Origin of the sequence: Amphibacillus marinus (assembly GCF_900110345.1) — a bacterium.
GTDB classification, from domain to species: domain Bacteria; phylum Bacillota; class Bacilli; order Bacillales; family Amphibacillaceae; genus Amphibacillus_D; species Amphibacillus_D marinus.
The window spans coordinates 692,059-749,729 of record NZ_FODJ01000001.1 but is presented as its reverse complement, the minus strand read 5'-3'; the positions used below and the strand labels follow the sequence as shown (position 1 = coordinate 749,729).

At 39.8% G+C, this 57,671-nt stretch carries 37 protein-coding genes and 2 riboswitches (2 of these 39 only partly in view); of the genes, 29 read left to right on the top strand and 8 right to left on the bottom strand.

The genetic code is table 11. From position 1 onward, the window contains the following. Window positions 1–1,032: the 5' portion of a DEAD/DEAH box helicase gene (locus tag BM000_RS03525; RefSeq protein WP_091494868.1), read on the bottom strand. Its footprint begins 123 nt before the window's first position; 1,032 of the gene's 1,155 nt are visible here — the first part of the coding sequence; its start codon is at window positions 1,030–1,032; the stop codon falls past the left edge of the window. 222 nt (window positions 1,033–1,254) lie between these two features. Between BM000_RS03525 and BM000_RS03520 the strand changes: the two genes are divergently transcribed. Together BM000_RS03520 and BM000_RS03515 are read left to right on the top strand one after the other, a co-directional pair. Continuing rightward, window positions 1,255–2,250, top strand: a complete 996-nt coding sequence (locus BM000_RS03520) for a D-2-hydroxyacid dehydrogenase (protein WP_091494866.1) — start codon at window positions 1,255–1,257, stop codon at window positions 2,248–2,250. A gap of 361 nt (window positions 2,251–2,611) precedes the next feature. After that, complete coding sequence (locus tag BM000_RS03515) at window positions 2,612–4,885, top strand: glycoside hydrolase family 95 protein (protein WP_091494864.1); 2,274 nt, start codon at window positions 2,612–2,614, stop codon at window positions 4,883–4,885. A 153-nt stretch (window positions 4,886–5,038) separates the two neighbouring features. Here BM000_RS03515 and BM000_RS03510 read toward each other — a convergent pair whose 3' ends face one another. Together BM000_RS03510 and BM000_RS03505 are read right to left on the bottom strand one after the other, a co-directional pair. Further along, a complete protein-coding gene (locus tag BM000_RS03510; protein WP_091494862.1) occupies window positions 5,039–7,075 on the bottom strand; it encodes an ABC transporter ATP-binding protein in 2,037 nt (678 codons plus the stop codon). Continuing rightward, window positions 7,072–8,817 carry an ABC transporter ATP-binding protein gene (locus BM000_RS03505; protein WP_091494860.1) on the bottom strand — a complete coding sequence of 582 codons (1,746 nt, stop codon included), beginning with the start codon at window positions 8,815–8,817 and terminating at the stop codon, window positions 7,072–7,074. The genes BM000_RS03510 and BM000_RS03505 overlap by 4 nt, the downstream gene beginning before the upstream one ends. 588 nt (window positions 8,818–9,405) lie before the next feature. Between BM000_RS03505 and BM000_RS03500 the strand changes: the two genes are divergently transcribed. Continuing rightward, entirely contained in the window at window positions 9,406–10,464 is a 1,059-nt protein-coding gene (locus tag BM000_RS03500) for a C45 family autoproteolytic acyltransferase/hydrolase (RefSeq protein ID WP_091494859.1), read from the top strand. Between the two features lie 78 nt (window positions 10,465–10,542). Continuing rightward, window positions 10,543–11,433, top strand: a complete 891-nt coding sequence (locus tag BM000_RS03495) for an immunoglobulin-like domain-containing protein (protein WP_091494857.1) — start codon at window positions 10,543–10,545, stop codon at window positions 11,431–11,433. A gap of 403 nt (window positions 11,434–11,836) precedes the next feature. Here the strand turns inward: BM000_RS03495 and BM000_RS03490 are convergent, their stop codons facing one another. Both BM000_RS03490 and BM000_RS03485 read right to left on the bottom strand, forming a co-directional pair. Then, window positions 11,837–12,640 carry a VLRF1 family aeRF1-type release factor gene (locus BM000_RS03490; protein WP_091494855.1) on the bottom strand — a complete coding sequence of 268 codons (804 nt, stop codon included), beginning with the start codon at window positions 12,638–12,640 and terminating at the stop codon, window positions 11,837–11,839. A gap of 113 nt (window positions 12,641–12,753) precedes the next feature. Then, the gene (locus tag BM000_RS03485; RefSeq protein ID WP_091494853.1) at window positions 12,754–13,542 is read right to left on the bottom strand and encodes an SDR family oxidoreductase; all 789 of its coding nucleotides are present in this window, start codon (window positions 13,540–13,542) and stop codon (window positions 12,754–12,756) included. A gap of 136 nt (window positions 13,543–13,678) precedes the next feature. Then, a riboswitch (SAM riboswitch) is annotated at window positions 13,679–13,781 on the top strand. 75 nt (window positions 13,782–13,856) lie between these two features. Then, window positions 13,857–13,961, top strand: a riboswitch (SAM riboswitch). A 122-nt stretch (window positions 13,962–14,083) separates the two neighbouring features. On the opposite strand from BM000_RS03485, the gene BM000_RS03480 reads away from it, so the two are divergent. From BM000_RS03480 to BM000_RS03445, 8 genes are all read left to right on the top strand, one after another. After that, the gene (locus BM000_RS03480) at window positions 14,084–15,865 is read left to right on the top strand and encodes a PLP-dependent aspartate aminotransferase family protein (protein WP_091494851.1); all 1,782 of its coding nucleotides are present in this window, start codon (window positions 14,084–14,086) and stop codon (window positions 15,863–15,865) included. Window positions 15,866–15,889: 24 nt separating this feature from the next. Continuing rightward, window positions 15,890–16,864 (top strand): aliphatic sulfonate ABC transporter substrate-binding protein, encoded by a 975-nt coding sequence (locus BM000_RS03475; protein ID WP_091494849.1) that lies wholly within the window; start codon window positions 15,890–15,892, stop codon window positions 16,862–16,864. Between the two features lie 16 nt (window positions 16,865–16,880). Next, window positions 16,881–17,726: an ABC transporter permease gene (locus tag BM000_RS03470; protein WP_091494847.1), complete on the top strand. Its 846-nt coding sequence runs from the start codon at window positions 16,881–16,883 to the stop codon at window positions 17,724–17,726. A 3-nt stretch (window positions 17,727–17,729) separates the two neighbouring features. Then, window positions 17,730–18,458, top strand: a complete 729-nt coding sequence (locus BM000_RS03465; protein ID WP_091494845.1) for an ABC transporter ATP-binding protein — start codon at window positions 17,730–17,732, stop codon at window positions 18,456–18,458. 20 nt (window positions 18,459–18,478) lie between these two features. Beyond that, complete coding sequence (locus BM000_RS03460; protein ID WP_091494843.1) at window positions 18,479–20,128, top strand: AMP-binding protein; 1,650 nt, start codon at window positions 18,479–18,481, stop codon at window positions 20,126–20,128. Between the two features lie 643 nt (window positions 20,129–20,771). After that, the gene (locus BM000_RS03455; protein ID WP_091494841.1) at window positions 20,772–22,358 is read left to right on the top strand and encodes a PTS transporter subunit EIIC; all 1,587 of its coding nucleotides are present in this window, start codon (window positions 20,772–20,774) and stop codon (window positions 22,356–22,358) included. Continuing rightward, the gene (locus tag BM000_RS03450) at window positions 22,345–23,667 is read left to right on the top strand and encodes a 6-phospho-alpha-glucosidase (protein WP_091494839.1); all 1,323 of its coding nucleotides are present in this window, start codon (window positions 22,345–22,347) and stop codon (window positions 23,665–23,667) included. Before BM000_RS03455 ends, BM000_RS03450 begins: the two co-directional genes overlap by 14 nt. Window positions 23,668–23,742: 75 nt before the next feature. Beyond that, on the top strand, window positions 23,743–24,879 hold the full coding sequence (locus BM000_RS03445; protein ID WP_091494837.1) for a glycerate kinase family protein: 1,137 nt from the start codon (window positions 23,743–23,745) through the stop codon (window positions 24,877–24,879). Here the strand turns inward: BM000_RS03445 and BM000_RS03440 are convergent. Continuing rightward, on the bottom strand, window positions 24,848–25,585 hold the full coding sequence (locus BM000_RS03440) for a MurR/RpiR family transcriptional regulator (RefSeq protein ID WP_091494835.1): 738 nt from the start codon (window positions 25,583–25,585) through the stop codon (window positions 24,848–24,850). The genes BM000_RS03445 and BM000_RS03440 overlap by 32 nt on opposite strands. Before the next feature lie 989 nt (window positions 25,586–26,574). Beyond that, a complete protein-coding gene (locus tag BM000_RS03435) occupies window positions 26,575–27,135 on the bottom strand; it encodes a M15 family metallopeptidase (RefSeq protein WP_091495045.1) in 561 nt (186 codons plus the stop codon). Between the two features lie 156 nt (window positions 27,136–27,291). Here BM000_RS03435 and ilvD point away from each other — a divergent pair, with 156 nt between their 5' ends. The 13 genes from ilvD (at window position 27,292) to BM000_RS03370 (ending at window position 46,799) form a co-directional block, all read left to right on the top strand. Then, window positions 27,292–28,974 (top strand): dihydroxy-acid dehydratase, encoded by a 1,683-nt coding sequence (ilvD, locus tag BM000_RS03430; RefSeq protein WP_091494834.1) that lies wholly within the window; start codon window positions 27,292–27,294, stop codon window positions 28,972–28,974. Between the two features lie 693 nt (window positions 28,975–29,667). Then, window positions 29,668–32,523 (top strand): extracellular solute-binding protein, encoded by a 2,856-nt coding sequence (locus tag BM000_RS03425; RefSeq protein ID WP_091494832.1) that lies wholly within the window; start codon window positions 29,668–29,670, stop codon window positions 32,521–32,523. A gap of 107 nt (window positions 32,524–32,630) precedes the next feature. Further along, window positions 32,631–33,503, top strand: coding sequence for a carbohydrate ABC transporter permease (locus tag BM000_RS03420; RefSeq protein ID WP_245751568.1), 873 nt, complete (start codon window positions 32,631–32,633; stop codon window positions 33,501–33,503). Next, entirely contained in the window at window positions 33,504–34,364 is an 861-nt protein-coding gene (locus BM000_RS03415; RefSeq protein WP_091494828.1) for a carbohydrate ABC transporter permease, read from the top strand. A 14-nt stretch (window positions 34,365–34,378) separates the two neighbouring features. Further along, window positions 34,379–35,845 (top strand): hypothetical protein, encoded by a 1,467-nt coding sequence (locus tag BM000_RS03410; RefSeq protein ID WP_091494826.1) that lies wholly within the window; start codon window positions 34,379–34,381, stop codon window positions 35,843–35,845. After that, window positions 35,845–36,471, top strand: a complete 627-nt coding sequence (locus BM000_RS03405) for a Yip1 family protein (protein ID WP_091494824.1) — start codon at window positions 35,845–35,847, stop codon at window positions 36,469–36,471. The genes BM000_RS03410 and BM000_RS03405 overlap by 1 nt, the downstream gene beginning before the upstream one ends. 16 nt (window positions 36,472–36,487) lie before the next feature. After that, window positions 36,488–38,998: a DUF5696 domain-containing protein gene (locus tag BM000_RS03400; protein WP_091494822.1), complete on the top strand. Its 2,511-nt coding sequence runs from the start codon at window positions 36,488–36,490 to the stop codon at window positions 38,996–38,998. Continuing rightward, window positions 38,995–39,951 carry a carbohydrate ABC transporter permease gene (locus tag BM000_RS03395; protein WP_091494820.1) on the top strand — a complete coding sequence of 319 codons (957 nt, stop codon included), beginning with the start codon at window positions 38,995–38,997 and terminating at the stop codon, window positions 39,949–39,951. Before BM000_RS03400 ends, BM000_RS03395 begins: the two co-directional genes overlap by 4 nt. Window positions 39,952–39,962: 11 nt before the next feature. Continuing rightward, window positions 39,963–40,937, top strand: a complete 975-nt coding sequence (locus BM000_RS03390) for a carbohydrate ABC transporter permease (RefSeq protein ID WP_091494818.1) — start codon at window positions 39,963–39,965, stop codon at window positions 40,935–40,937. Between the two features lie 203 nt (window positions 40,938–41,140). Further along, window positions 41,141–42,562: an ABC transporter substrate-binding protein gene (locus BM000_RS03385; RefSeq protein WP_091494816.1), complete on the top strand. Its 1,422-nt coding sequence runs from the start codon at window positions 41,141–41,143 to the stop codon at window positions 42,560–42,562. A 63-nt stretch (window positions 42,563–42,625) separates the two neighbouring features. Then, window positions 42,626–43,660 carry a glycoside hydrolase family 43 protein gene (locus BM000_RS03380; RefSeq protein ID WP_091494814.1) on the top strand — a complete coding sequence of 345 codons (1,035 nt, stop codon included), beginning with the start codon at window positions 42,626–42,628 and terminating at the stop codon, window positions 43,658–43,660. A 36-nt stretch (window positions 43,661–43,696) separates the two neighbouring features. After that, window positions 43,697–44,398 (top strand): YesL family protein, encoded by a 702-nt coding sequence (locus BM000_RS03375; RefSeq protein WP_091494812.1) that lies wholly within the window; start codon window positions 43,697–43,699, stop codon window positions 44,396–44,398. Between the two features lie 40 nt (window positions 44,399–44,438). Next, window positions 44,439–46,799: a glycoside hydrolase family 2 TIM barrel-domain containing protein gene (locus BM000_RS03370; protein WP_091494810.1), complete on the top strand. Its 2,361-nt coding sequence runs from the start codon at window positions 44,439–44,441 to the stop codon at window positions 46,797–46,799. 174 nt (window positions 46,800–46,973) lie between these two features. Here the strand turns inward: BM000_RS03370 and BM000_RS03365 are convergent, their stop codons facing one another. Beyond that, window positions 46,974–49,430, bottom strand: a complete 2,457-nt coding sequence (locus tag BM000_RS03365) for a galactose-binding domain-containing protein (RefSeq protein WP_091494808.1) — start codon at window positions 49,428–49,430, stop codon at window positions 46,974–46,976. Between the two features lie 403 nt (window positions 49,431–49,833). Between BM000_RS03365 and lacZ the strand changes: the two genes are divergently transcribed. From lacZ to BM000_RS03345, 4 genes are all read left to right on the top strand, one after another. Beyond that, entirely contained in the window at window positions 49,834–52,950 is a 3,117-nt protein-coding gene (gene lacZ, locus BM000_RS03360; protein ID WP_091494806.1) for a beta-galactosidase, LacZ type, read from the top strand. A gap of 68 nt (window positions 52,951–53,018) precedes the next feature. Further along, window positions 53,019–54,728: a heparinase II/III domain-containing protein gene (locus tag BM000_RS03355; RefSeq protein ID WP_091494804.1), complete on the top strand. Its 1,710-nt coding sequence runs from the start codon at window positions 53,019–53,021 to the stop codon at window positions 54,726–54,728. 1 nt (window position 54,729) lies between these two features. After that, window positions 54,730–56,544 carry a DUF2264 domain-containing protein gene (locus BM000_RS03350; RefSeq protein WP_177178187.1) on the top strand — a complete coding sequence of 605 codons (1,815 nt, stop codon included), beginning with the start codon at window positions 54,730–54,732 and terminating at the stop codon, window positions 56,542–56,544. Between the two features lie 18 nt (window positions 56,545–56,562). After that, window positions 56,563–57,671 carry the 5' portion of a glycoside hydrolase family 88 protein gene (locus BM000_RS03345; RefSeq protein ID WP_091494801.1) on the top strand. Its footprint extends 19 nt past the window's final position, so 1,109 of the gene's 1,128 nt are visible here — the first part of the coding sequence; it begins with the start codon at window positions 56,563–56,565; the stop codon falls past the right edge of the window.

Sequence of the window (57,671 nt, the reverse complement as noted above, 5' to 3'; positions counted from 1 at the left end):
TGTACCTGATTCAGCCCCCAATCGTCCCGTTCTGCCAGATCGATGAACAAATTGTGTTTTTTCGTTAGGTAGGTCCATATGAATGACATGTGATAAATTTGGAATATCTAACCCTCTTGCAGCAACGTCTGAAGCGAGTAACAATTCTGATTCACCGTCCCGGAATGCTTTCATTGCTTTAGCACGCTCTTGTTTATTGGCGTCACTGTGTAAAACACCTGCGCGGATACCCATGTAATCAAGTTTCTCTGCCAATACCGAAAGGGTAGTAATGTCTTTAACAAATACCAATGCTTTCATCTCTTGATTACGTATCAATTTCCGTAACCAGTCAATTTTATCTCGTGCTTCACAAACAAGGTACAGATAAGTTACATTTGGTCGATCATCTTCTTCGTTACCTACTTGAATAACCTCAGGGCTGTTCATGATTCTTGCAGCTGTTTTTTGTACTGGATCAGGCAGTGTCGCCGAGAAGACGAGCACTTGTCGATCTTTCATGGTGCTCTTCACAATTCCTTCAATTATAGCGAGATGTTCGGATACTAACAGTTGGTCCGCTTCATCCAATACAATTGTCTTAACTTGATGCATCTTTAATTTCTTCTGACTAATAAGCTCATTAATTCTGCCTGGTGTGCCAATGACAAGCTGTGGTTTCTTTTTTAACTTTTCAATTTGGCGTTTGACGTTAGCACCGCCAATTAGCGTTGCACTACCGATCTCACTTTGCTTGGACCAATCCTGAACATGTTGATGAATTTGCATCACGAGTTCGTGTGAAGAAGCTAAGATGACTACTTGTGTGTTTTTTTGATCTGGCTTAATTTGCTGCAATAGGGGCAATAGGTAAGCTAGTGTTTTACCACTACCAGTTGGTGACTCGGCTATGATATCTTTACCTTCAAGAATTAAGCGGGTGGTATATAGTTGAATGGTCGTTAGTTTTTTAAACGCTGATTTATCCCACGCGGTGTGCAGGAACGGTTTTAGGTCAGGTATGACTTCGTTTAGTGGTTGTAAATTACTCATTTTTATGCTCCTTATATGTCTGTATTTCATCTATCTCTATTCAGAGTAATGCCAAAGGCTGAATACGTCAACTTGCTAGGAGAGCAATTTCTTAAAAAAGATAAGTAAAGTAGTTTTTGGAAGGAAAAGGGCGTTAAATTATCTAACAATAAAATTGTTTTTGTTGTTAAATAATATATCATTTTAATATGAGCTAACATAAAACGTTGGGGGGGAATTTAAATGCATGGTGCTCTGACAAAGGCGACTAAAGAATGGCCCTCTATTTATTTTCGCACAAGCATTCCTGAACAATACCGTAATTACTTGGCTACCAAGAGTAAGTTAGCCATTTTTGAACCGTGGCATATAGGCGAAAAAGAGCCAATTCCAAGTGTCGATCTGTCACAATGTGAAGTTGTCTTTACTTTGGGTTTAATTGATGATTTATCAATACTAGATTTGGCACCAAATGTGCGTTGGGTTCAATCGGTTAGTGTTGGACTGGATGCACTACTAAATGAGCGAACCATTCAGCAAGATCTAATGATAACCAATACGAAAGGTTGCACATCAGTGCCAATAGCTGAGCATACTTTAGCGATGATGCTTGGTTTCAGTAAGAACATTCCTGCTTTAATTACTAATCAACAGACTAACGTATGGGGAAAAGTTCCAGTTAATGATTTAGCGCAGGCCAACGTCTGTATTATCGGCTATGGTCAGATTGGTTATGAAATAGCAAAGCGATGTAAAGCCTTTGGAATGAATATTACCGGGTGTCGCCGTCATCCAACGGTTGTATCCGATAACTATGCAGATACCATTGTTGGTATGGATCAAGTCGACGATGTCTTAACAGAAGCTGATTATGTTGTGCTTGCTCTACCTGCTACAGCAGAAACAGATAATTTTTTAAATGCTGATCGGATAAAAAAAATAAAGCAAGGAGCTGTTGTTATTAATGTTGGTCGTGGTAACGCTGTTGTTGAGGCAGACCTTGTTGATGCATTAATAGATGGTCATATTCGTGGTGCCGCATTGGATGTCTTTCAAGTAGAACCATTGCCAAAGACCCATCCATTCTGGAATATGGAGCAGGTCATTGTTTCAGCACATCAAGCCTATTTTTCAAATCAAAACATGGATAGAATAATGAATTTATTTGCGAAAAATATGGAGCGCTATCTGACAGGTCAGCCGTTAATTAATCAAATAAATAAGCAAAAAGGCTATTAAAATTCGTATCAAACTAGCGTAGTAAAACGTTTTTTATGCGGAAGGTAACCTTGAACAACCATCCGAAAAATGATTGTTCAAGGTTTTTTGTGTGCTCGTTTCAGATCTTTTTTTAGTAGTCATTGAACTAGCTATGGTTTCTTAAACGGTGTGTCTTCTTTTAAAAAATCTGCTAGCTAACAGCTACTGCTCAAATAATAATTACTTAAAAAGCTTACTAAATTTAGTAATTAATTAAGAAATTATTTAAAATATACTAAAAAAAATTAAAAAAATGCACTTGAAGTACCAGTAAATGTCCTTGATAATAAAAGGTAAATTATAAATGAAAGCGGTTAAATGAGAAAGTAGGGTGATTATTATGCATACGAAATTACACTATCAACAACCAGCTAATGAATGGAATGAAGCTTTACCAATTGGGAATGGGAAATTAGGTGCGATGATTTTTGGCGGAGTCTCAGAAGAAAAGCTGCAATTAAATGAAGATTCAGTTTGGTATGGAGGGCCACGAAATCGCAATAATCCGTCTGCGTATGAGAATATCCCAAATATTAGGGAACTCTTAAGCAAAGGTGAACTAAGTAAAGCTGAGCAATTAGCCAAGCTTAGTTTATCAGGTGTGCCGGAATCACAGCGACACTATCAGCCATTAGGTGACTTACTTATTCAATTTAGTCGTCAGGACTATACAAACTATCAGCGGTCGCTAGACTTAGAGACTGGGATTGCACATGTTTGTTATCAGGCGAATGAGATTGATTACCACCGTGAACTTTTTAGTAGCTACCCTGATCAGGTAATTGTTATGCGCCTAACGGCGTCTCAGAACAAAGCGATTTCTTTCGTATGTACGTTAGATCGTCAGCGGACAAGAGGTTTAGACCAATTAGCGCCAAGTGGTTCAGATAGCTTATTTATGAGTGGTGAAACTGGTGGTAATGGTGGAATCCAATTTCATGCTGAATTAAAGATTATTGCTGAGGGTGGTGAGGTTCAGACAATTGGCAATCGTTTGTTAGTTAAAGAAGCGGATACGGTGACAATTCTACTTGCAGCTGCAACATCATTTAGGCATAGTAGTCCTCAGCAAGCTTGCCTTGCTATAATAAACGATGTTAGTAATAAGGGGTATGAAGAGATAAGGGAAGGACATGTAGCTGATTATCAGAGCCTGTTTAATCGTGTCTCATTTTCATTGAGCAACAAAGAGACTAGTCATCTGTCAGTGGATCGTCAACTAGCACTTTTAAAGGAAGGCAAAGAGGAGTCTTCACTTATCGAGCTTTATTATAACTTTGGCCGATATTTAATGATTGCTTCAAGTAGACCGGGCTCACTTCCGGCTAATTTACAAGGAATTTGGAATGAGCAGATGACACCTGCTTGGGATAGTAAATTCACCATTAATATCAATACACAAATGAACTATTGGCCAGTGGAGGTCAGCCATTTAGCTGAATGTCATGAGCCATTGTTTGATCATCTTGAACGGATGCGTGTTAATGGCAGAGAAACGGCGTTAACAATGTATGGTTGCCAAGGCTTTACCGCACACCATAACACTGATATTTGGGCGGACACAGCACCACAAGATATTTATGCACCAGCCAGCTACTGGCCGATGGGCGCTGGCTGGTTATGCTTGCATTTATGGGAGCATTATCAATTTACACAAGATTACGCTTTTTTATTGAAAGCATATGAGACAATGAAGGAAGCGGCGCTTTTTTTTGTCGATTATTTAATCGAGGATCAGCAGGGCTTTCTCATTACGACGCCTTCTGTTTCACCTGAAAACACCTATATTTTACCGAGTGGAGAGAGAGGAACGCTTTGTGAGGCACCTGCAATGGACGCGCAAATTATTGATGCACTTTTTACAGGGTGTATAGAAGCAAGTGCTATTCTTAATCATGATCACCAATTTAGGGAAAAATTAGTCAGTCTGCGTGATAAACTGCAAGGGATTCAGATTGGTAGGTATGGGCAAATTCAGGAATGGTTGGTTGACTACGAAGAAGCGGAACCTGGTCATCGTCATATTTCACATTTGTTTGCATTGCATCCAGGAAACCGAATTGATCCAATTGAAACACCGGAGCTTGCTGAAGCGGCCACAGTAACACTAAACAGAAGACTTGCTCAAGGTGGCGGTCATACTGGCTGGAGTAGAGCGTGGATTATTAATATGTGGGCCCGTCTTGGGGAAGGGGAGCAGGCGTATGACAATTTACTAGAACTATTAAAAAAATCAACCCTACCCAATTTATTTGATAACCATCCACCGTTTCAGATTGATGGCAACTTTGGCGGAATAGCTGGAATTATGGAAATGCTTATCCAAAGTCATCGTGGTATCCTTTGCTTGTTACCAGCTTTGCCAAAAGCTTGGGATACTGGTCATCTTAAGGGAGTAAAAGCGCGAGGGGGCTATCAAGTTGACCTGGAGTGGCACGATCATCACCTAAGGTTAATTACAATTACTGTAACGGTATCAGGCACTTGTCGAATTCGTGTATTTAACAATGAACAGCTGCAATTGGCTGGTCGGCCATTAGTGAAAAAGAACGGTTTATATAGCTTTAATGTTAACAAAGGGCAGAGCTATCAATTAATCGCCAACAAACGGTAACATACTACGCATATAAAAAAGCGCAAACACATGAGTTTGCGCTTTTTTAACTGTTTAGGATAAAGGGTGTTTCCGATAGCTAATGATAAGGTGTCATTACCTGGTTCGGCTTTAGTCGCTACGGTGTTATTTGACCACGTGCACCTTTCTTAACTATGAAACAACTTTTGTTACTACACCAGTTTGTTGCATTTGATACATTTGATAATAGCTACCATCTTGCTCAATTAGTTGGTTGTGTTTGCCGCGTTCAATAATGCGGCCTTTTTCCAACACAATAATTTGATCGGCATGCTGGATGGTTGAGAGTCTGTGCGCAATTACTAACATTGTCCGATTTTTTGCCAGCACGTGCATAGCTTCTTGAATTAAGCCCTCAGTCTCTGTATCAATATTAGCCGTCGCCTCATCAAGGATGAGAATGGCGGGGTCAAAGGCAAGTGCGCGGGCAAACGATAGTAATTGCCGTTGCCCTGTTGAGAACTCACTGCCATTCTCACCAACCTTCTGATCATATTTTTTTGGTAATTTATCAATAAATTGATTAGCGCCAACGGCCTTCAATGCTTCAATCGCTTTTTCGCGACTTACATTCGGATCATTCAAAGTAATGTTTGACAACACAGTCCCAGAAAAGATAAACGGATCTTGCAAGACAATCCCGATGTGCTGTCTCACTTGTTGTCTACTAAGCGTTGCACTATCTGTTTCATCAATCAGAATTTGCCCTTTTTGTGGATCATAAAAGCGGAACAGTAGATTCATAATTGAGCTTTTTCCAGAACCGGTGTGACCAACAAATGCTGCTGTCTCACCAGGTTTAATATGGAAGTTGACGTTATTAAGAATGTAATCATCCTGGTCGTAAGCGAAGCTGACATCCTTGAAGCGAACCTCACCCCGAAGTCGATTAATTTCATTATCCTGAATGACCTCACCATCTTCATCGAGCAACTCAAATACTCTTGCTGCTGATACACGTGCCTGTTCAAGCTGTGGCAGTTGACTAACAACCTGATTTACAGGCTCAAAAAGTCGTGTTAAATAGTCAGCAAAGGCATATAAAACACCAGTTGAAATAAAGTTCTCTGTTGACAAAACGCCGTTTCCAAAAAACCAGATAAAACCGATAAACGCGATGCCCCTCAGTGCACTAACGAGATTAAATGAAGTTAGGGCAGATAGAGCAATCATTTTCCGCTGATAGCGAAAGTGGCGCTTATTGAGATGCTCAAATTCATCTTGCCGTTCATTGGTTTGACGAAATGCTTGAATAATGGGCATTGTCTGAATTGACTCATTAAGTGATGCATTAATTTCACTATTGACCGATCGTATTACCTTGTTATACTTCCCAGCATATTTCTTGTAGAATTTCATCCATAACAAAATACTTGGTAGAATAATGAGACAGATGGACGCTAATATAGGATTTAGTAAGTAGAGGGCAATGATAATGCCAGTCATATAAATCAGACCATTTACAAAGGTCTCTAGAACTTTGACATAGAGTTCCTTAATTGCTTCTGTATCATTAGTCACTCTAGCCAAAATCTTACCCGCAGGTCGATCAACAAAATATTGCATTGGTAATTCTTCTACCTTAGCAAAGACATCGTTGCGCATCCGTTGAATGATTTTATTGGCGTAAATCTGCAATAAAAATGTTTTAAAGTACTGAAAAATGGATGCGATTAAAATAAGGCCGAGATAGATCGCTAACAAAATGGCAATTGGATTGATTTCTGGCTGAAAGAATTGATAAAGATCACTGACTGTTAACGCCTGTCCTGAGACAAGCTCAGTTTGATTATCATAGCTAACCACCAATTCCCCCGCTGTATCCGCTTCAGAGATTGTGCTATAGGTTGGAATCTGCTGATTGACGAAATAATAAGTCCGTCCCGTCTGGGCAAGCGTAGAAATGCCAACGATGTCATCATTACTGGTAACTCGATTTGCACGCTTGAAATACTTACCTTGAAACTGAACAGCGCCGTCTTGCTCGTCTCCAAGCTCGATCCAGTCTGATTCAACACCAACAATATGATTGTCAATAACTGTTTTGGCGATAAATGGACCAGTTAATTCAAGGGCAACGGCAATGATTAAGCAGCATAGCGCAAAACCAATTATTTTTTTATTCGATAATGCGTATTTTAATAGTCTTTTTTCTGTTGAAGGTTTCATGTGCTTACCTTCCTTTCCATTTGCTGAATGGTATACTGATCGTGGTACCATCCACCATTCTCCATTAACTGCTCATGGGTTCCGTGCTCAATAATCCGGCCTTCATCCATGACAATAATTTGGTTTGCGTGTTTAACAGCTGATAGGCGGTGGGCTGCAATTAAAGTGGTCTTCCCTGCTCGTTCTTCTTTAAGGTGACTAATAATGTTTGCTTCAGTCTTCCCATCTACAGCAGAAAGAGAGTCATCCAGAATAATAATTTCTGGGTCCATTAGTAATGCGCGCGCTAGTGAAATACGTTGTTTTTGACCACCTGATAAGGTGACACCACTTTCACCAACCAGTGTATTTAATCCTTTTGGAAGTGCTTCTATATCTGATTTTAAAGAAGCTGATTCGAGAATATGGTTAACTTCATCTTCTGACTTTTCTCCGCAGCCAAACGTCAAATTCTCTTTAACCGTTTTTGAAAATAAAATATGCTCCTGTGGGACATAGCCAATCCAACTTCTTGATTCTTCAAGACTAAATTGATCAATTTGATAACCATTAATGGTTAACTGACCATTTGGTGGCACATACTCACGAAGTAATTGCTTAAATAATGTCGTTTTTCCTGCGCCAGTCCTGCCAACAATTCCAATTGTTTCACCACGTTGAATGGTTAAATGAATACCCGATAATTGTGCGTCGGTGCTACCTGGATACGAGAAGGTAACATCTTCAAAGCGAATAACTTCAGGTCTGTCAATTTCCTGTGGCTGTTTAGGATCAACCACATCAGGTTGTTGAGCTAGTATCTTTTCAACTCGGTCTAGTGAAGCATTCCCGCGTTGCATCACATTAATCAGTTCACCAATCGCAAACATTGGCCAGATTAACATTCCGAGGTAAACATTGAAGGTAACAAGGTCACCAATTGAAATGACATTGTTCATCACAATCCAAGTGCCAAATCCCAAACCAATTGTATATGAGATACCAACAAGGATTTTTACGGTTGGTTCAAAATATGCCTCCATTTTTGCTACAGCTTTGTTCTTTTGAAAAACCTCATCTGTTAGCTCGGCAAATCGTTGCTTATCAGCCTGTTCTTGGACGAAAGCACGGGTAACACGTACACCTCGAATTGACTCAAGCGTATAGTTATTAAGGTTACTAAATGCTGTTTGCGCGTCACTAAATCGTTGGTGAATAATCTTCCCGTACTTGTGCACAATTACGGCCATGATTGGCATCGGAATTAAAGCGGCAAGGGTAAGTGACCAGTTAATCGTAAAGCCCATCATTAGTACGATAAAAGCGGTAAAGATGGTTGAATCAATTAAGGTTAAAATGCCAAAACCTGATGTCATCATAATTGCCTTTAAATCGTTTGTAGACCGAGCCATTAAATCGCCTGTTCGATTCTTGCTATAAAAGCGCGGGCTCATAATTAAGAAGTGGCGCATCATTTTTGAGCGCATTTTTCGTTCAAGAAGAATGGCCCCACCAAATAAATTATAATCCCAAATAAACATAACACAATAACTAAGGACAATAATACCAGCAAATATTAAAATTATTTCCATTAGCTTTTCATAGGTCAGTTCGTTAAATTGAATTAAGTCAATTGTCATCCCAACAAGTCTTGGCGGGATAAGGTCGATAAAACTAACAATAATTAATGCGGTGATAGCAATGGTATACCTAAGCCATTGCTCCTTAAAAAACCATGATAACTTTTTAAAAACTGAAAACATACGTTTGACTCCCTTCGTTATTTCACAATAAAATTAGCTAACCATTCCATAGTCGTTTAAATCCTTTCGTTAATTTGTCAAATGGTAAGCGTCTCACATCATTTTCCTCCTGTAATTTGTATTTGCATTGATTTTTGGGAACAAAAAAACGCATACATCCGTGACGTATGCGTTGTTGACCATGTCGCATTTAGATAAATACGACATGGTGCGCCTCCAATGAAGGAGAAACAACAAAAAAAGGCCACGTGTAGAGCTAGTGACCTTTTACCTGTTATATGTATACTTGTAAACAGTTTCATCGTAATGAAAACAGCGTTTACCTCAGCATATTAACAGAGGTCACACAAAAATCAATATCAATCATCGTTAGAGCATTAGCAGCAATCATTGCGTTCTTCATTTTGGTGACCTCCTTTTCATTTTAGTTTAATCAATGCTCATTCATTATATAGTCAAAAAATTTCGAAGTCAATAAAAACTGGAAAAAAGGTTAAATTAAAGTTCGAACAAGTAAGCTGATAAGACAGATTATTTGCAGCACTAATTAGATTGTTCTAAAGTGAAATAGTTAAGGAGGATGGTGAAATGGTCTCTGTATACAGTGATGTTATTCAATATAAAGGTTCGCATTATCAATTTGGTTATAATCAAGGGCTGCAATTAAAGGGTTCTAAATTGTTAGCAAATCGAGAAAAGCAGTGGAAGTCGAGAAGAAAGCATGCTTTTGCAACAAATGTAAATGATGCCATACAGCTATTAGATCAATTTGCACCAAATATGGTTGACGAAATTAAAGGGTTAGCAGCAGCGCTCAATTGGTCAATTAAAGAAGCCGTACACTATTTTAGTGGGTATTACTTAGAGGTTGGCAAAAGTGGTTGTTCAATTATGACGGGCAATCAGTATTTCGTGCGGAACTATGATAGCCATCCGAGCGGTTATGAGGGCCGATTCGTTTTTTATCATCCCGCCGATGGTGGCTATGCTTCCCTTGGTCCATCTATGCAAATAACGGGTCGCACAGACGGGATTAATGAAAAAGGATTAGTGATTGGGTATAATTTCACCAATCGGATTGGATCTGGTGATGGTTTTATTTGTAATATGATCGGACGGATTATTTTGGAGCAATGTGCAACGGTCGAAGAGGCGGTCAAGTTACTCAAAGCGATTCCACACCGTACTTCATTTTCATATGTTGTCATGGATCAGACAAACCATTCGGTTGTTGTTGAAGCCACACCACGATCGGTAATTGTCCGTACCGCCAACATGTGTACTAATCATTTTGAATTATTAAAAGAAGAGAACCGTTATCAAAGTGATGAATCCGTTGCTAGGCTTGCAATGATAAAAAAACAATGGCAATATAATCTTTCACCTTCTGAGGCATATCAAATTATGAATAAAAGAGAGCAACAGGTCTTTTCCGACAAATATAATGTTTGGTCTGGAACGTTGCACACAAGCCTTTATCAACCCGATCAGCTGAATGCATGGGTGTCTTTTGGCGCCGATCGCTTACCTGTTCAGCTTAGTCTAGCTAATTTTTTGCGAGGGGACAGGATAAGAATTCGTCGTATTAATGGATTGCTAAATACAGCACTCCCATTCTTAAATCAGGCTTCATTACCATCTCAGTAGTGGTTAAAAGTAATAGCTAATCAAATTCTGTAACAGTATAGGCACTTTAATCGACTAATGAGATAGAGGTGATTAAACATGATAAAGACATTATTAGCAGCATGTTCCGTTTTTTTACTCGTTGCTTGTGGCCAAGGTACGGCGACAAACAGTAATGGGGACGAGACCGAATGGGAACTAGGAGAAGGTGAGTTATCAGATCAGATTGGTGAAGAGGAGCTCGTTTTGCAAATTAACGAGGATATCTTCTCACTTATCCATGATCAAGATGAGTTGGCAACCTTAACGGGGTTTAGTCAACCAACTGGTGAATGGTTTTTAGTCAATGGTGAGGGTCAGTTTGGTTATGGGATTACAAATGGACAACAGGCACCGCACTCGCCGTATTCGGTTCGTTTATTTGCAAATAACGAAACAATAACAGTTGATCGAGATGTGCGAATTAAACTAACAAGGCTAAATCAAGAGCTAGAACAAGGGGAAGTTGTTCTTGAAGAAACAGTCGACATTGGAGAGGTTAGCGATGAGTTAGCAGTCTATGAAGGCGAATTACCAGCTGATGAGAACGTGATCTACTTATTAAGTGCAGAGATCTTGTCAGACTCTGGTGAGGTTGAGGACAGCCTAATTGGTTTAATTGTCGTTGCAGCAGAAGAATTAAATGCTTCACTTTCGCTAGACCAACAAGGTGAGACAGCAAACTTAATACTAGAAAATTTTGGACCGACATCATTAACGTTAGGGATGCACTACGCTATTGAACAGAAAATTGATGACCAATGGTATGTTGTCCCATTAGATTTAGCGTTCATTGAGATTGCTATTATGTTAGCGCCTGGTCAAAGCCATGAACAAGATGTTGACCTAAGCGAGTTAGAACCAGGAAATTATCGTGTCATTAAAAATATTCAAGCTGAAGGCTATCCAGATTTGAGCACGAGGCTTGCGGTGGAATTTACTATTGAATAGCTGAAAAAGAGGGAATGGGACAAAAGCGTAATTAGATAAGGAAAATCCGAACATTCAATATTCAGTGTCACGCTAGCACCCAAGGGCACAAACGTGACATCTTCATTTCTTCAGTGTCACGCTAGCCGTGGGCACGGCTTTGGGCCTACAGGATGTAGGTCAGTTAGACGTTGTCACAGGACGTGACGGGTTTAGTCTAAAATCCCCACTGTGTGAAGAAAGACACTTCACACAGTGGATCCTCAGCTCGTGCTGGGGTTGCGATTACTCACCCCATCGAAGTGATTTGTTCCCACAGGAGTCTACGTATTTCACCTACGCTTAATCAGAATGTTCGGATACCCTGTTTCAATATTTAGTTATGTCCCAGTCTCTTTCCTACGTTTAGTCAATAGGTTTTCAATTAATTATTTATTGCCTTAATAACATGTGTTTCATTCTTATCAAGCATATTTTTTTCAATAAAGTGGTTGATCGTTTTGTTCATCGACTCGGACAGATCGTTTGTCTCTTCGCTATGCCCGACCATATAAATATATTCCCACTGATGATCCTTAGCCAGCTTATCTAATTTTGCAGCTATACTTTTATACCAGCGATGTCTGTTGGCCTCGAATCGGTTATTAAAGAGCTCACGCTTGGTGCTTTTTCCGCCTGAACCGACTGTGGCAGCTGCTCGATGAGGTCCAGTGTGCTGGCGCCAATCCTCTGTATCTAAGTCAAGCTCGAAGTAAAAGGATTCGAGCGGTTGACCGAGCTCTGTTTCAATGATTTTAATTGTTTCTTTCTGTGTTAAGATAATGCCTGATCTTGGATAGTCCTGATGCAACGCGATAAGCTGATCAAGCTTTGCAATTTCTTCCCAAAAGAACTCTGATTCAACAGGTACTTGAAAGCGCTTGGCAAACCAGATAGATTCGTCAGGAGTAGCGATAATGACAACACTTTTTAACAGCTCAAGCTCATGCTCACGCATATATTTTTCAACCTTATCTTTAATTAAACAAAAATTCGCTAGTTCCTCTTTGTTAACATCATTTTTTAAATATTTTTCGAAATTTTGCAGTCCATTTTTTAAGTGAATACGCCATTCGCCACCTTGCTGATCAGGATCAGCTGGGTCGGTGTTTAAGTACATGGTAAATACACGTTCTGGTTTCTCTAAGTAAAGTGATTCAAGCCGTTTAATTTCTTTATTCATATCCATACGTTGCATCTACTCCTTTAAAATTATTTGGTGCTATACTTCTTTATCTATCCTTAAATTAAAGCTGTTAAACGTTAAATTTTAGTAGATAAAGATAACCAAACAATAATCAGTTACAGTAGGGTCGAAGCGCCATCAATAAATACTTCTGTACCGGAAATGTGGCTAGATGCATCGGATGCTAAGAAATAGACAAGCTCTGCTACTTGCTCAGGTTTACCAGCATGACCTTCGAGCGGTTGGTTACCTTCTGGATACTCAACCGGTATACGAACTTTTTCCAGGTTTTCATCCTCTGCAAAGGTATTTTTTCCAATATTGGTATCGATTGCTCCTGGGCAAATGATGTTGACGCGAATTCCATACTCGCTTAGCTCTAAGGCGGCCATTTTACCAAATGCCATTTGCCCAGCTTTACTAGAACTATATGCCGACATCCCAACAGCAGAGAATTTACGATTACCGTTAATCGAGCTCGTTATAATAATGCTCCCCCCATTTTTCTTCATATGAGGTAAAGCATATTTGACAGTAAGAAAGGTACCCTTTAAATTTGTCTCCAGTGTCTGATCCCATTCTGCTGGGGTAATATCTTCAATAGGCGCGACCTTACCATTAATTCCCGCATTGGCAAAGACAATATCCAACCGACCAAAATGATCAACAATGGTTTGAATTGCAACCTGAATTTGCTCGGGGTCTTTGACATCAGCCTCAGCGATAATGGCTTCACCTTTATTTTTTTCAACTTCCTTAAGAACTGCCTTCGCATCTTCTTCTTTAATATCAACTAAACCGACTTTCGCACCTGCCTTTGCCAGCTTAAGAGCTGTTGCCCGACCCATCCCTGAGCTTGCCCCTGTAATAATGGCTACTTTTTTCTTTAGTGTATCTGTCATCATCATGCTCCTTTTTCGGATAATTTATTGTATAGTATTTTTATACCCACCTCGCAATAATTTAGACAATGAATTGAAAAATTGCTACTAGACAGATCCTTTTTATGTGTTATAATCATAATAATCTAAAAATTAAAATAACTTATCAAGAGTGGACGAGAGATCTGGCTTAATGACTCCACGGCAACCTACAATAAGTAAGGTGCCCCTACCAGCAAAGCATAAGCTTTGGGTGATGAATGATACGTGTAACCTAGTATCCCGCTTTCATCATCTGGTGAGAGGGGGATTTTTTTGCGCATTAAACAACTTAATAGGACTTATCAAGAGTGATGGAGGGATTGGCCCGATGAAATCCGGCAACCATTAAACAATGTTTAAACGGTGCTAAAGCCAGCAGATTAATTTCTGCACGATAAGAAATTTTCTTGATCAGTCCTTTTCTAATGAAAAGGACTTTTGTACGTTTCGGCTTGAGGAATACACTTTTTAGTAAAGTGTCTGAGTGAAGAAAAAAAATGAAAAATTTCAGGAGGTCAACGAAATGACTAAAGAAAATGATAGCTATTCAATTGAAACGGTAACCTTGCATGGAGGTCAGTCACCCGACCCGACAACAGGCTCGCGGGCAGTGCCCATCTACCAAACCACATCATATGTGTTTCATGATACCGAGCATGCGGAACGCTTATTTGCGTTAGATGAGCCGGGCAATATTTACTCACGCATTGGCAACCCAACTGTAGATGTCTTTGAAAAAAGGATTGCGCTTCTTGAGGAGGGAGTGGCAGCGGTGGGAACTTCCTCTGGTATGGCAGCCATTACCTTGTCCATTCTAAATTTGGCTAGTGCTGGGGATGAGATCGTTGCGGCTACCAACCTGTATGGTGGCACCTACAACCTTTTTGCGGTGACGTTGCCACGCTATGGGATTAAAGTTAGATTTGCTGACCCGACTAATCTTGAATCCTTTAAAGCGGCAATAACAGAAAAAACAAAAGCGGTTTTTGCAGAAATCATTGGTAATCCCAATCTACATGTTTTGGATGTCGAGAATGTTGCCCAGATAGCACATGATCAGGGGATACCATTAATTGTTGATAATACCTTCGCAACACCGTATCTGTGTAAACCGATTCTATTAGGCGCAGATATTGTCGTTCATTCGGCAACAAAATGGATTGGCGGTCATGGTACGACAATCGGTGGTGTAGTGGTTGACGGAGGACGCTTTAATTGGAATTCTGCAAAGTTTCCAACTTTTACTGAACCTGATCAAAGCTACAATGGCATACGCTACGCTAATGATTTTGGCACCTTAGCCTTTATTACCAAGTTACGGGTGCAATTATTAAGAGATTTCGGTGCCTCGTTAAGCCCGTATAATGCTTTTCAATTAATTCAGGGTCTTGAGACCTTACATCTACGGGTGCAACGACATAATGAGAATGCAAATTTGCTTGCAAACTACTTGAAGAATCACCCGGCAGTAGATTGGGTAGATTACCCCGGGTTAGAAGACCACGAATCGTATCAACGCGCCCAGCAAGTACTAAATGGTGGCTACGGCTCAATTATTGTATTTGGCATAAGGGGTGGACGTGAAGCGGGGCAAAGCTTAATCAACAATGTTGCCCTTTGGTCACATGTCGCTAATGTTGGTGATGCGAAGTCATTAATTATTCATCCTGCCTCAACAACCCATCAGCAGCTCTCTAAAGAAGACCTTAAAGCAAGTGGGGTGAAGGAAGAGCTTATCCGTCTGTCGGTAGGTATTGAAGGAATAGAGGATTTAATTCATGACTTAAACCAAGCGCTTCTGAAGGCAACTGATTTAGGGGAGAACACTAAAAAGTCAATTGTTATTAATGATGAAGGTGTCATTAAGTGGGCACTTCAATCACCGAACAAAAAAAATGGCGACCAGCAACAACCGAAAACCATCGCTGTTGTTGGTTTGAGTGGCAAAGAAGGCAGACCAAGCTATCGGTTAGCACGAAAAATGCAACGTCTAGGCTATCAAATCATTCCCGTTAACCCAAGAGAAACGGAAATATTAGGGGAGAAAGCCTATCCAGACTTAAAGTCTGTTCCAGTAGAAATAGATATTGTGCAAGTATTTAGAAGTCCAGAGGCAGCGATTGAAGTTGCCGAGGAGGCAGTGAAGGTTTTACCAAAAGTATTCTGGTTACAAGAAGGGGTTGTCTCACCACAAGCCGCTGAAATAGCAAGCGCTGCTGGTTTAGAGGTTATTCACAATCGTTGCACATATAAAGAAGCCCAACGGTTACGAGGGACAATTGCAACATACGCATGCGAACTATAAGAATGATTTAGGGGGAGATTGAAAGTGAAAAAAGTAAGCTTATTAGGGGTTTTATTAACAGGTTTGTTATTCATAGCAGCATGTGCTCAAGCTTCTGGGGGAGACCACCCAGATACAATTCGATTAGATTATGCGCACTACTCACCTACTAGTCTCGTTTTAAAACAATTTGGCTGGGTAGAAGAAACTTTTGAAGAAGAGGACATTGAAATTGAATGGGTGTTTAGTCAAGGAAGTAATCGTGCTCTTGAATTTTTAAATAGTAATAGTGTTGACTTTGGCTCCACTGCTGGTGCGGCTGCGCTTATTTCAAAGGCTAATGGCTCGCCAATAGAAAATGTATATATTTATTCAAAACCAGAATGGACAGCTTTAGTCACGGGTGAAAATTCGGATGTAAGCTCTATTCAGGACCTCTCAGGTAAAACAGTTGCGGCAACTATTGGTACAGATCCGTATATCTTTTTATTACGAGCACTTGCCCATGAAGGCGTTGATCCAAGTGAGGTGGAGATTGTTAATTTACAGCATGGAGATGGTGCGTCAAGTCTTCTGTCTGGTCAAGTAGATGCATGGGCGGGATTAGATCCACATATGGCAAGAGTTGAGGTGGAAGCAAATGCTAGTCTGTTCTATCGTGAGCCAGATTTTAATACCTATGGATTTTTGAATGTTAGAGAAGCTTTTGCAGAAGAATATCCTGATTACGTTGAACAAATTATTTCTTTATATGAACAAGCAAGGGAATGGATTATTGACAATCCAGAAGAGGCCATTACCCTTCTAGCGACTGAGGCGGAGATTAGCGAAGCGGTAGCAGCCCTTCAATTGGAGCGCAACGACTTTTCAGAACCGATTCCAGGGGATATTCATAGGGAGGCACTTATTGAATCTGGTTACATTTTACAAGAGAGTGAAGTGATTGATGCTGCTGCGGATATTGAGGATTTAGTCGAAGCATTGATTAATCCAGAATATGCAGAACGGACAATTAATTAGCAAGGAGGTGGAAGTCATGGCGAAGGTAAGTAATCAAGTATCATCAAGTTACTTTAGTCGAAAAGAGCACTGGGAATCAAGTCGATGGCACCCTAGGCGGTACGGGCGAATATGGCTAGGATGTCTCTTGCCTGCTCTCATTGTTGTTTTTTGGGAGTTTGCTAGCCGACAAGGGTTAGTCGAAGCCTATCAACTTCCAGCTCCGACTGTTATTCTGACAAAGCTGATTGAGTTAACGCAATCTGGTGAGCTAGCCGGTCACATTTATATTACGGTTTACCGTGTTTTCGCAGGCTTTTTGTTGGGCTCAGTTGTTGCGATTATCTTAGCAGTCTTGGTTGGTTTCTGGCGTAAAGCGGAATATATTTTTGATCCGATTATTCAAGCATTTAGGTCCATTCCCTCACTTGCATGGGTCCCATTATTTATTCTATGGATGGGGATCGGTGAGTCATCGAAGATTACGATGATTTCAGTCGGGGTGTTCTTTCCTGTGTATTTAAACCTAGTAAGCGGCATTTTAACGGTTGATCGTAAATTAATTGAGGTTGGAAAAATGTATAAGCTTAGCTTTCTACAACAGGTCTGGCGTATTGTTCTACCGGCAAGTCTCCCTAGCTTCTTAATAGGCTTGCGTAGTGGGCTAGGGTTAGGCTGGATGTTTGTGGTCGCTGCGGAGTTAATGGGGGCTAGTCAAGGATTAGGTTATCTCCTTGTCCTTGGTCAAAACACACTTTCGCCTGAAACGATTTTGGTTAGTATTGTTTTGTTTGCAATTATTGGTAAGTTATCTGATTGGGTACTCAAGCTGCTGGAAGCACGTCTGTTACGGTGGCAAGATCGTTTTGTAAGGGGGGGTTAGCGGATGGCATTAGTATTGGAACAGGTTTCGCGAACATTTAACCAGGTAAAAGCCGTATCTGATGTAAATTTAACGATTCAAGCAGGTGAAATAGTTGGTTTGCTGGGAACAAGCGGTTGTGGAAAAAGCACCTTGTTACGGGCGATATCTGGTTTGGATCAACACTACACAGGATCAATCGTGTTAAACGATCACGTTATTACAGGTATTCATGATACAATTGGCTTTATTTTCCAAGAGCCCAGGTTACTCCCGTGGCTAGATGTAAAAGCCAATATCACCTTTGGGTTAAAGGGGGCACCAGCTGATGAAATTGAGCGAGCATTAAGATTTATTGACTATGTTGGCTTAACAGGTAAAGAAGCCTTATACCCAAGACAGCTGTCAGGGGGAATGGCACAACGTGTCGCAATTGCGCGAGCGCTGGTTACCAGCCCGGAAACGCTGCTACTTGATGAACCATTCAGTGCATTAGATGCCTTTACCAAAATGCAATTACAGGATTTATTACTCCGTATCTGGCAAAAGTATCAAACGACTATGGTCCTTGTCACACATGATATTGATGAAGCGTTATATCTGTGTGACCGAATTATTATCTTAAAGGGGCAGCCCGGAACTGTTGTGGATGATATTAAGATTAAGCAACAGCGACCAAGAGATCGTGGCTCAGTTGAACTCGCACAATACAAAACAGATATCTTAGCCAAATTAGAAATTAATAATGGCTAGATTTTAAGGGGGATATGATTATGGGGGAAACCATACAGCCTCATGAAGGGGTATACAATTTAACTGATTATTTAAGTCATTATCAATCTTTTAACTGGGATCATTACCATAAGCTTGAAGGTGATGAGAAGATTAACGCGGCCCACCAGACGATTGATGCACATGTAGAGGGGGGATTTGGCGATAAGTTGGCGCTCCATTATATTAATGACGACCATCTTATTTCGTATACATTTCAAGAAGTTAAGCAGCAAATTGATCACTATGTTGCGGTACTCCGTTCGCATCATGTCGAAAAAGGGGATCGTGTCTTTATCTTTTTACCGAAAAACCCAGCTTGTTACTTTGCCATCTTAGCAACAATTCGGATTGGCGCCATCGCTGGTCCTTTGTTTGAAGGTTTTATGGGTGAGGCAGTTCATGATCGAATTGCTGATTGCCATGGTCAGGTGCTAATTACGGATTATGAGTTAGGAAAACGGGTTAATCAGCAAAAACTACCCTCATTACGCCTTACTTTGTATCAAGAAGAAATTGCGCAGCTAAATTTACCGGCTGATCCATATGTTGAGTGGCTTGATCCCGAGGATAGTATGTTAATTCACTATACCAGCGGTTCCACTGGAAAGCCAAAGGGTGTCTTGCATGCCCATCGTTCTTTTGTTCATCACAAGCTATCGGGTAAATGGGTGCTCGATATTAAGGATAGCGATGTTTATTGGTGCACGTCACATCCAGGCTGGGTAACAGGGAGTGTTTATGGCTTATTTGCGCCTTGGTTAAACAGAGCGACTATCGTCATTCAAAGCGGACGATTCAAGGCAACTAATTGGTATGGGATTATTGAAAAATTAGCTGTTACCACTTGGTACAGTGCACCGACTGCTTTTCGGATGTTAATGGCTGAAGGTGAGCTTTATAAAAACTATGATCTAACCTCATTACGGCATATATTAAGTGTCGGTGAACCGCTTAATCCAGAGGTCATCTACTGGACTTATAAGCAGCTTGGATTAAGAATTCATGATACCTGGTGGATGACTGAGACGGGTGGCCATTTAATTGTTAACTTGCCTGCTGAAATCATTAAGCCAGGTTCAATGGGGCGTCCTTTCCCGGGGATTGAGGTAGGCATTCTAAATGATCGTGGCAAAGAGTTACCGCGTGGCGAGATTGGTCAGCTGGCCATTAAGGCACCTTGGCCAGGTCTAATGAAAACGATCTGGAATAACCAAGCCAAATATGATGCCTATTTTAAATATACTGGTTGGTATTTATCCGGTGACCTCGCTTATCAGGATGACGAAGGCTATGTCTTCTTTCAAGGCAGAGATGACGATATGATTAATTCTGCCGGGGAGCGAATCGGACCATTTGAAGTGGAGAGTTCACTGATTGAACACCCTGCAGTTGCTGAAGCGGGTGTTGTCGGTAAGCCCGATCCAGTTAGGGGTGAAATTGTCAAAGCTTTTATTACGTTAACTGCTGATTACATTGCTTCGGATGATTTAATAGAAGAAATTCGTCTCCATGTTAGAGGACGCTTAGCTGCTCATGCTGCTCCAAGAGAAATTGAAGTCGTAACAGAATTGCCGAAAACAAAGATTAGTGGCAAAATACTGCGAAGGGAGTTAAAGCAGTTGGAACTTGACCGCCTATCAGTAGGGTAAGTACCTTTTCTATAAATAATAACTCAGCTTTCGCAGTTAAAAAAAGGTGAACAACTCCAATGTCATCGCATAATAGCTAGAATTAAGGATAGAACTTGACTATTGTCTCTAAATAAACGAGCCTAACTCAGTTTACGCTCAAGGCGTCAATCGATTCGCTCTCACCACAGGCACAAAAGCTACATACGTTTTAGCTCCTTAAGTCGCAAAAACGGTCTAGCTCTAGCCGGGGCATCGCCTCGGGCCTGCAGAAAGCGAAGCTCCCTCACTTCCCAACGCGGAGTCGTTCTTCTGTTACAAAACTTACATGCAATTAAACGTCTATATAAGTATGTAATTGGCTATTTAGACGCTCAGAGCAATGGGTAGACTGTAATTTTACGCTGCGAAAGTTGAGTAATAAAAATTAATATGTAAGGTGTAAGCGCCGGAACCCGGCGTTTTTTTTGTCTGTTAACTGGACGTTACTTATGTGTTAGCTTAGAAGAGTACAATGCATTAAAATAAAACGTGTACAGAAACACGTATTTGTGTACAAATCGTAATCATGCTATGTTGTTTTCAATCGCTGAAATCGTATTGAAATCGGTTTCTTTGTAGATTATATTTAGTGTGTCGAAAGCAGTTTAGGGGAGGTTAAACAATGAAAGATTTTTTTCAGAAGTTAGGTAAATCTTTAATGATGCCGATTTCAATTATTGCAGCAGCGGGTATTTTTCTTGGACTTGGATCTGTCTTGCAGAATCCGGATATTGTAGGAGAGGCATTTGTTTCTTTTACAGCTGTCCAAAATATCATCGGCTTTATTCGAGCGTTAGCAGGTGCGTTGTTTGGTAATTTACCAATATTATTTGCAGTATCAATTGCAATCGGAATGGCAAAAAAAGAAAAGCCAACTGCCGCATTTGCAGCAGTGATTGGTTTTATCATTTTTCACGTCACACTACGCTACATTTTACAGATTAATGGGTTAACAGCTGAGACAACTTCAATTGATTATTTAGTTGGACAAGGCTTATCAGAACTTGAGGCTACTCAGATTAGCTCCCAGTACGAAATGGTTTTAGGTATATTTACATTGAGAATGAATGTTTTTGCCGGTATTTTAACAGGGGGACTTGTCGCAGCACTTCATAACAAGTTTTATAATATTGAGCTTCCTGTGGCAATAAGCTTCTTCGGTGGTAAACGATTTATCCCGATTGTGACAACGGTCGTTGTGCCAGTGCTTGGTTTCATCATGTATTACATTTGGCCGTTTCTGGGCGGCGCTATCGAGTCGCTTGGTAATATCATTGCCAATGCCGGAGTATTCGGAACATTCTTATTTGGATTCCTAGAGCGCTTGCTTATTCCAACTGGCTTGCACCACATTCTTAATCAGCTGGTTCGTTTTACGCCAATTGGGGGGATTGCTACTATTGATGGTGAACAAGTTGTTGGTGCGTTAAATATTTTTAATACAGCATTAGCACAAGAAGTTCTTGATTTTGATTTAATGGCAACAGCAACGCGTTTTCTTGCTCAAGGTAAGGTGCCATTTATGGTCTTTGGTTTGCCAGCAGCAGGCTTTGCCATTATTAAATCGGCAAGAAGTGGCGAGCAAAAGCGTGTGAAAGGCTTATTATATGCAGCTATCCTAGCGTCATTTACAACGGGAATAACTGAGCCGTTAGAATTCTCCTTTATTTTCGTATCGCCAATCTTGTTTGTTTTCCATGCCTTTATGTCAGGTTTGTCATTTATGTTAATGGATCTATTCAATGTGGTTATTGGTAATGTACAAGGAGGTGCGATTGATTTAACCGTATTCGGTATCCTCCAAGGCTCAGGGACAAACTGGTTCTTCGCCGTTATTGTCGGGATTGGTTATGCATTTGCCTACTACTTCTTCTTTAAATATATTATCGAGAAGAAAAATGTTCAAACACCAGGACGCGAAAAGCTGGATGAAGGTGAAGAAGTAGTCATTAAAGATGATGGTAACATAGGTGAAACAATTGTTAACGCACTAGGTGGCGTTGATAATATAGAAGAAATTGAAAATTGCTTTACCCGTCTGCGTTTAGTGTTGAAGGATGCTAATGTTGCAGATGAAAAAGCGCTCAAAAACACCGGGGCTGCGGGTGTCGTTAAGATTGACGATACGCATTTGCAAGTTATTTATGGACCGCAGGTAGAAGGGATTGCACAAAAAGTAAAGGGAGTGCCAGGAAATGAAGAAAAATAATATTGTATTAGTTGGCGGAGGGTCAACATGGACACCAGGTATTTTAAAAGCGATGACAACACATTTAGACCAGTTTGCCTTGAATCGTGTTGTGCTTTACGATGTTGATGCAGAGCGTCAAAATGTAATTGGTGAGTTTGCTAAGATTTTATTTCAAGAAGAAGCACCAGAGGTTGAGGTAGCCTACACGACTGATAAAGAAGTGGCCTATAGAGATGTTGATTTTGTTTTCTGTCAGATGCGCACGGGTGGCTTTAACATGCGTGAGCAGGATGAGAAAATTCCTCTTAGTCTTGGTTTAATTGGTCAGGAAACATGTGGACCTGGTGGGTTCGCCTATGGACTTCGTTCAATTCGTGATATGGTTGAAATGGTTAATGACGTTCGCCGATTAAGTCCAGATGCTTGGATTTTGAATTATACCAATCCAGCAGCCATAGTCGCATTAGCATTAGATCGGATCTTTCCAGATGATAATCGGATTCTAAATATTTGTGATCAGCCAGTTAATCTAATGCGCTCTTATGCAAAATTAATTGATCATGATGTAAATAAATTAGAGCCAACTTATTTTGGTTTAAATCACTTTGGCTGGTTTACAGCTATCTATGATGAAGATGGTAACGATGTTGCACCAAAAATTAAGGAAATTGCCTTGAATGGTGGCTTTAGCCCAGTTGATGCGGAGCAACGTGATCAATCGTGGTTAGACACCTATGCCATGGTTGAAGATATGTTAAAGGATTTCCCAGATTATTTACCTAATACCTATCTACAATACTACCTGTATCCAGAGTATAAGCTTGCTAAGCTTGATCCGCATTTTACTAGAACCGATGAGGTGCGGGCTGGGCGTGAGAAGAAAGTATTTGCTGAGTGTGCACGTATTGTTGAAAACGGAACAGCTTCAGACTCCAGTGTTGTGCATAACGATGCACACGGAGATATGATGGTGGAGGTTGCGGCTTCGATAGCTAACAATCTACGTAAAACATATATTGTGATTGTTAGAAATGATGGTATTGTTGCTAATCTACCAGATGATGTTATGATCGAAGTAGCAGCATCACTGGGCAAGAATGGTCCGGCACCATATGCAGTCGGCCAAATTGATACTTTTTATAAAGGTTTAATCGAAGGGCAGCATGCCTTTGAGAAGTTAACGGTAGAGGCTTATCTTGAAGGTTCATACACGAAAGCATTACAAGCCTTAACCTTGAATCGTACCGTCGTTGATGCGAAAAAAGCACGTCAGGTATTAGATGCCTTAATTGCAGCGAACAAGGATTACTGGCCAGAATTAAAATAGCCTTTTGATAATGGAAGCAGCGCTGTCTGCTTCCTTTTCATTCGTATAAAAAAACGTTTTTAATGAGGTGAGCTAATGAACATTTTAGTAGCAATTGATTCTTTCAAGGGTTCAATGACAAGTGAAGTAGCTAATCAGCACGTACAAGATGCCTTTTGTGATCATAATGTGATCACTTTCCCGATTGCTGATGGTGGAGAAGGGACAGTCTTAGCTTTTACGCAGCTTTTAACCGGTGAGCTTATTACAGAGACTATTACCGGACCAACTGGGGAGTTGATCGACGCGAGTTATGGCTGGGTTGAAAAGGATAAATTGGCTATTATAGAAGTAGCTGAAGGGGCAGGAATCACCAAGGTAGACCCAAGCTTGCTTGACCCGAGGCACCATACCAGCTATGGTGTTGGTGAACAAATCATAGCTGCCCTTAATAAGGGAGCACAGGAAATAATTATTGGATTAGGTGGCAGTGCGACAGTGGATGGTGGAATGGGCCTACTCCAAGCTTTAGGGGTTAAATTTTTTGATCAACAAGGTATGGAAATGACCATGCTTCCAGTGCGCTTAGCTGATATTGGAAGAATTGATCAAGTAAATATTGATCCCCGAGTTAACAGTGTTAAGCTAACGATCGCCTCGGATGTGAGTAACCCGTTACTTGGTAGCAATGGAGCATGTTATGTTTTTGGGCCGCAAAAGGGGTTAGCAATTGAACAACTCAATAGCTACGAGGCTGGCATGCGTCACTTTGCTCAGCTTGTTAATACCGTGACTGGAATTGCTATGCAAAATGAACCAGGGGCTGGTGCAGCAGGTGGAATTGGTTTTGCCTTGTATGCTTTCTTGAATACCTCCTTCCAAAGTGGTTTTTCCTTATTAGCTGATAAAGGTGAGCTGGCGTCATTGATTAAACAAGTGGATTTAGTCATCACTGGTGAGGGTAAATTTGATCAGCAATCATTGAGTGGAAAGGTACCGATTGGGATAAGTCGCTTAGCAAAGGCGTATGATAAGCCGACAATTGTCTTCACAGGTAAGGCCGATAATGGCCTAACGGCACTACCAGAGGAAAATATTCTGGCTGTAATACCTATCGTTGACGAGGCCATTCCGCTAACCGAAGCAATAAAAAATGGCCCGCAACTACTAAAACGAGCAGCTGACCGGACCTTGCGATTAATTATGTGTGGTATTTCGTTAAATAAGTATTAAAGACGAGATTAATTAAGTAATGGATACTAAATCGGTCAGCTGCATCAATACCGCTTACCCTTAATTCAGTTGCGTATCCGTATAATTGATAGGTAGTGAGCTTGGCTAACGGGTTAGTTGAGAAGCCAGTGATACTAAGTGTTTTCGCGCCTGCTACAGTAGCGATTGTTGTCGCCTCAAGCACGTTACTCGTTGTACCACTCATGCTAATGGCAATGGCAAGGTCTTGATCGGATAATAAACTTGCATTGTGCTTCATAACGTGGGGATCAACGAAGATTTGACTATTCTTTCCGACTAATTGAAGTCTAGCATCGAGCTCCTGAGCAGGAAAGCGAGAAAGCCCAACGGCAAAAAAGAGAATCTTATTAGCATTATGTAAACATTCGGCCAGTTCGTTAATGACAGCTTCGTTAACGAGCTGCTTTGTTTTAACGATTTGTTCATCAAGTGGTGTGACTTCTAGGAAATCATGCTTCGTTTGCTTAGCTGCATAAAGTCCTTCTTTAAAATCTGAAAAGCCCTTAAAGCCAAGCTTTTTACAAAGGCGAATAATTGTATTTGGTGCGGTAAAATGGTCCTCTGCGACCTCACGAATGGTTAAATCCTTTATCTTGGTAGCTTGATCAAGCAAATAATCGAGAATCATTTTCTCGGTTTCGTTTAAACGATGTTGATTTTCCTTTAGGTGATCATAAAAATACATCAGCGATACTCCCTCTTCATCATGTCCATTACTAGCATTTTACCATAGATTGAAGACGTTATCATAAAAATATAATTACCTTGCTCGTAGTCATGGCAAATAGACTAGATACTGAAATTAAACGATGTGGTCACGACGGACGGTCTTTTTTTATAAACAGATTTAGAGAACCATGTTTCTAATTCGGATAAGGTCCTTATTCATAAAGGGACCCCTTAAACATATTAATCTTAGTATGTTTAAGAAATAACTAACAGGAATAATGTGATTATCGAAAATAAGTAAGTCAATCTGTTTGCTAATGCTTTTCTCAAATCTACTTGTCATCTTTCTGTTCGATCATGAATTAAAAAATTGTATCTTGATAGGCGCATGCTAGCAAATTTGTCTATCATCTTCATTCAAGCAGATAATAGAAATTAACAGTTGCCATTAACAAAGTTTATTAACAGGCTAATTGAGTCAATTTCATAATTCATATTAACATATGAAAATACGAACATTAAACTTATTATTAAGTCTTTAAACGTAGTTGCTAAAAATAAACACATGAAAAAATCCACTAACTAGCATAGCGTGTCGCATTCAGCAGTCCCTTCGCTTTCACCCACTGGCACAAACGAGACATCTTCGTTTCCTCAGTTTCTCGCTAGCCATGGGCACGGCCTCAGCTAACTTTGTCAAGCACAGAACACTAGACAAAGTGGATCTTCGGCTCGCGCTGGGGTTGCGATTACTCACCCCATCGAAGTGATTTGTTCCCATAGGAGTCTACGGGACTGCTGAATGCTTGATGATAGGTATGCTTACCCCTTCTTTTATTTGTGTGAGCATAAATTGAAAGATTAATTACGTTTAAGTATGTATTAGGACTGTCCATTGGCTGCCGGAACGGATCACTGTTCTAACCTTAATCGTTGCTCTGGTGATCGACTATCATTTTCTTAATGTTCGTATATTCATCTCTTATCAGTAATTATGAAATTGACTCAATTTAGAAAGAAAATAAAGGCTAGCAAGCTATCTCCAGGCCGATAGCCATGTTGAAGTTGCAAAATAGTTAAGCCGAAATCCATTTGCAAATGGGGATAGTCGGGGAAATGACGCCAATCACCACCCCAGTCAAAGCCTAACGCTTTAGCAAGCTCAACCACCTCAAGCCAATCCGATTCGCCATTTTGATTACCATCGTACGCCATGTCCCAAATAATATCACCAGCTTGATTTTGCAATGCAAAGTCAATAGCTAAGCCATAATTATGATAGGATTGCCCTGCTTGGGCGTTAGTAACAATGCTGCCTTCATTAGAACGGCCCTGTTCATACAACTGTTCCTGCTCCTCAAACGAGCGAAACCCATCCGTGATGACAACATCAATGCCAACCTGTTTTGCTTGTGTGATCAAAGTTTCCATGTGCTCAACAATAATTGGGTGTAGCTCACTAGGTTGATTTCGTGATGAAATAAGCTGATAGAATTGCACCGATCTGATCGCAACAACAGCTATTAAGATAGTAAAGCCAACTAACAAGATTTTTTTAACAGTCATAATTATTCCAAGCTTTCTTATAAGAAATATAGTATTTTGATGTGATTGCACTATATCATACTTTCTAAATCATATCATTTATTATTTTAAGGTAACACATTTGAAATCTATTCAATTTCTCGCTATAGTGAGAGGAATAGGAATGGAGGGAATAACATGGAAAAGGATTTGCGAATTAAAAGTCAAGTTTTTGATGACCCGAAGCGTGCACCAAACCGTGCCATGCTTCGTGCAGTTGGGTTAACAGATGAAAGCTTTAAAAAGCCAATGATTGGTGTAGCAAGCACTTGGAGCGAGGTTACTCCTTGTAATATTCATTTGCATGGTTTAGCTGAGCGGGCTAAGGAAGGTGTGCGCCATGCAGGGGGAACACCATTAATATTTAATACAATTACTGTTTCAGATGGCATTTCAATGGGTACGGAAGGGATGCGTTACTCTTTGCCAAGTCGAGATGTTATTGCTGATTCAATTGAAACCGTTGTTGGTGCAGAAAGCTTGGATGGGTTTGTGGCAATCGGTGGCTGTGATAAAAATATTCCTGGTTGTATGATAGCAATTGGTCGAGCAGAGGTACCTGCTGTCTTTGTTTATGGTGGGACAATTGCACCAGGTTACCGTAATGGTGAAAAACTAGATATTGTCTCTGTCTTTGAGGGTGTTGGTAAGCATAATAATGGCGATATCACAGATGAGGAACTACATGGCATTGAATGTGCAGCTTGTCCTGGCGCTGGCTCTTGTGGGGGAATGTACACGGCTAATACGATGGCATCGGCAGTTGAAGCGCTGGGCATGAGCTTACCAGGCAGCTCGTCAAATCCAGCCGAGTCTAAGGATAAATACCTTGACGTAGAAGAAGCGGGAAAAGCTGTTTATCACCTCTTGGAAAAGGAAATATTTCCAAAGGATATTATGACAAAACAAGCTTTTGAAAATGCCATTACAGTCGTGATGGCACTTGGTGGGTCAACAAATGCTGTTCTTCACTTATTGGCAATGGCCCATGCTGTAGATGTAGACCTATCAATTGCTGACTTTGATCGGCTACAGAAGACAGTTCCTCACCTTGCTGACTTGAAACCAAGCGGTAAGTATGTGATGGAGGATCTCTACAAGGTTGGTGGCGTTCAAGCGGTAATGAAGCTCCTGCATGAGAATGGCTATCTCTACGGCGACTGTTTAACCGTTACCGGAAAAACGGTGGCTGAGAATTTGGCACTGGCCCCATCCTTAACTGAGGGACAAACAATTATTCGTCCGTTTTCAAGTCCATATCGTGCAACCGGTCCACTTGTAATTTTAAGAGGTAACCTGGCTCCTAGTGGTGCCGTGGCAAAAGTTTCTGGCGTTAAGGTGAAGCGCCATGTCGGACCTGCGCGAGTATTTGAAAATGAACACGATGCTACAGAAGCTGTGCTTAATAATCAAATTAATGAAGGTGATGTTCTTGTTATTCGTGGTGTAGGGCCAAAAGGTGGTCCAGGCATGCCAGAAATGCTCTCAATATCTGCGATTTTGGTTGGTAAGGGCTTGGGTGAGAAGGTTGCGCTCCTTACCGATGGCCGATTCTCTGGCGGTACACACGGATTAGTCGTCGGACATATTGCGCCAGAAGCACAAAGTGCTGGTCCGATCGCTATTTTACAAGAAGGAGATCAGGTAACGATTGATTCAGAGCGCCAAGAAATCTCAATGGAAGTAACGGAAGCCGAGATTCAAGCACGATTTACAGCATGGCAAGCACCAGCCCTTTATCTCAAAGGCGTATTAGGAAAGTACGCGCATAATGTCTCCTGTTCTTCAATAGGCGCTGTTACCGATCACTTTAAGTCATAAGTTTTTAAAACTTGATGGTTGCTTCACACGGATAACTGATAAGAGAAAAGAGTGAAGCTGAAGAAAAAAATAGTTAACTGATAACGAACGATCTATTTTAATTCATAGATCGTTCGTTAATTCTATCTACTGAACTAATAATGGATGCTCTCAATCGGAAATAATTATCGTAATTCATTAGCTAAAGAGCTGCATCATTTCTATTAGACTAAGAGCGTGGCAGCTTGTTCTCGTACCTAACAGCTACACTTTTTTTGAGATACAGATCTCTTTATTACTGATGTAATACTCAGGTTTCTTATTTGATAACGTTGTCATTAATTACTCGCATTGGAACTAAAATTATTAAAGCTTATCCTCACTAACAATTTATTAATATTTTTAGTAAAAAAAACAATGACATCGAAGTAATTATGTTAATATTTAGTGTTATTATGGAAAGCAGTAAAAATAAAATTAGTTAATGTAGATAATTATTGCTTAATATCTTTTTAACTCAAAGATAAGGAGTCTATGTGTTTGTGAAAAATGATTAATCATAACAAAAAAATATTGACTTTAGTGACAGTTAAAAATATAATAAAATTGAAAAGTAAAATTTAACTAAAATAAGTGTTTGGTTACGGAAATCAATAACGCTTATTTTTACCCAATGTATGTAAGCGTTAACATAACTATTAGGAAGGTGGAACTATGAACAGCAGATGTTTTTCATTATTTAAAATGCTATTAAGTTGTGTCGTCATCTTTCTTGTTGTCGCTGGTAGCATTATAGTCAATGCGGAAAGTCAATTGGAAGATCGTCAGAATTACTTGGACTATATAGCATCATATCAAGGTGCATCCTTTCCAGAAAATGAAATTGTAATAGAGGCGAGCGATTACATTAATGCTTCAGAAACGGTTAAAACCTTTGAAAATTTCAAAGATGAAGCTGGAGTAAGTATTTTAAGTGAAGAAGAAGGAACGGTTGCCTGGGAGGTTACCATAAATCAAGCTGGGCTGTATAGTATTGAATTGGATTACTATCCTATTGAAGGCAAGGGCATGAATATTGTGAGAGAGCTACTTATCAATGGAGAGCGACCGTTTGAAGAAGCAAATTACATCTCATTTAGCCGAGTTTGGCAGGATGCCAATCCAATTCAAACAGATCAACGGGATAATGAACGCCGACCTTCGCAAATTGAAGCACCAAGCTGGCAAACGCGATTTTTTGAAGATGATATGGGTTATGTTGCTGATCCGTATCTGTTCTATTTTGAAGCGGGTGTAAATACAATTGAACTTATTTCTATTCAAGATTTTATGGTCATTAGACGCCTTACGCTCAAGCAAATGGACGAAATTCCTACATATGAAGAAGCACTAAGCCATTACAAAGAGCAAAATTATCCGATTGTCACGCTAACAGAGCCAATTAAAATTCAAGCAGAGCATGCTAAGTATAAGTCGGATGCTATGCTTTATCCAACCTTTGATCGATCGTCACCTGCTACTGAGCCTAGCCATCCTTCAAAAATTCGATTAAACACGATTGGTGGTGAGAATTGGAAGGAGGTCGGCCAATGGTTAAGCTGGGAAGTTGATGTTCCAGAAAGTGGCTTGTATCAACTTGGTGTAAAGTTCTGGCAAAATTTCAAAAGTGGTCGCTATGTAGCGCGGACATTAAGAATTAATGATGAAATCCCATTCCGTGAGATGCAGAATATTGGCTTTAACTATGGTGCGAGTTGGGAAATGAAAACATTTGGTCAGGATGATCCATTTCTCTTTTACCTTGAAGAAGGAACGAATACGCTGACTTTGGAGGTATCACTTGGTGAGCTTTCAGAAACCATTCGCACAGTTGAAGAAAGTGTTTTTGCGCTTAATTTTGCCTATCGCCAAATGCTCATGATTATTGGTGGTTCGCCAGATATTTTTCGAGATTACCAGTTAGCCCAACGATTGCCTGAGGTAATCGCATTACTTGGTGAGCAACGCGATATCCTTAACGACGTATCAAGTTATTTATCTGATACTAGTGGGCAACGTGGTTTAACAACCTCAGTACTAGATACGTTGGTCGTACAATTGGATCGCATGCATCGTGATCCTGATAGTATACCTGATCGTTGGAGCTCATTTAGGTCTAATATTTCTTCATTAGGTGCATGGGTTTTGGAAATGCAAGAGCAACCATTGCAGTTAGACTACTTGTTTGCTTACTCTAATAACTTAACTGAACCTGAACCGTCTGCAAATTTATTACAAAGTATGAATTATAATATCCGGTCATTTTTTGCCTCTTTTACTGAGGATTATTCAAGTATTGGAGACGCTGACCATGATGCAGTAAAGGTTTGGGTAAATAATAGAGATTACGGTAACATCATTAATGCTTTAGTTGAAAGTGATTTCAATTTAAATTCTGACGTTAATGTAAATATTGAAATTGTTGAGAGTCAAACGCTATTACCAGCTACGCTAGCTGGAGAAGGACCTGATGTTGCTTTGCAGGTTGGGATTGGTGATCCGGTTAATTATGCTGTTCGAAATGCAGTTGTCGATTTGTCCCAATTCGCTGATTTTAATTCGGTGAGCGATCGATTCGCATCAAGTGCAATTACACCGTATCGTTTTAATGGAGGTGTCTATGCTCTTCCTGAAACGCAAACTTTTCCAATGATGTTTTATCGTACTGACATTTTTAACGAATTAGAAGTAGAAGCACCGAATACGTGGTCGGATCTTTATCAAATTATGCCACATATCCAAAAAAACAATATGAACATTGGGATTCCAATTAATGGCGTATCAGGTACAGGAAACGTTCAAGGGATCGAGTCGACTTTGTCATCCTACGCCATGTTTTTATATCAGAACAATGGTCAACTTTATTCTGAGCAAGGTGAGGTATCTCAGTTAGATCATGAAGAAGCTATCCATGCTTTTCGTGACTGGACATCTTTATACGTGAATTATTCGATTCCAGTTCAATATGATTTTGCCAATCGATTTAGAACTGGGGAAATGCCAGTTGGTATTGCTGATTACTCCACTTACAATTATTTATCTGTGTTTGCTCCTGAATTGCGTGGGATGTGGGAAATGATTCCTGTACCTGGAACGATTCAAGCAGATGGCTCAGTGGATCGCTCTGTTAGTAGCTCTGGGGTTGCGAGCATTATTTTGCAAACATCTGATAAACAAGATGATGCATGGGAATTTTTAAAATGGTGGACTTCGGCAGAGGTGCAAGCGAATTTCGGTAAAGAGCTTGAAAGTATTATTGGTGTTGCTGCACGATATGCAACTGCTAATCAAGAAGCCGCCGAGTTACTTGGATGGACTGCGAGCGTCTATCATAATTTACTGGAGCAGTGGGATTGGGTGGTGGGAAACCCAGAAGTACCAGGAGGCTATTTTACCCCACGTCATATTGAGAACGCATTCAGAAAAGTTTATAACGAGCTTGATGATCCTAGAGAAACAATTCTTGATTATACCGATATTATTAATTTGGAAATTGAGCATAAGCGACGTGAGTTTGGCTTAACAGATTGAGAGGAGGCTACCATATGCAAATTGAACAGATTAGTACTAAGGAAGAAAAGAAACAAGCTCAATTTCTTCCCATTCTAAAACGCAAACTATCATTATTAGGCAGTGAAATGAAGAAGAATAAGCTATCCTATTTGTTTCTTGCACCTTTTGGGATTATCTTTTTTACGTTTTATTTATTGCCTGTTATAATTTCTGTCTTCTTTAGCTTTACTTATTACAATGTCCTAGAGTCACCGCAATTTATTGGCTGGCAAAACTATTTAAATCTATTTTTATCAGATGATTTATTCCTACAATCGATTAAGGTAACGTTTTTATTCGCTTTTATAACGGGACCAATTAGTTATTTCGCCTCGTTTTTCTTTGCTTGGTTTATTAATGAATTGCCGAGGCGTATTCGTGCCGTTCTTGTGGTTATCTTTTATGCGCCTTCCTTGTCAGGTCAGGTCTTTGTCGTGTGGAGCATTATTTTCAGTGGCGATCAGTATGGCTACATCAATGGTTTTCTAATGGAAATTGGCATTATTTCTGAACCGATTCAGTGGTTTAATAATCCTGAATTTATTATGCCGACGTTAATGATTGTTATCCTATGGACGAGTATCGGTGCTGGCTTTTTAGCCTTTGTAGCTGGTTTGCAGACGTTGGATCAGAGTTTGTTCGAGGCTGGTTATGTAGAAGGAATAAAGAATCGTTGGCAAGAGTTGTGGTTTATTACCTTACCACAAATGAAGCCGCAACTTTTGTTCGGTGCAATTATGACCATCACACAATCATTCGCCATTCACGATGTAATTGTACCACTAGCAGGATTTCCAACGACTGATTATGCAGCACATACGGTCGTGTCGCATCTCGTTGATTATGGAACAATTCGTTTTGAAATGGGCTATGCTTCGGCAATTGCAACGATTCTCTTTATTGTGATGGTTGGTAGTAATGTCATTATTCAAAAATTACTTGGAAAGGTAGGGACTTAAATGGTGTCGATATCAAAACGAAGAACGCCAAACCGGTCGCGCTTTGGTGATCTGACAAATATACTAGTTCTGATTGGTTTTGCGGCATTCATGGCCTTACCCCTCGTATTTGCAGTAAACAATGCGTTCAAGCCGTTAGAAGAATTATTTCAGTTTCCACCTAGATTCTTAGTTAGAAATCCAACGCTCGACAATGTTCGTGATTTATTTGCATTAATGAATGCGTCTTGGGTGCCATTTACGCGTTATATGTTCAATACTGTGTTTATTACCTTGATCGGAACAGTTTTTCATATTATCGTTGCTTCAATGGCAGCCTATGTGCTGGCAAAGCATCAATTTCCGGGTAAAAATTTATTTTTCAATATTGTCATTATGGCATTAATGTTTTCGCCACATGTAACGGCGATTCCGAATTATCTTATTATGTCTCGCCTTGGTTGGGTAGATACATATAACGCTCTAGTAGTCCCGGCGATTGCGGCTCCCCTAGGGGTGTTTTTGATGAAACAGTTTATGGAACAGATTCCGGTTTCCTTATTAGAATCGGCTCGAATAGACGGAGCGAACGAGTTTATTGTTTTTTTTAGAGTGGCAATGCCACTCGTAAAGCCGGCGTGGTTAACTCTGTTAATTTTTTCCTTTCAAGGACTTTGGAACCTTGATGGTGGGACATTTGTATACAGCGAGGAACTAAAAACATTACCAACTGCTTTACAACAAATTGTCGCAACTGGTTTTTCTAGAGCTGGTGCAGCCTCTGCAATTGCGCTGTTTATGATGATCGTACCATTGGTCGTCTTCATTATTAGTCAAAATAACGTTATTGAAACGATGTCGACCTCAGGAATCAAGGAATAGGGAGGGTGTCAGAAATGAATAGAATAAATATCCGACGTGTTCTGTTACTGGTTATTATGATAATGCTCTTGGATCCCTTCTTTCCAATAATTAAAGCGCGAGTGGCATACGAAAGCTATACGTATAATTATTGGCTTGATCCAGTACCGAGTCCACATCCTTATGTGCCTGTTGAAGAGTTATCAGGAGAATTATTAGGGGTGGGGGACTTTGATACACCTAGCGATTTGTTTGTCGCGCATAATGGCTTTATATATATAGCAGATACCAACAATAATCGAATTGTCTGGTTTGACCAGTCGTTTAATTTTATTAATGAGCTGCAAACATTTGGTGACAATGATAGTTTTAATGCTCCACAAGGTGTTTATGTTACCGAAGATAATCATATTTATGTTGCCGATACAGAAAATCGTAGAATCGTTCAATTTGATCAACATGCTGACTATGTCCGATCGTTTGATCGTCCCGTGACAGATTTAATTAGTGACACAACTTCATTTCGGCCAACCAAGGTTGTTGTCGATGGTGCAGATCGTATTTATGCTTTGGCAATTGGTATTAACTCAGGGATTGTTGAAATTAATCCAGATGGTACCTTTCAAGGTTTTATGGGTGCATCGGAGGTTAATATTACACCGTTAGAATATGTTTGGCGACGGTTTATTGCGACGGATGAGCAACGACAACGAATGGGACTAATTTTACCAACAGAATATAACAATCTTTATTTAGATAATGAAGAGTTTATTTTCGTAACGCGGGGAAGCGTAGGGCTTAGTGATTATGGGACTGATGTCATTAGACGATTAAATCCTACTGGTGTAAATGTCCTTAGGCAATTTGGTTACGGTGATCCAATTGGTGACTATTTCTCAAGGCGCAATCCTAATATAACCCGTTTTAATGATATAACGGTTACTGACTACCAAGTCTATACTGCACTTGATGGCAGTAATGGCAAATTATTTGCTTATGATTATGATGGTCACTTGTTGTATGTTTTCGGTGGGAATGGTAATCGATTCGGTAATTTTAGAAGTGCTGTAGCGGTAGATCAATATGAAGAGATGTTATATGTCTTGGACGACAACAAGAACACGATTACTACCTTCTCCATGACCGATTATGGTGAAATGGTCCATAGCGCAATTCGGTTACATTATGAAGGGCGCTATCAAGAGGTTGAACAAAGGTGGAAAGAAGTCCTAAAATTAAATGCTAATGCCGATATTGCTTACATTGGGTTAGGAAAAGCACAGTTACGGCGTGGAGAGTATCAAGAAGCCATGCAAAACTTAGAACTTGCTCATGATCGAAATAACTATACCAAAGCATTTGCTCATTATCGACGTGAATGGATGATTGAACATTTTACTGTGATTATGACAACAACAGTCATCTTAATTCTTCTCCTCTTGTTCATTAACTATGTAAGAAAGCTGAGAAAGCGTTGGCTGGTAAAGGAGGTTAAGAGATAATGCGTAGTTACTTAGCGGAGCTTAAATATAGTTTGCACGTTGTAGTAAGACCTTTTGATGGATTTTGGGACTTACAACGTGAACAACGTGGATCATTACGGGCTGCATTAACAATTGTCTTACTTACTATTGCAACGTATATCTTCCGCAGACAATACACAGGATTTCTGTTCAATTACAATCAGATTACCCGGTTAAACATTGTTCTTGAGGTTATCAGTGTGCTTCTCCCATTTTTATTGTGGTGTGTCGCTAACTGGTGTTTAACAACGTTGGCAGATGGTGAAGGGACTTTTATTGAAATCTTTAATGCGACAGCATATGCCTTGACACCAATTGTCTTAATTAACCTGCCGTTAATTCCGATTAGTTACTTAATTACAAGTGAGGAAGGCGCATTTTATTACTTTTTTCTAACGATTTCATTAATATGGACGGTTTGTTTAATTATATTAAGTACGATGATTACCCATCAATATAGTATGAAGAAAACGTTTTTAACGATTACCGGTATCTTAATTGGTATGGCTGTAATGGTGTTTATTGGGCTATTGTTCACAAGTGTTATTCAACAGATTTTCGGTTTCTTTTATGTTATATATCGCGAAATTGTTTTTAGGTTTTAAGGAAGTGGGGGTATACATGAAGTCAGTTTTTAAATGCATAACATTGATAACGATTATTCTATCCGTATTACTGCTTTCAAATCATCTGGATTTACAATTGGAAGTTAATGCGATTGAGCAGAAAGATATTTATGATCAGTTCAGGGAAGAAGGCAAGGAAGTTGTTGCGGAGAATGAACAGATTATTCTAGCACTAAATAATCAAGATTTTTCAATTGCTATTTACCATAAAGAAGATCAAACCATATGGCTCTCTAACCCTCTTAATCATGAAGAAGATGAAATTGCTACTGGTGTTAGTAGAGATCGACTTGCTTCACAACTTTCGATCACATACTATAATCGTGCTGCTCAGGAACAGACGATGAATTCATATACTGACAGCACATTATTAGATCAAGTTACGGTTGAGCAGGTTGATCAAGGCGTAAAGGTTATTTATACAATTGGCGAAGAAGTATCTGGTTTTTTGATCCCGGATGTGATTTCGGCAAACCGATTTGAGACATTTTTAAATCAGATGGATGCGGATGCTCAAAGGCAAGTTCGCGATATTTACCGTGAAGATCTTGAGGAAGAACTGTACTATTTACGAAGTGGTACCGCTGTCTTTATTCAGGAAGATGCTGAGCAGTTTTTCGCCGATGCTGGTTACACGCTCGATGATTTTATTCAAGATAATGAAGAGAATGCTGTTGAGGGTGCTGGTGGTGCGGTATTCACGATTCCGGTTGTCTATCAAATAGAGGGTGATACGTTTACAGCAAGTATTCCAGTTGAAGAAATTATTGCACATGATCTTTATACACTGACAAGTATTAACCTGCTTGAGTACTTTGGGACAGCTAGTCTGGCGGATGATGGATATCTATTTGTTCCTGATGGATCTGGGGCACTGATTGACTTAAATAATGGCAAAACAGCTGCTACCCGCTATATTTCTAGTGTTTATGGCTATGACGAAACATTGACTTCGCAGCTAACGACAAATCGTGATAAAGATTTGTCAATTCGGTTGCCGATATTTGGATTGAAAAAGCAAGAGCAAGCCTTCGTAGCAGTAATTGAGGATGGCGAGACATATGCTAGTGTTGTTGCTGATGTATCTGGTAAAACGGATTCATTTAATAAAGTCCATACACAATTTAGTTATTTGCCAACCGGTCGCAGCTCATTAGATGAAATGACTGGATCTGGTGTGCTTCAGCTTTTTCAACAAGAGCCGTATCAAGGGCAATTTAGCATTAGATACCATTTTTTAGCGGGTGATGATGCCGATTATAGTGGCATGGCGAATACTTATCGTCATTACCTAGAAGAAACCGGTGTCTTTCAAGAGCTGCAAGAACGAACAACGTTACCTTTTTATTTAGGGTTGACTGGGGCAATTGATAAGCATAAGAGCTTTTTCGGTATTCCTTATCAAGGGGTTGAAACAATTACGTCTTATCAAGAAGCGCTAGCTATTATTGAACAACTTCAAGCCGATCAAATTGCTGACGTGCGTGTGAAGTATGCTGGGTGGTTTAATGGCGGTATTAATCACGCTTCACCCAATCGGATCCGGTTAGTTAATGGCATGGAGAGTGAGGTGAAACTAGCCGAGTTCGCGACTAAATTGAGAGAGTTAGAGGTTAAATCGTATTTTGATGTCGATTTTGGTTATGTGTATCAAGATAACTGGTTTGATGGTTTTTCCTCATCAAGTCAGGCTACTCGTTACTTTGATAATTCACTAATCACATTGCTTGAGCAAGATCTTGCGTCAGGAAATATGAGTAGAGAAACCGCGACCAATCCACCTAAATTTATTTTGAATGCGAGTCATTATAACGAAGTAGTGGATAAGTTTATGAAAGCTTTACCTAATGAAGTCATTGATCATTTATCAATGCGAACGATTACTTCGACTGTGTCTGCTGATTTTTCACGAAGGAATTTTGTCGATAGACAGGCTAGCTTAACACATACTAAAGATGCTTTAGCTAAATTGGTAAATAATGATTTTGCATTACTTGGTCAAAACGCCAATGCATACGCATTTAATTATGTGCAGGATATTTTAGAGGTGCCGATGTCATCGAATCAATACATGATTTTAGATGAGGCAATTCCATTTTATCAAATGGTGTTAAGTGGCTACATTGATTATGCAGGTCAACCATTAAATCTGGCTGATAATTATCAGCATGAATTACTTAAAACAATTGAAACTAACGCAGGGCTTTACGTTGAATGGATTTATGCGCCAGATCATGTGCTTAAAGAGACTGCTTATCAAGACCTATACGCTGTCCATTATCTTAATTGGTATGACAGGATGGTTGAACTGTATCATGAGTTAAACAGCCAACTCAAACCGATTCAGGGGCAAGCTATCGTCAAGCACGAAATCATTGCCAATGATGTCAATCGTGTAACCTATCAAAATGGTGCAAAAGTTATCGTCAATTATCAAAATAAACCATTTCAATATAATGAGACATTAATTGAGGCACATGATTTTGTCGTAGAGGAGGGAAGATGATGCAACAGCTAACTAAACAAAAAGGTCAGCCCTTTCGAAAGAGAAGGAAAGGGTTGACGCTACGCCAACAAAAGGCAAGGTTAGGTTACTTTTTCATTAGCCCGTTTCTACTAGGCTTTCTGTTGTTGTTTTTAACACCGATCATTCAGTCATTCATCTACAGTTTGAGTGACCTTACTGTAACATCGTCTGGTTATGAATTAAATTACGTTGGATTTAGCAATTTTAATCGGGTTATTCGGGTTGATCCTAACTTTACTCCTGCATTGCTACAAACGGTCATTCAACTCATATCGATGGTACCGGTCATCTTAATTTTTAGTTTTTTTGCGGCTACACTAATTAATGCCAAGTTCAAAGGAAGAGGATTTGCACGATCAATCTTTTTTCTGCCGGTTATTTTAACATCCGGTATTATTTTAGCGATGGAAAACTCTGATCTAATCCTTTCGTCAGCGCAAGTGATGGCAGAGGAAGATATGCAAAACACTTCGATGCAAATGATGCAATTCCTGCAATTTAGACGGCTATTATTTGCAATTAACTTGCCGCCATTTATCGTTAATTTTTTAGTGGCAGCAGTTGACCAGATCTATGATGTCGTCATCGCTTCAGGTGTGCAAATACTAATCTTCTTAGCGGGATTACAATCAATTCCAGTCACACTCTATGAAGCATCTACAATTGATGGTGCGACGGCTTGGGAGAATTTCTGGAAGATAACATTCCCAATGACGAGTCCGTTGATTATCGTAAATGCTGTTTACTCAGTTATTAATACGTTTACCAATCCAGACAATGAGATGATGAGTTCAATTCATTATACGATTTTCAGTCAATCAAATTTCGGCGTTGGTTCCGCCATGGCATGGGTTTACCTAGCTGCGGTTGCTATTATTCTAGCAATTATGTCAGTGGTGCTGATTAAACTTGTATCAAGGTATCAACATTAGGGGGTGTAATTATGGAAAATACGGCTCAACTGGCTAAGAAAAAAGAACGAAATGATCAGGTTAAGATTTATATGGCAAAGCTGGCCCGCTATACATGGTCATTAATTAGACTTGTTTTAGTGTTTGGTATTTGCTTTATTATCTTACAACCGTTGTTTACTAAATTTGCAGTCTCGCTTATGTCTGAGCCTGACTTGTATGATGCAACAGTGCAGTTTGTACCAAGGGGATTGAATGTCCAAAACTACTTGGTTGCCTTTCAAGAAATGGACTATTTCGGTACTTTTCTTAGAACTTTTGGCTTGTCCGCTTTAGTCAGTATTCTACAATTAATTTCTTGTACATTAGTTGGTTATGGCTTTGCAAGATTTAAGTTTCCTTTTAAGAATACCATGTTTGTGCTCGTTATTTTATGTTTACTAGTACCACCACAAGTGTTGATGCTACCATTGTTCTTGCAATTTCGCTTCTTTGATGTGTTTGGTATTTACGAATTGCTGACAGGAAATGCAGGGATTAATTTAATGGATACCTTCTGGCCATTTATTCTGACTTCATTATTAACCCAAGGCTATAAAAATGGTTTATACATCTTTTTAATGCGTCAGTTTTTTAAAGGGTTACCAGTTGAATTGGAAGAAGCAGCTTATATAGATGGTTGTAGTGCAATAAAAACATTTTATAAGATTATGATTCCTAGTGCAGTGCCTATGCTGGTAACGGTCTTCTTGTTTAGTTTTGTTTGGCAATGGACCGATAGTTTCTACACAGGCTTGTATTTAAATAATTATACGGTCATGTCTAATGCGTTAAGTTCATTAGCTTCTAGTGTGATGTCGGATCAGTTAACGTTCGTTAGCCCTGCTTTGGTTTCAATGATGAACAATACTGGAACCATCCTTGTTGTGTTGCCACTATTTATTATCTATCTTTTGGCACAACGTTACTTTGTTGAAAGTATCGAACGTTCAGGTATTGTTGGTTAATTAAATGGTTATAAAGATTGCCGTTATTCTGTAATTGACTTATGGAAAAAGCAGTATAAGTCTGTCAACGCACGTTTAAAGTTAGCTTTTTTAAAAAAACTTTAGGAGGGCGGTTTCCTGTAAGTATAATAGCAATGCTGACAGGTGATGCATCTTTTTCCATATTATTTTACAGAGTAACGAGTAAAGGGAGGAATTAATTAATGAAAAGGTTATGGTTGCTTAGTTGTGTGTTAGGTCTAATGTTATTTTTAGTTGCGTGTGGCAATGATTCTTCAGATCCAGCGAGTGATGATGAAGTCGATAACGGTTCTGAAACTGTTGAAGATCCAGAACCAGCGGAAGAAGAATTACCAGATCATGATTTTGGCGGACTTGTTTTAAAAGTCGGTGCTCCATTCTCGAGAGAAATTGATCCAAATGTCAATGAAAGAAACGAGCGTTTAGCAGAACGGATTGCTTTTCTTGAAGAAAAGTGGAATTTCACATATGAGACGGTCGAAATTGGTTGGGACGATTGGGTTGGCAATTATATTCGATCAACCTTAGGTGGAGATCCAATTGCTGATATCGTTCACGTCCTTTCACCCGCTCTTTATCCAAACTTAATCTCTAATGGAATTGTCTATCCGGTTAGTGATTTAGGTGTAATCGATTACGATGACATTAAATGGAGTCAAGCGGCTAAAGACGCGAGTGAGTATGAAGGTAAGTATTATTCACTAACACCAAATGGCATTGATATGCGTGATGCGATTTTTTGGAACAAGACATTGTTTGATGATTTAGGGTTACCTGATTTATATGAGCTTTATGAAAACGGTGAATGGACTTGGGAAAAGATGATGGAAATTGCCGACCAAGCGACGCGTGATACCGATAATGATGGTGAAACAGATATTTTTGGTTTTGCTGCTGAGAACTTAGCGTGGAAATTAATTTATGCAAATGGCTATGAGTCAATTACTAAGACAGATGATGGTATTGAAATTGATATGAATGATGAGACTGTTGTTGAAGCGTTAGAGTTTTTCAGCGATGTTAACAATAGCTTTGGTCATACGTTAAGAGAGCCTGAAGAAGGCGATGAATGGAATTTCCGTTATACTGATTTTGCTGATGGTAATATTGCCATGGTATCAGCTGAATGGTGGGTAACATACAATTACTGGACAGATGGTCGCATGCAAGGGGAATATGGCATGGTACCATTTCCGACTGGCCCATCATTTGATCAATCCATTTCCTATGGTTACGAGCAGTCTTATGATGTCATGCTAGCAACGGTTGACCAACCAGAAGAAAAAGCGATTATTTGGGACGCTATTCATGATATCGGTACAGATGACGATTGGGAACGATGGATTCGTGCGGATTTTGAAGCGCATGCAGGTGATCGTGAAACAGTTGATTATGGTTTAATGTTAAATAATAATACACGAATTAACTTAATTAGAGGATTTGAAGACATTAATAATACCTTTAATGATTTCTTTGCTCAAGTATCAAGTGGTGAAACAACTGTTCAGAGTGGTTTAGAGTCGATTGAGTCTCAAATCCAAGCAGCTCTTGAAGACTTTGAGAATGAAGGTATGGATTTGGGTATTGATGAAGAAGAAGAGTAAGTGAACTAAGCACAGTAGCTGGATGGTGGTCCCATTCAGCTACTGAAGTTAAGGAGTGACGAGATGAGAAATGTATTTAAACCAGGACAACTGTGGCCAGATGACCAAGGACGTCATATTAGTGCGCACGGTGGTGGTCTTTTGTTACATAAGGACATCTATTATTGGTATGGAGAAGATAATACAGAAGGTTATTTAAACACAGTCGGTATTAGTTGTTATTCTTCTAGTGATCTTTATAATTGGAAAAATGAAGGAACTGTTTTAAAACAGGAAGATATGCCAGCCCCGTTACAAGGGAAAAATAACGGTCGTGTTGAGCGGCCAAAGGTAATTTATAACGAGAAAACAAAGAAGTTTATCATGTGGATGCATGCTGAGCAAGCAGGATATGCGTTGTCCAGTGCGGGAGTAGCCGTTAGTGATCAGCCAACAGGCCCTTTTACTTTCTTATTCTATGATCGACCAGTGTTATTTGAACCGGAAGAGGGCTATGATGCTCATACGAATGAAAAGGAGTTAGGTAATTCATTTCGAGATATGCATATCTTTGTTGATAATGTAGATAGCAATGGCGATGGTGTCAATGATGCGTATATTTACTATTCATCTGAAGGGAATTGGACGCTCTATATTGCTCGCTTAAATGAAGACTATACTTGGATTGATTTGCCTACGCAGCCAGATCGGGTACGACCACAATATACTAAGGAGCAGCTAGGTGAAGGATGGTCTCGGCAATTTATTCGTAAAATGCGTGAAGCCCCAACACCATTCAAACACAATGACTGTTATTATTTAATTACCTCTGGTTGTACAGGGTGGGAGCCTAACCAAGCAGAATATGCGATAGCTGATCATCCGCTAGGGGTGTACAGCGTTAAAGGTGATCCGTGTCATGGTGATGAGGATAGAACAACCTTTGGGTCACAAAGTAATTTTGTACTCCCGTTACGGCCAGAGAATGGTGAATATATCTATGTGGGTGATCGATGGAAACCTGAAGACCTTGCCCATTCGCCATATGTTTGGCTTCCGTTGAAAGTTACCGAACAAGGTGAAGTAATCATAGAATGGCGTGAAAGCTGGTCAAAATAGGTTTTTCCGTAAGAGGAGAGCGAAGGAGCGATTGTCATGTCTTATTCAGACAAGGATTTTACAGAGGGTAAGCTATATAAAATTGTTTACTATTTGTACTGTTTAACATTAACAAGTTTTTATTTTATCGTAGCTAACTTAATCTTGATAGTGGTCGTTTTGTTTGTTTCCCTCGCTATAACTAAAGCATTGTTAACCATGCCAACAGCAATTTTACTCATCGCTTGCGCGTCTTTGTCGTTTGGACCAGCTTGGGTAGCTCTCCTTTTCGTAATGAAACAGGTAATAGCAGGGGAGTTTGTCTCGATTACACGTGCTTATATGACAGGGTATCGTCAGCATTTTAGACAATCAGTAATCGTTAATGGCTTATTAAATGTGCTCTTTCTTCTAACGGCTGTAAATTATACGATTGTCATTCAGATCGATTCCCTATCGTTTCTTGCGCTCCCTTTTTTAATAGTAGCCGCTTTGCTTGGATGTTTAGCACTCTATATATTCCCATTAATTATCTATCATCCAACTAAACTAATTAACTTAATAAAAATTTCTTTTTATTTTGCTGTGAAAAAAATGTCAAAAACACTTGTAATGCTTAGTATGCTTGTTATTTCATATCTATTAGTAAGGCTATTCCCAGGTCTGTTTTTATTACTGGTTCCAGGTATTAATGGGTGGTTGGTGATGGTGAGTTGTCGTTCGCTCTTTGAACATATTAATAAACATGCTTTAGCTTAAGAAAACTTATATTTTATCGGTGGTAGAGAGGAGTTTATCTGTGGGTAATACAAGAATAGCTAGAAACATCAATTTAAATTGGAAGTTTCAGCTCAATGATGAGCCGAAAGCATGGTATAAAGGATTTGTAGATAAAGACTGGGAAGATGTTACGCTACCTCATGACTGGTCAGTGCACGCACCTTTTTCAATTGAGCATTCTAGTGGAACTGGTTATTTACCAGGTGGAACAGCTTGGTATCGAAAGAAATTTCCTATTAGTGAGGATACAACAAATAAAACGGTCCGGTTAACATTTGAAGGGGTATATAATCATGCTCAAGTTTGGGTCAATAGCTACTATTTAGGCAAGCGTCCTTATGGCTATAGTAGTTTTAGTTATGATATTACGCGTTTTATTTCGCCTAATCAAGATAATGTGATTGCGGTCCGAGTTGATCACCAACATACAGCCGATTCAAGATGGTTTACTGGTTCTGGTATTTATCGAGATGTTAATTTAACCATTACAGATCAGCTTCATTTTGCTGAATATGGTGTTTTTCCTAATACTGTATCTATTAACGAAAATGTTGCTAATATCGAAGTCGACATGACCATTAACAATAATCAGAGTAGCGAAGCAGACTGTATCATTATCAATACACTGATCGATCGCGCTGGTGAAATTGTGGGACAAACGCGTTCGCCGCAAAGTATTGGTGCGAATGAACAGCAAGTAATTAAGCAACAGCTGGAAATAGCTACGCCTAAATTGTGGTCGCCAGATAATCCATACTTATATAACCTAGAATCAAAGATTATCATAGCAGGTAAGGAAAGAGACTGTACGACAACACCAGTAGGAATTCGTACAATAGCATTTGATGTCAATCAAGGTTTTGCCATTAATGGTTTGTCAACAAAGCTTCAAGGAGTTTGTATTCATCATGATGCTGGTGCAATTGGAGCAGCTGTACCTAAAGCGGTTTGGAAGAGACGACTTATTACCCTTAAAGAAATGGGGTGTAATGCCATTAGAATGAGTCATAATCCCCCTGCCCCAAGTGTTCTTGACTTATGTGATGAACTAGGCTTTATGGTTGTTGATGAAGCATTTGATGAGTGGGAAGGGGCCAAGAACAAGTGGTCTACTGGTCATAATGTTTATCCGCCTAAGCACCATGGGTATTTCGAAGACTTTCCTCAATGGGGAGAGACTGATTTAAAGGCGATGGTTTTGAGGGATCGACACCACCCATCAATTATTTTGTGGAGTATTGGGAATGAGGTTGATTACCCAAATGATCCTTATTGCCACCCATATTTTAAAACAATGACTGGTAATAATGATAACAATAAACCTGCGGCAGAACGCGAGTACGATCCGAATAAACCGAATGCTGACCGATTAGTTTATCTAGCAAAGCAGTTGGTTAGTTATGTAAAAGAGGTTGATAAAACGCGACCTGTTACTGCAGCACTAGCTTTTCCAGAATTGTCTAACATAACAGGCTTAGCTGATACGTTAGATGTAGTTGGCTACAATTATAAAGAGCATTTATATCAACAGGATCACCAAGCTTATCCTAACCGGATCTTGCTAGGTAGTGAAAACAGCTCAAGTGTGCAGGATTGGGAGATTGTAAAGAAGAATAATTATATTAGTGGCCAGTTTGTCTGGACTGGAATTGACTTTTTAGGTGAGGCAAAAGGTTGGCCGGTTCGGGCATCACCGGTGGGTTTTTTAGATTTAGCGGGTTTTACAAAGCCAAGCTATTATCAGCGTAAGAGTATGTGGAACCCTGAACCAATGGTATATTTAGCAGCTGTCCCTAGTAACGAGGGTGATGATATTAATATCCAACCGCATTGGAATTGGTCTGAAGGCACAGTTGATTTACACTGCTACTCAAATTGTGATACTGCAGAGCTGTTTGTTAATGGTCAGTCACAAGGCGCGCAAGCAGTAAGTGTGCTCGGTGAGCCGCTGGTATGGCAGGTTGATTATCAGGTTGGTGAAGTTAAGGTAGTCGGTTACATCGCTGGACAAGAAATGACAAGTGCAAGCTTAATAACAACAGATGATGCTTGTTCAATTCGCTTAACGAGTGATCGGTCTGAACTTAAAGCTGATGGTTTAGATATTGCGCATTTTGAAATCGAACTGCTTGATAAAGCTAACGCTACATTAAGAAATGTTGATACCTATATTAGTATTTCTGTCTCTGGTCCAGCAGAATTAATTGGCTTAGAAAATGGTAATATACGTGATACTAGAGCTTATAGTGAATCAGGAAGAAACTTATTTAATGGTCAATTGTTAGGGTATTTACGTTCAACAGATAAAAAAGGTGAGGTCATTGTCCAGGCTGAGGCAAAAGGTATTAAGCCGCACCAATTTACGTTGAAAGTAACATAATAAAGCGCCAGCATCGATTGTCTGTAATTGATGCTGGTGCTTTTTGCTTATTAGCTATAAAAATTGTGAAAGAGGTTACTGCATGTCAGGCAGTGCAATTGTAACGCTCTTTAGTCTACCACTTATTTCCTTTAGCGAAAAACAAGTAGAAACGCTTTTTTAACCATTACTTTTTTACAATGCATCTCCAAAAACTTTAACTTCTGAAAGTTGTGGTGTGTACCAGTTGTTCGGATTATTATGCAGATTAGCATCAATAAGTCTGATCCGAATATAGCGTGCTGTTGCATTAACTGAATCCGAGGTAAAACCATAATTTTTATTGTCTGTGCCGTCAAAAATAACGTCAAAATTCTCACCATCTTCACTTGCTTCAATATGATAGAGATGAACGGCTTCGGAGCCATTAAATAAGAACCAAGATATTTGTACTTGATTAATTTGATAAACATCTTCTAAGTCAACCATCCACCATGCTGGCCAGCTATTGCTTGAAGCGACCCAGCTTGATTGATAGTTTCCATCATTTGCATTACTTGCTAGCGCGTCATCTAATTGGGAGGAGGCACTAGCAGGCTTGTTAGTTGATAATAGTTTGCCATCTTGGTAGCCAAAGACATAGCCCGTTGATCCTGAGGCAAATACTTTCTCATAATAGTCATAAAAAGCAAATCCTTTATGCATTGAAATCGGAAGCCAACGGTCCCGTGCGCCACCAGGATTTTGTGCCCAGCCATGCATCCAACGATAAGCATTCATAATATGTGTAGTTTGTTCAGTGCCCTCAATAAGATTGGTATGACCAGATTGACCGCTAAACGTATTTTTGTTACCGATTAAACGTAATTCTGACCACGGCCCTTCAATCGATGGCGCTGAAGCATACATCGCTTGCGTTGGGTACCATCCAGCTGCACCAGAAGTGAAAATATAGTAGTAATCACCATATTTTGAAACGCCTGGTCCTTCACGGTGTAAGCCTTCAAATAGGGTCGTAACTTCTTCTTCTATTTCAATATGATCTGGTGTTAAACGATAAAGAATAAAGTCAGCATTCATATTAGCGGAGGACATAATGTAGCCTGTGCCATCATCATCAATGAAATAAGCTTTGTCTCGTGATTCGTTTCCATTCGGTCTAAAGCTGCCGTGATAGTCCCATGCTTCACCAGGTGCCCCGGATGCGACTGCTAACCGTGCTAGCGAGTAGTCAACGTTATTCTCGTAATGATACCAACCAACAATTTTACCAGTATTCGGGTTTAATTGAACGGTTCCTGACTCTAAATTTGCAGCTGCCAAATCGGGATGCGTATCGCGATCTAATACAGCTTTGTCAAAACTCCAATTGATTCCATCATCGGAAACATAGAGATTAATAGCTTTAAAGCCATTTTGATCGTTTTCCTGTCGATAGCTATAATAGGTTCCTTCATGGTAGATTCCCCAAGGGCCTAGGTCGCCGATAAAGCCACCCTCTTCATTATTGTGAAAATAGCCAACGTCGTCTGGGACTTGAAAAGGTGTGAACGAGATAAGCTCAGATTCTACATAACGATTTGCTTGATCTACTGCTTGCACCTTAAAGTAATGAGTTGTCATGTCTAAATCATATAATGCGGTTGTCAATGCCGTACCTTGATAAACAGATTCAAACGGACCCTGTTCATTAATGCTGTGGTATAGAATATACTGTTCAGTATCGGCTACAGGATTCCAAGTTACATTGACTTGATTAACAATTGCTGCTGTTTCATTAATGATAAAAGGAGATAGACCAATTCCAATTTGTTCGCGCTCAACTAACTGATTAATTGCTTGTAAAATAAGTTGAATTGCTTGGTGCAATTCATGTTGCGCTTCTTCAATGGTAATGTCGCCATTCTCAATCAGGTGAACAAGACCTTCACCTGTCTCAATTGCCACTAGTAAGCGTTCGATACTTGTAGCAGTGTACTGGCTCGGGATAATCTCATCTGCTTGGTTTAACGCATCAATTAACCGAGTCAGCGGAATCGGCTCATGTTGTTTTATCGTTATGAAATTAATTAAAGGATCGTTGTACACAGTTAAATTAGCTTGACTAGGTCCTTGAATTTTAACTGATAATAGACCGCCATCAAAGGAAATTGCTTGATAGCTATGTTCCACTTGTTCATTATAAGAGCCAATGTTTAACTCGCCATTAGCCAAGTTGGTATCATCAACAATGATGTTGACGTTGCGACCACTCCAAGGATTTTTAAACCCAAATGTGAAGTCGTAAACACCAGCAGGTAGTTCAAACTGATATTCAATATGCTTGTCGCGTGTTTGCGGGCCATTATAGTAAAGTAATGAATCCCATTTACTAGCAGGAGATGCAACTGATGGTGCAACAGTGGTTGTGACACGCCCCCATTCTTTACCTGTAACGGGGTCGGCACCGAAGCTTTGATCGGTAGCACTGGTGTAACTGCCTAACACCTCGCCATCATGGATGTCGTCAGGACTAGGCGTCCCAGCATTTACATAATAAAGTGTGGTAGCTTCATTTGCTTGAGCTTTTGTGAAAATAGTAAATGAAAGTTGAAGAAGTACCAAAGAAAACAATAAGATACTGACAAATTTAACAGATGTTCTTTTAGTCATGAAATGTCTCCTTTACTTATTTAATGCGTTACAAATTCTAATAAAGTCCTCCTTTGCTAAAAATATGAAAGCGCTATCAACTATAGTTTATTTTATTAAGATAAAAAGTCAAGTAAATTTTAGTTAATTATTTATATAATGAAGGTTTTTTGGAAAGGGATCTGAGTTTGAATAAAATGATAATAATATAGTTTTTTTTAAGGGAATCCTTGAAAAAACAACTTACTGTCTATTATTTAAATGTTCTCACTTGTGTCTGCTTAAAATAAAACTCAATCTTAACAACCTTAATAACCTAGGTAAAAATAAGTAAAATAATAAGTTAAATTTATTGACTATTATGTGTGTAGAAAGTAAAATCAAACCATGAAAGCGATTTATTTGTAACGAGAGGGGAATAAAGATGATAAAAGAAGTTAAGAAACTGGCTTATAAAGCTCCTAAAAATGGTTACCCTGAATGGAACAATAACCCAGAGATTTTTCAATTAAATCGATGTGATGCGCATGCGACACTAATGCCATTTGAATCAATTGAACAGGCATTACGCAACAAGAGGGAAGACTCATCGTTTTATCAAAGTCTTAACGGTCAGTGGTTTTTTTCGTTTTGTGAGCGGCCGTCAGAACGAATCGTTGATTTTTATCAACCAAGCTATGAACACAGTGACTGGAAAGAAATTAAAGTGCCAAGTCATTGGCAATTACAAGGCTATGATTACCCACAATATACGAATGCTACTTATCCATGGGTAGAAAAGGATCAAATTGAACCACCGTTTGCACCAACTAACTATAACCCTGTTGGTCAGTATGTTAAAACGTTTACTCTCCCAAGTGATTGGCAAGGTGTCCCTGTTTATCTTCATTTTGAAGGTGTAGAATCGGCTTTTTATGTTTGGTTAAATGGTGAATTAGTCGGTTACAGCGAAGATACCTTTACCGCAGCTGAATTTGACCTATCACCCTATCTAATCGAAGGGGAAAACAAGCTTGCTGTTGAGGTCTATCGCTGGTGTGATGGTAGCTGGTTAGAAGATCAGGATTTTTGGCGGCTAAGTGGGATTTTTAGAGATGTCTACTTGTACCGTACGCCTACGATACATATTCGTGATCTCTACACCCGGACCGATCTTGATCAAGATTATCTAAATGCGCAATTGAATATTCAGCTTAAGTTAACAAACTATTTTAACGTTGCTGCTGTCACAGAAGTTAGTGCACAGCTTTATGATGCGACATTAGTTCCGGTGTTTAACGAGCCTTTAACAAAAATTGTTGACTTTAAGCAAGAAGCTGTAGACATTTCCCTTACTGAAGTGGTGAACGCCCCATTAAAATGGAGTGCAGAGGATCCGAATCTCTATCAACTCGTAGTGAGCTTATATGATCAAGCTGGTAATCTAATAGAAGCCCAAAGTAGTTATGTCGGTTTTCGTAAATTTGAATTGCAGGACGGGTTAATGAAGCTAAATGGTAAGCGAATTATTTTTAAAGGGGTAAACCGTCATGAATTTGCAGCTGATAAAGGTCGGGCAGTTAGCTATGATGATATGGTAGCAGATATTAAGTTGATGAAGCAATACAACATTAATGCTGTTCGTACTTCCCATTATCCAAACAATACAATATGGTACGACTTGTGTGATCGATATGGGCTTTATGTCATTGATGAAACAAATATTGAAACACATGGCACATGGCGCTATGGTCAAACAGGATTGGGAGATGCAGTGCCTGGTAGCAAGCCTGAATGGACTGAAAACGTCCTTGACCGCTGCCGCTCAATGTTTGAACGTGACAAGAATCATCCGTCTATTTTAATTTGGTCATTAGGAAATGAATCATTTGGTGGGGATAACTTTTTGAAAATGTATCAATTTTTAAAAGAGCGTGATCCAGATCGTCTTGTTCACTATGAAGGTATTTTCCATTATCGAGAATCTGAGGCCTGTTCAGATATTGAGAGTACCATGTATATTAATCCTGATGGTGTTGAGCGTTATGCTCGCGAAGCAAAGGATGGTGCCAAACCGTATCTCCTTTGTGAATTTAGTCATGCGATGGGTAATTCATTAGGTAACTTCTATAAATATACCGAACTATTTGATCGTTACCCAATTCTTCAAGGTGGATTTATTTGGGACTGGAAGGATCAAGCATTGTTAACGAAAACAGAGGATGGTAGGCCTTACTTAGCATATGGTGGTGATTTTGGTGAATCCCCACATGATGGCAATTTTTCAGGTAATGGGATTATTTTTGCTGACGGAACCGTTAGTCCGAAGATTTATGAAGTGAAAAAATGCTATGAGAATATTGCTGTGAAAGCAGTCGATTTGGAGCAGGGCCAATTTGTCATTGCTAATAAGTTTCTATTTAAAAATTTGCGTGAGTACCAATTAAACTGGGTAATAACGAGCGATGGTGAAGAAATTGCTAATGGCGCCATGCAAGTAAATGTCAAGCCGGGTGAAGAGGTAGCTTGTCAGCTAGCGTATCAATTACCAAAGAAGGCGTTACCTTCAGATGAACATGTGCTCACGATTAGTTTTGTTGAACCGCATGCTCAACTTTGGTGTAAAGCTAATCATGAAATTGCTTTTGAGCAATTCATCCTGCCAACAGTACTGGAAAAGTTAGCGACAACAGAAGTAACAGGCAATTTGGCAATTACTGAGCAACAATCAACATTTACCGTTGAGACCGAGTTAGGCTCAATTAAGTTCAGTAAAGAAAGTGGCTTACTATCTGAATTCATTATTAATCAACACAATGTAATAACGACACCGATTAGTCCTAATTTCTGGCGGGCACCGACTGATAATGATCGGGGTAATAAATTTAATCAGCGTAGCCAAGTTTGGCAGGATGCCAATCAAGGACGACAGCTTAGTGCGTTGGAATACCAACTTGGTACTGACTCTGTCGAAGTAACAAGCCGCTTTGTTTACCCAGCTTTAAATCAGACGACACTCGTGCTAAGTTATGGCATAAAAGCTAGTGGAGAGTTAACGGTTAATTATCAATTAAATCCTGGTCAACAGCTCGCTGATTTACCGGAAATCGGGTTAATGTTTACTTTGAACAAAGAAATGGATCAATTGCTATGGTACGGAAACGGTCCGCATGAGTCCTATTGGGATCGCCAGCATGGTGCTAAGCTTGGTCTTTACAAAAGCACGGTTTCTGATCAGTTTGTACCTTACTTGAAACCGCAGGAATGTGGTAACCATACCGCTGTCCGTTTTGCTAATATTCAATCGGCCACAGGAGTCGGTCTGAATATTACTGGTTTACCATCAGTCGAATTAAGTGTCTTACCGTATACGCCAGAGCAGCTAGAACGGGCTAGTCATGCTTACCAATTACCCAAGTCTGAGCATACCGTTGTTCGGATTAATTTAGCCCAAACCGGAGTAGGTGGCGACGATAGCTGGGGGCAACGTACACATCCTGAGTTTACTTTACCAGCAAATAGAAGTTATCACTTCACATTTATGATTAAACTGGTAAACTAAAATAAAAAAGACGTGCAGCAAATTTCTGTCTGTACGTCTTTTCTGCATAAGGAAGGTGCGAACAAGGCGTGGCTTTATTTCAATTGACAAAGGATCAGCGTTTTCGGCAACAAGTAGAGCATGTTCGGCTAGCATATCGTCAGTTACCAATTATCCAAGATGCTGATTATCAAACGTATAACGAATTTTTTATGACGGGCAATCGAACACATTATGAGTCGATCTATTTCACTAAAAGAAAGCGCTTAACATATTTGGGTATTTTATTGCTTAATCAAGCAGAAGATTTAGGGTTAAAAGCAGAACTTGAGAATATTATCTTTTCAATTTGTCATGAGTTTACCTGGTGTTTACCTGCGCATATTGAAAAAGATAGAGAAGAGAATGCCGTTAAGAAGGGGTATACACTCGATTTGTTTGCCTGTGAAACAGCGTTTTCTTTAGCTGAGCTCATTACGCTTTTCAAGGAGCAGCTTGCTGTACCGGTGCAAAATATGGTTAAGGCAGTCATCAATGAACGTATTATTAAGCCATTTTTGGATAGGGACCACTTTCATTGGGAAAGGTCAGCGGATAATTGGACCCCAGTATGTGCGGGCTCAATTGGTATGGTTGCCCTCTATTTACTTGCAGGTGATGAACAGCATGAGGTTATTGAGCGCGTAAAAACAGCTTTAGGCTATTACGTGGCAGCCTTTGGTGATGATGGCGCTTGTTTAGAAGGCATGCAGTATTGGCAGTATGGCTTTCGTTATTTTACTTATTTTGCAGATATGCTTTTTCAGCAAACGAATGGCAAAGTCAATCTATTTTCAGCTAAGAAAATTAAAGCGATTGCAAGTTATCAACAAAAAATGTACTTAAGTGATAGGCATGTTATCAATTTTGCTGACGCTCCGGCACAAATAGAGCCAGCCTTTGATTTAGCCGTATTTTATAACAAACGCTTTCCTAATGACATTCAGCTTCCCACTGGTGAGGTAGCGATAGCGGGACTCGTGGATCATTGTGGGAGATGGCCACAGGCGTATCGGCAATTACTATGGAAAGCTGAGGCCAATCAAGCCACAGGTTGGCAGCCACATACAACAGTCCTGAGCGATGCCCAAGCTTTTATTAGTAACGAATCAAGGTTCAAGTTTGCCTGTAAGGGTGGCCATAATAGTGAACCGCATAATCATAATGATTTGGGCCATTTTATCCTTCATTATAACGGTGAACCGGTATTTATTGACCTCGGAGCAGGGCAATATTCACAGTCCTATTTTTCCAGTAATCGTTATCGGTTTATCCAGACATCATCACAAGGCCATTCGGTTCCAATTATTTCTGGACAAAGCCAACGAGCTGGAAAAAAGGCAACGGCATTGCTGAAACGATGTGCTGAAGCCCAAACGGTTACTTATGACTTAACTACTGCCTATGATGTAACCGATTTACTTTGTTATCACCGGACATTTCAGGTAGTACCTGAGCAATTACGACTAACGGTAACGGATTGCTTCCACTTTAAGATAGGTAATCACAATATAGAACAAAGATTTATCTGCGCTCCGTTAGAAGTTGATGAGAATCGATCAATTTTAAAAGGGCAAGGCTTTAATGTATCCTTTCAACTGGCTGAGCAGAAAAGTGATTATCAAATAGAACCATTGCAGTACGTGGATCACTTCGGAGTGGAGCAAAAGGCACTCTTGTTAAAATCATTTACGCAATTAGCAGGCAAAGCGGTTACGTTAACGACTACATTTACCATTGAGGATAGAGAGGATGTTTAGCTTGGATAACCATAAATTTGAAACGAAACAAGATTACCAGGATGCTCTAATTAAACTTCTTAACCCGCTAAAACGTTATTACGCAGAAGATTGCACATCAATCAATCTCATTGCAACTGGAGCTGGACATACGAGAAAAACGATTGGCATTGAAGCATTTCTGCGCGTTTTATGGGGGGTAGTACCTTTGCTTTCCGGTGGAGGCGATCACAAGCACGCAACAAGATTAATAGAAGGTATACGGAATGGGACCAACCCAAGTCATCCAAATTATTGGGGGGAGGTTACTGATTATGATCAGCTTATTGTCGAGATGGCAGCAATCGGTTATGGCCTTATTTTGGCCCCAGATTATTTTTGGTCAGCATTATCTGTTGAAGAAAGAGAGCGTTTAGTAGCATGGCTTTCGCAGGTTAATAAGGTGAAAGCACATGATTGTAATTGGCTGTTCTTTGCTGTACTTGTCAATCTAGGTTTAAAGCAAATTGGTGTTGCTTATAGCCAATCGACTATTGAGATTAATCTAGCAAGAATAGAAGATTTTTATTTAGCCGAGGGCTGGTATAAGGACGGTATTGATGCTCATATTGACTACTACACGCCGTTTGCTATTCACTTTTATAGTTTAATATACGCGCAGGTAATGGAAAACGAAGATCCTGAACGGGCGTTACGCTATAAAAAGCGTGCCAAGAAGTTTGCCCAGACCTTTGTTAATTGGTTCTCGACCGAGGGGCAAGCAATTCCATATGGGCGGAGCCTTACCTATCGCTTTAGTCAAATTGCCTTCTTTACGGCTTATATTTATGCTGACGTTGACGCTACCGACTTACCGTGGATCAAGGGGTTAATTACCAGCCACTTTCAATATTGGTTTGAGCAACCACTTCTAAATGGAGATGGTACCTTATCAGTTGGCTACACATACCCCAATTTAACAATGAGTGAGAATTATAATGGACCAGGATCACCCTACTGGGCACTAAAAAGCTTTTTAATTCTAGCGTTACCTGATGAACATCCTTTTTGGCAGCTTCCAGTGGCTTCTTTACCAGTTGAAGCTGGTCTTCATGTTGATCAAATAGCTGAACAGACCATTGTTCGATCAGAGGATCTAAAGCATGTTGTTCTGTTTCCAAGTGGATATCATCATACAAACTATCATACGCATACGGCTGCTAAGTATGAGAAGTTTAGTTATTCTACCCATTTTGCTTTTAGTGTTCCGAAATCAGAATGGACTTTAGCTCAAGGTGCGTTTGATTCTATGCTTGCTGTAAGTGAACAGGATGAGTACTTTAGGGTAAAACGTCAAGTGATCGAAAAGACATATACAGAATTGTATTTGTATATGAAGTGGCAGCCTTGGCCAGATGTCACCATTCAAACATGGATTATCCCTGGCTTACCATGGCATGTCCGCATTCACTGTATAAAAAATAATCGTCAGATTCGTTTTGCTGATGGTGGCTATGCACTCGGCACTGGTATAAGTGCTACTTTTAAGCAGACAGAGGTTAGTCAAGCTTATTATTTGCAGTCAGCTACGGGACTAGTTGGCGCTACCTCAATAAGCGGTGCTGGTCAAAGTCAATATCTCCAGCCAAATAGTAACACTAATTTAGTTGCTACGAATACAGTGCTTCCTTATGTAGGCGGGGATTTAGCGTGTGGCGAGCATTGGCTTGTTCATGGTTTCTTTGGCGACCCGAACCCAAATGGTGTTGATCAAGAAGTTCCCCGTTTAATTAAAGAAAAGCAATTACTTCTTAATAACAATATTATTGAGTTGAATTTCTTAAACAGTTTTAAATAAGAGCAAGGAGCTGTAAATATGACAAAAACTTATCAGTTAGTAATAGATCGTTTACTTGACAAAACCAAACAAAATATTAGCCGATTTGGCGATGAATTCCCGCACACAAGCTTGAATGGTAGCTATCAACTAAATCCAAATACCAATTGGACGAATGGTTTTTGGAGTGGAATTTTGTGGCTAAGCTATCAATATTCTAAAGATCAAGATTTTTATAAAGCAGCAGTAAGAACAACGGACTTAATGCGTGAGCGTCTAGAGAGAAACCATGGACTTGATACACATGATATTGGTTTTTTGTATACACCATCAGTTGTTGCACAGGCGATGATTGAAGGGGGGGCTAATGTTAAAGCGGAAGGGTTAAGAGCGGCTGATCGACTCATGAAGCGTTATCGTGAGGATATTGGGATCATCCAAGCTTGGGGACCCCTCAAAGATTCAACTCAAGGTGGTCGTATTATTATTGATTGTTTAATGAATATGCCGTTACTTTTTTGGGCGAGTGAGCAAACCGGCAATCGCCGATACAAAAATGTTGCTACTCAATTTGTTGAACTGGCCAGACGTTATCTCATGCGTGGTGATGATTCTTCGTATCATACGTTCTATTTTAATCAGGACAATGGTCAACCTATAGGTGGGGCAACGCAACAGGGGTATCAAGATGGTTCAACCTGGACGCGTGGACAAGCTTGGGCAATTTACGGCTTTGCTCTGGCTTATCATTACACCAAGGACCCTGCCCATTTAGAAACGTCATTGCGGGCTACGCGTTATTTTATTAAGCATCTTCCAAGTAACAAAGTTGCTTATTGGGATTTTGACGCACCGATAAATGCTGACATTAAACCAGATAGCTCTGCTTCTGCGATAGCTGCTTGTGGTTTTCATGAGTTATTAGATATTCTACCAAGTGAGCACCCAGATCGGGGGTCGATTGAGCAGGTATTAACCGAATCAATGGAGACACTTATAAACGATTATCAGACTCCTGATGATGCTGAGGGGTTACTGGATCATGGCTCATATAGTGTGAGAGAGAATAAATCACCAGATGATTTCACAATCTGGGGTGATTACTTCTTTCTTGAAGCGTTACTACGATTAACAAAGGACTATCGAGG

What these genes read in the sequence shown, in the direction of transcription:
- BM000_RS03490 (WP_091494855.1), bottom strand. Translation starts at nt 12,640, where the DNA reads ATGGATATGAATAAAGAAATTAAACGGCTTGAATCACTTTACTTAGAG.
- BM000_RS03420 (WP_245751568.1), top strand. Translation starts at nt 32,631, where the DNA reads ATGAAGAAGAATAAGCTATCCTATTTGTTTCTTGCACCTTTTGGGATT.
- BM000_RS03365 (WP_091494808.1), bottom strand. Translation starts at nt 49,430, where the DNA reads ATGACTAAAAGAACATCTGTTAAATTTGTCAGTATCTTATTGTTTTCT.
- BM000_RS03390 (WP_091494818.1), top strand. Translation starts at nt 39,963, where the DNA reads ATGGAAAATACGGCTCAACTGGCTAAGAAAAAAGAACGAAATGATCAG.
- BM000_RS03495 (WP_091494857.1), top strand. Translation starts at nt 10,543, where the DNA reads ATGATAAAGACATTATTAGCAGCATGTTCCGTTTTTTTACTCGTTGCT.
- BM000_RS03500 (WP_091494859.1), top strand. Translation starts at nt 9,406, where the DNA reads ATGGTCTCTGTATACAGTGATGTTATTCAATATAAAGGTTCGCATTAT.
- BM000_RS03480 (WP_091494851.1), top strand. Translation starts at nt 14,084, where the DNA reads ATGACTAAAGAAAATGATAGCTATTCAATTGAAACGGTAACCTTGCAT.
- BM000_RS03485 (WP_091494853.1), bottom strand. Translation starts at nt 13,542, where the DNA reads ATGATGACAGATACACTAAAGAAAAAAGTAGCCATTATTACAGGGGCA.
- BM000_RS03380 (WP_091494814.1), top strand. Translation starts at nt 42,626, where the DNA reads ATGAGAAATGTATTTAAACCAGGACAACTGTGGCCAGATGACCAAGGA.
- BM000_RS03470 (WP_091494847.1), top strand. Translation starts at nt 16,881, where the DNA reads ATGGCGAAGGTAAGTAATCAAGTATCATCAAGTTACTTTAGTCGAAAA.
- BM000_RS03450 (WP_091494839.1), top strand. Translation starts at nt 22,345, where the DNA reads ATGAAGAAAAATAATATTGTATTAGTTGGCGGAGGGTCAACATGGACA.
- lacZ (WP_091494806.1), top strand. Translation starts at nt 49,834, where the DNA reads ATGATAAAAGAAGTTAAGAAACTGGCTTATAAAGCTCCTAAAAATGGT.
- BM000_RS03515 (WP_091494864.1), top strand. Translation starts at nt 2,612, where the DNA reads ATGCATACGAAATTACACTATCAACAACCAGCTAATGAATGGAATGAA.
- BM000_RS03400 (WP_091494822.1), top strand. Translation starts at nt 36,488, where the DNA reads ATGAAGTCAGTTTTTAAATGCATAACATTGATAACGATTATTCTATCC.
- BM000_RS03465 (WP_091494845.1), top strand. Translation starts at nt 17,730, where the DNA reads ATGGCATTAGTATTGGAACAGGTTTCGCGAACATTTAACCAGGTAAAA.
- BM000_RS03395 (WP_091494820.1), top strand. Translation starts at nt 38,995, where the DNA reads ATGATGCAACAGCTAACTAAACAAAAAGGTCAGCCCTTTCGAAAGAGA.
- BM000_RS03385 (WP_091494816.1), top strand. Translation starts at nt 41,141, where the DNA reads ATGAAAAGGTTATGGTTGCTTAGTTGTGTGTTAGGTCTAATGTTATTT.
- BM000_RS03405 (WP_091494824.1), top strand. Translation starts at nt 35,845, where the DNA reads ATGCGTAGTTACTTAGCGGAGCTTAAATATAGTTTGCACGTTGTAGTA.
- BM000_RS03455 (WP_091494841.1), top strand. Translation starts at nt 20,772, where the DNA reads ATGAAAGATTTTTTTCAGAAGTTAGGTAAATCTTTAATGATGCCGATT.
- BM000_RS03410 (WP_091494826.1), top strand. Translation starts at nt 34,379, where the DNA reads ATGAATAGAATAAATATCCGACGTGTTCTGTTACTGGTTATTATGATA.
- BM000_RS03435 (WP_091495045.1), bottom strand. Translation starts at nt 27,135, where the DNA reads ATGACTGTTAAAAAAATCTTGTTAGTTGGCTTTACTATCTTAATAGCT.
- BM000_RS03425 (WP_091494832.1), top strand. Translation starts at nt 29,668, where the DNA reads ATGAACAGCAGATGTTTTTCATTATTTAAAATGCTATTAAGTTGTGTC.
- BM000_RS03460 (WP_091494843.1), top strand. Translation starts at nt 18,479, where the DNA reads ATGGGGGAAACCATACAGCCTCATGAAGGGGTATACAATTTAACTGAT.
- BM000_RS03415 (WP_091494828.1), top strand. Translation starts at nt 33,504, where the DNA reads ATGGTGTCGATATCAAAACGAAGAACGCCAAACCGGTCGCGCTTTGGT.
- BM000_RS03440 (WP_091494835.1), bottom strand. Translation starts at nt 25,585, where the DNA reads ATGTATTTTTATGATCACCTAAAGGAAAATCAACATCGTTTAAACGAA.
- BM000_RS03375 (WP_091494812.1), top strand. Translation starts at nt 43,697, where the DNA reads ATGTCTTATTCAGACAAGGATTTTACAGAGGGTAAGCTATATAAAATT.
- ilvD (WP_091494834.1), top strand. Translation starts at nt 27,292, where the DNA reads ATGGAAAAGGATTTGCGAATTAAAAGTCAAGTTTTTGATGACCCGAAG.
- BM000_RS03445 (WP_091494837.1), top strand. Translation starts at nt 23,743, where the DNA reads ATGAACATTTTAGTAGCAATTGATTCTTTCAAGGGTTCAATGACAAGT.
- BM000_RS03510 (WP_091494862.1), bottom strand. Translation starts at nt 7,075, where the DNA reads ATGAAACCTTCAACAGAAAAAAGACTATTAAAATACGCATTATCGAAT.
- BM000_RS03505 (WP_091494860.1), bottom strand. Translation starts at nt 8,817, where the DNA reads ATGTTTTCAGTTTTTAAAAAGTTATCATGGTTTTTTAAGGAGCAATGG.
- BM000_RS03520 (WP_091494866.1), top strand. Translation starts at nt 1,255, where the DNA reads ATGCATGGTGCTCTGACAAAGGCGACTAAAGAATGGCCCTCTATTTAT.